Annotated in this window: 58 protein-coding genes (1 of these 58 cut by a window edge); 29 read left to right on the forward strand and 29 right to left on the reverse strand. The window is 58.6% G+C overall.

The features are described 5' to 3' along the window. Positions 1–364 precede the first annotated feature (364 nt). From AC4PS7_RS08690 to AC4PS7_RS08700, 3 genes are all read left to right on the forward strand, one after another. Positions 365–2,041: a hypothetical protein gene (locus tag AC4PS7_RS08690; RefSeq protein ID WP_122301105.1), complete on the forward strand. Its 1,677-nt coding sequence runs from the start codon at positions 365–367 to the stop codon at positions 2,039–2,041. Continuing rightward, positions 2,038–3,528: a hypothetical protein gene (locus AC4PS7_RS08695; RefSeq protein WP_460948717.1), complete on the forward strand. Its 1,491-nt coding sequence runs from the start codon at positions 2,038–2,040 to the stop codon at positions 3,526–3,528. The genes AC4PS7_RS08690 and AC4PS7_RS08695 overlap by 4 nt, the downstream gene beginning before the upstream one ends. Before the next feature lie 232 nt (positions 3,529–3,760). Beyond that, entirely contained in the window at positions 3,761–5,308 is a 1,548-nt protein-coding gene (locus tag AC4PS7_RS08700) for a hypothetical protein (RefSeq protein ID WP_122301107.1), read from the forward strand. A 645-nt stretch (positions 5,309–5,953) separates the two neighbouring features. Here AC4PS7_RS08700 and AC4PS7_RS08705 read toward each other — a convergent pair. Next, positions 5,954–6,856: a LysR family transcriptional regulator gene (locus tag AC4PS7_RS08705; protein ID WP_084376615.1), complete on the reverse strand. Its 903-nt coding sequence runs from the start codon at positions 6,854–6,856 to the stop codon at positions 5,954–5,956. A gap of 149 nt (positions 6,857–7,005) precedes the next feature. On the opposite strand from AC4PS7_RS08705, the gene AC4PS7_RS08710 reads away from it, so the two are divergent. The 3 genes from AC4PS7_RS08710 to AC4PS7_RS08720 all read left to right on the forward strand — a co-directional run bounded on the left by AC4PS7_RS08710 (position 7,006) and on the right by AC4PS7_RS08720 (position 8,297). After that, entirely contained in the window at positions 7,006–7,203 is a 198-nt protein-coding gene (locus tag AC4PS7_RS08710; RefSeq protein WP_317757865.1) for a tautomerase family protein, read from the forward strand. A 46-nt stretch (positions 7,204–7,249) separates the two neighbouring features. Beyond that, on the forward strand, positions 7,250–7,612 hold the full coding sequence (locus tag AC4PS7_RS08715; protein ID WP_350487611.1) for a putative quinol monooxygenase: 363 nt from the start codon (positions 7,250–7,252) through the stop codon (positions 7,610–7,612). A 70-nt stretch (positions 7,613–7,682) separates the two neighbouring features. After that, on the forward strand, positions 7,683–8,297 hold the full coding sequence (locus tag AC4PS7_RS08720; protein WP_350487612.1) for a nitroreductase family protein: 615 nt from the start codon (positions 7,683–7,685) through the stop codon (positions 8,295–8,297). 208 nt (positions 8,298–8,505) lie between these two features. On the opposite strand, the gene AC4PS7_RS08725 is transcribed toward AC4PS7_RS08720, so the two are convergent. Then, entirely contained in the window at positions 8,506–8,916 is a 411-nt protein-coding gene (locus AC4PS7_RS08725; protein ID WP_317757862.1) for a VOC family protein, read from the reverse strand. A 79-nt stretch (positions 8,917–8,995) separates the two neighbouring features. Then, positions 8,996–9,736 carry an SDR family NAD(P)-dependent oxidoreductase gene (locus AC4PS7_RS08730; protein ID WP_350487613.1) on the reverse strand — a complete coding sequence of 247 codons (741 nt, stop codon included), beginning with the start codon at positions 9,734–9,736 and terminating at the stop codon, positions 8,996–8,998. Between the two features lie 156 nt (positions 9,737–9,892). On the opposite strand from AC4PS7_RS08730, the gene AC4PS7_RS08735 reads away from it, so the two are divergent. From AC4PS7_RS08735 to AC4PS7_RS08745, 3 genes are all read left to right on the forward strand, one after another. Next, entirely contained in the window at positions 9,893–10,552 is a 660-nt protein-coding gene (locus AC4PS7_RS08735; RefSeq protein ID WP_492179326.1) for a TetR/AcrR family transcriptional regulator, read from the forward strand. Between the two features lie 105 nt (positions 10,553–10,657). Continuing rightward, on the forward strand, positions 10,658–11,566 hold the full coding sequence (locus tag AC4PS7_RS08740) for a LysR family transcriptional regulator (protein WP_084376609.1): 909 nt from the start codon (positions 10,658–10,660) through the stop codon (positions 11,564–11,566). Between the two features lie 163 nt (positions 11,567–11,729). Continuing rightward, positions 11,730–12,485 carry an SDR family oxidoreductase gene (locus AC4PS7_RS08745; protein ID WP_350487646.1) on the forward strand — a complete coding sequence of 252 codons (756 nt, stop codon included), beginning with the start codon at positions 11,730–11,732 and terminating at the stop codon, positions 12,483–12,485. 71 nt (positions 12,486–12,556) lie between these two features. Here AC4PS7_RS08745 and AC4PS7_RS08750 read toward each other — a convergent pair whose 3' ends face one another. Next, positions 12,557–13,306, reverse strand: coding sequence for a glucose 1-dehydrogenase (locus AC4PS7_RS08750; protein WP_084376608.1), 750 nt, complete (start codon positions 13,304–13,306; stop codon positions 12,557–12,559). Positions 13,307–13,498: 192 nt separating this feature from the next. Here AC4PS7_RS08750 and AC4PS7_RS08755 point away from each other — a divergent pair, with 192 nt between their 5' ends. Next, positions 13,499–14,392, forward strand: a complete 894-nt coding sequence (locus tag AC4PS7_RS08755; protein WP_350487615.1) for an AraC family transcriptional regulator — start codon at positions 13,499–13,501, stop codon at positions 14,390–14,392. Positions 14,393–14,408: 16 nt separating this feature from the next. Here AC4PS7_RS08755 and AC4PS7_RS08760 read toward each other — a convergent pair whose 3' ends face one another. From AC4PS7_RS08760 to AC4PS7_RS08770, 3 genes are read right to left on the reverse strand one after another with little or no spacing between them, the layout of a single operon-like run. Then, positions 14,409–15,383: a saccharopine dehydrogenase family protein gene (locus tag AC4PS7_RS08760; protein WP_492179327.1), complete on the reverse strand. Its 975-nt coding sequence runs from the start codon at positions 15,381–15,383 to the stop codon at positions 14,409–14,411. Then, a complete protein-coding gene (locus AC4PS7_RS08765) occupies positions 15,380–15,781 on the reverse strand; it encodes a VOC family protein (protein ID WP_084376605.1) in 402 nt (133 codons plus the stop codon). Before AC4PS7_RS08765 ends, AC4PS7_RS08760 begins: the two co-directional genes overlap by 4 nt. An 18-nt stretch (positions 15,782–15,799) precedes the next feature. Then, positions 15,800–16,543 carry an SDR family NAD(P)-dependent oxidoreductase gene (locus AC4PS7_RS08770; RefSeq protein ID WP_084376604.1) on the reverse strand — a complete coding sequence of 248 codons (744 nt, stop codon included), beginning with the start codon at positions 16,541–16,543 and terminating at the stop codon, positions 15,800–15,802. A 138-nt stretch (positions 16,544–16,681) separates the two neighbouring features. Here AC4PS7_RS08770 and AC4PS7_RS08775 point away from each other — a divergent pair, with 138 nt between their 5' ends. The 6 genes from AC4PS7_RS08775 (at position 16,682) to AC4PS7_RS08800 (ending at position 25,001) form a co-directional block, all read left to right on the forward strand. Continuing rightward, entirely contained in the window at positions 16,682–17,575 is an 894-nt protein-coding gene (locus AC4PS7_RS08775; protein ID WP_350487616.1) for an AraC family transcriptional regulator, read from the forward strand. A gap of 894 nt (positions 17,576–18,469) precedes the next feature. After that, a complete protein-coding gene (locus AC4PS7_RS08780) occupies positions 18,470–20,647 on the forward strand; it encodes a TonB-dependent siderophore receptor (RefSeq protein ID WP_123477409.1) in 2,178 nt (725 codons plus the stop codon). 5 nt (positions 20,648–20,652) lie between these two features. Then, a complete protein-coding gene (locus AC4PS7_RS08785; protein WP_123477835.1) occupies positions 20,653–21,810 on the forward strand; it encodes an ABC transporter substrate-binding protein in 1,158 nt (385 codons plus the stop codon). After that, entirely contained in the window at positions 21,807–22,877 is a 1,071-nt protein-coding gene (locus AC4PS7_RS08790) for a FecCD family ABC transporter permease (protein ID WP_123477408.1), read from the forward strand. The genes AC4PS7_RS08785 and AC4PS7_RS08790 overlap by 4 nt, the downstream gene beginning before the upstream one ends. Beyond that, complete coding sequence (locus tag AC4PS7_RS08795; RefSeq protein ID WP_123477406.1) at positions 22,874–23,680, forward strand: ABC transporter ATP-binding protein; 807 nt, start codon at positions 22,874–22,876, stop codon at positions 23,678–23,680. The genes AC4PS7_RS08790 and AC4PS7_RS08795 overlap by 4 nt, the downstream gene beginning before the upstream one ends. Beyond that, positions 23,673–25,001, forward strand: coding sequence for an LLM class flavin-dependent oxidoreductase (locus AC4PS7_RS08800; RefSeq protein WP_154906298.1), 1,329 nt, complete (start codon positions 23,673–23,675; stop codon positions 24,999–25,001). The genes AC4PS7_RS08795 and AC4PS7_RS08800 overlap by 8 nt, the downstream gene beginning before the upstream one ends. Positions 25,002–25,003: 2 nt before the next feature. Here AC4PS7_RS08800 and AC4PS7_RS08805 read toward each other — a convergent pair whose 3' ends face one another. Further along, a complete protein-coding gene (locus AC4PS7_RS08805; RefSeq protein WP_123477833.1) occupies positions 25,004–25,642 on the reverse strand; it encodes a TetR/AcrR family transcriptional regulator in 639 nt (212 codons plus the stop codon). Positions 25,643–25,757: 115 nt separating this feature from the next. Here AC4PS7_RS08805 and AC4PS7_RS08810 point away from each other — a divergent pair, with 115 nt between their 5' ends. Then, positions 25,758–27,278 carry an MFS transporter gene (locus AC4PS7_RS08810; protein WP_123477402.1) on the forward strand — a complete coding sequence of 507 codons (1,521 nt, stop codon included), beginning with the start codon at positions 25,758–25,760 and terminating at the stop codon, positions 27,276–27,278. Between the two features lie 202 nt (positions 27,279–27,480). Here the strand turns inward: AC4PS7_RS08810 and AC4PS7_RS08815 are convergent, their stop codons facing one another. Continuing rightward, entirely contained in the window at positions 27,481–28,101 is a 621-nt protein-coding gene (locus AC4PS7_RS08815; protein ID WP_123477400.1) for a hypothetical protein, read from the reverse strand. A 556-nt stretch (positions 28,102–28,657) separates the two neighbouring features. On the opposite strand from AC4PS7_RS08815, the gene AC4PS7_RS08820 reads away from it, so the two are divergent. Together AC4PS7_RS08820 and AC4PS7_RS08825 are read left to right on the forward strand one after the other, a co-directional pair. Beyond that, positions 28,658–28,828, forward strand: a complete 171-nt coding sequence (locus AC4PS7_RS08820; RefSeq protein ID WP_185035914.1) for a hypothetical protein — start codon at positions 28,658–28,660, stop codon at positions 28,826–28,828. Positions 28,829–28,933: 105 nt separating this feature from the next. Further along, complete coding sequence (locus tag AC4PS7_RS08825) at positions 28,934–29,167, forward strand: hypothetical protein (RefSeq protein ID WP_027616433.1); 234 nt, start codon at positions 28,934–28,936, stop codon at positions 29,165–29,167. Between the two features lie 437 nt (positions 29,168–29,604). On the opposite strand, the gene AC4PS7_RS08830 is transcribed toward AC4PS7_RS08825, so the two are convergent. Then, positions 29,605–29,982 (reverse strand): termination factor Rho, encoded by a 378-nt coding sequence (locus AC4PS7_RS08830; protein WP_078828235.1) that lies wholly within the window; start codon positions 29,980–29,982, stop codon positions 29,605–29,607. Positions 29,983–30,286: 304 nt separating this feature from the next. Further along, positions 30,287–31,426, reverse strand: a complete 1,140-nt coding sequence (locus tag AC4PS7_RS08835; RefSeq protein WP_123477398.1) for a glutathione-independent formaldehyde dehydrogenase — start codon at positions 31,424–31,426, stop codon at positions 30,287–30,289. 226 nt (positions 31,427–31,652) lie between these two features. Between AC4PS7_RS08835 and AC4PS7_RS08840 the strand changes: the two genes are divergently transcribed. Then, complete coding sequence (locus tag AC4PS7_RS08840) at positions 31,653–31,856, forward strand: hypothetical protein (RefSeq protein ID WP_069787904.1); 204 nt, start codon at positions 31,653–31,655, stop codon at positions 31,854–31,856. A gap of 7 nt (positions 31,857–31,863) precedes the next feature. Here AC4PS7_RS08840 and AC4PS7_RS08845 read toward each other — a convergent pair whose 3' ends face one another. Both AC4PS7_RS08845 and AC4PS7_RS08850 read right to left on the reverse strand, forming a co-directional pair. Beyond that, positions 31,864–32,112 (reverse strand): hypothetical protein, encoded by a 249-nt coding sequence (locus AC4PS7_RS08845; protein ID WP_123477396.1) that lies wholly within the window; start codon positions 32,110–32,112, stop codon positions 31,864–31,866. A 4-nt stretch (positions 32,113–32,116) separates the two neighbouring features. Beyond that, positions 32,117–32,827, reverse strand: coding sequence for a glycosyltransferase family 2 protein (locus AC4PS7_RS08850; protein ID WP_123477394.1), 711 nt, complete (start codon positions 32,825–32,827; stop codon positions 32,117–32,119). 191 nt (positions 32,828–33,018) lie between these two features. Here AC4PS7_RS08850 and AC4PS7_RS08855 point away from each other — a divergent pair, with 191 nt between their 5' ends. After that, positions 33,019–33,273: a DUF1652 domain-containing protein gene (locus AC4PS7_RS08855; protein WP_123477392.1), complete on the forward strand. Its 255-nt coding sequence runs from the start codon at positions 33,019–33,021 to the stop codon at positions 33,271–33,273. 336 nt (positions 33,274–33,609) lie between these two features. Here the strand turns inward: AC4PS7_RS08855 and AC4PS7_RS08860 are convergent, their stop codons facing one another. After that, the gene (locus AC4PS7_RS08860) at positions 33,610–33,852 is read right to left on the reverse strand and encodes a hypothetical protein (protein ID WP_259696862.1); all 243 of its coding nucleotides are present in this window, start codon (positions 33,850–33,852) and stop codon (positions 33,610–33,612) included. A 272-nt stretch (positions 33,853–34,124) separates the two neighbouring features. On the opposite strand from AC4PS7_RS08860, the gene AC4PS7_RS08865 reads away from it, so the two are divergent. Next, positions 34,125–34,562, forward strand: a complete 438-nt coding sequence (locus tag AC4PS7_RS08865) for a hypothetical protein (RefSeq protein ID WP_123477831.1) — start codon at positions 34,125–34,127, stop codon at positions 34,560–34,562. A gap of 25 nt (positions 34,563–34,587) precedes the next feature. Then, entirely contained in the window at positions 34,588–35,118 is a 531-nt protein-coding gene (locus AC4PS7_RS08870; RefSeq protein WP_123477386.1) for a cupin, read from the forward strand. On the opposite strand, the gene AC4PS7_RS08875 is transcribed toward AC4PS7_RS08870, so the two are convergent. Further along, positions 35,115–35,615 carry a CinA family protein gene (locus tag AC4PS7_RS08875; protein ID WP_123477385.1) on the reverse strand — a complete coding sequence of 167 codons (501 nt, stop codon included), beginning with the start codon at positions 35,613–35,615 and terminating at the stop codon, positions 35,115–35,117. The two genes, AC4PS7_RS08870 and AC4PS7_RS08875, sit on opposite strands and share 4 nt — an antisense overlap. Positions 35,616–35,803: 188 nt before the next feature. Between AC4PS7_RS08875 and AC4PS7_RS08880 the strand changes: the two genes are divergently transcribed. From AC4PS7_RS08880 to AC4PS7_RS08900, 5 genes are all read left to right on the forward strand, one after another. Then, positions 35,804–36,565 carry an OBAP family protein gene (locus AC4PS7_RS08880; RefSeq protein WP_123477383.1) on the forward strand — a complete coding sequence of 254 codons (762 nt, stop codon included), beginning with the start codon at positions 35,804–35,806 and terminating at the stop codon, positions 36,563–36,565. Positions 36,566–36,646: 81 nt separating this feature from the next. Further along, positions 36,647–37,957 (forward strand): SDR family oxidoreductase, encoded by a 1,311-nt coding sequence (locus tag AC4PS7_RS08885; RefSeq protein ID WP_350487647.1) that lies wholly within the window; start codon positions 36,647–36,649, stop codon positions 37,955–37,957. Positions 37,958–37,998: 41 nt separating this feature from the next. Continuing rightward, positions 37,999–38,280, forward strand: coding sequence for a hypothetical protein (locus AC4PS7_RS08890; protein WP_078828226.1), 282 nt, complete (start codon positions 37,999–38,001; stop codon positions 38,278–38,280). Between the two features lie 100 nt (positions 38,281–38,380). After that, the gene (locus AC4PS7_RS08895; protein ID WP_123477381.1) at positions 38,381–38,635 is read left to right on the forward strand and encodes a DUF6555 family protein; all 255 of its coding nucleotides are present in this window, start codon (positions 38,381–38,383) and stop codon (positions 38,633–38,635) included. Beyond that, positions 38,635–38,874: a hypothetical protein gene (locus AC4PS7_RS08900; protein ID WP_123477379.1), complete on the forward strand. Its 240-nt coding sequence runs from the start codon at positions 38,635–38,637 to the stop codon at positions 38,872–38,874. The genes AC4PS7_RS08895 and AC4PS7_RS08900 overlap by 1 nt, the downstream gene beginning before the upstream one ends. Before the next feature lie 231 nt (positions 38,875–39,105). Here the strand turns inward: AC4PS7_RS08900 and AC4PS7_RS08905 are convergent, their stop codons facing one another. Then, positions 39,106–40,032, reverse strand: a complete 927-nt coding sequence (locus tag AC4PS7_RS08905; RefSeq protein WP_123477377.1) for an NADP-dependent oxidoreductase — start codon at positions 40,030–40,032, stop codon at positions 39,106–39,108. A gap of 178 nt (positions 40,033–40,210) precedes the next feature. On the opposite strand from AC4PS7_RS08905, the gene AC4PS7_RS08910 reads away from it, so the two are divergent. Then, on the forward strand, positions 40,211–42,523 hold the full coding sequence (locus tag AC4PS7_RS08910; protein ID WP_123477375.1) for an FdhF/YdeP family oxidoreductase: 2,313 nt from the start codon (positions 40,211–40,213) through the stop codon (positions 42,521–42,523). Here AC4PS7_RS08910 and AC4PS7_RS08915 read toward each other — a convergent pair. The 13 genes in view from AC4PS7_RS08915 to AC4PS7_RS08975 are tightly spaced (at most 59 nt apart) and all read right to left on the reverse strand, a layout consistent with a single transcriptional unit that may run on beyond the window. Then, positions 42,495–42,749: a hypothetical protein gene (locus AC4PS7_RS08915; RefSeq protein ID WP_123477373.1), complete on the reverse strand. Its 255-nt coding sequence runs from the start codon at positions 42,747–42,749 to the stop codon at positions 42,495–42,497. The genes AC4PS7_RS08910 and AC4PS7_RS08915 overlap by 29 nt on opposite strands. A 1-nt stretch (position 42,750) precedes the next feature. Further along, on the reverse strand, positions 42,751–43,377 hold the full coding sequence (locus AC4PS7_RS08920) for a cytochrome c oxidase subunit 3 (protein WP_123477371.1): 627 nt from the start codon (positions 43,375–43,377) through the stop codon (positions 42,751–42,753). After that, on the reverse strand, positions 43,364–44,962 hold the full coding sequence (locus tag AC4PS7_RS08925; RefSeq protein WP_069787806.1) for a cytochrome c oxidase subunit I: 1,599 nt from the start codon (positions 44,960–44,962) through the stop codon (positions 43,364–43,366). Before AC4PS7_RS08925 ends, AC4PS7_RS08920 begins: the two co-directional genes overlap by 14 nt. After that, positions 44,959–45,891 (reverse strand): cytochrome c oxidase subunit II, encoded by a 933-nt coding sequence (coxB, locus tag AC4PS7_RS08930; RefSeq protein ID WP_027616416.1) that lies wholly within the window; start codon positions 45,889–45,891, stop codon positions 44,959–44,961. Before coxB ends, AC4PS7_RS08925 begins: the two co-directional genes overlap by 4 nt. Continuing rightward, positions 45,888–46,688 (reverse strand): SCO family protein, encoded by an 801-nt coding sequence (locus AC4PS7_RS08935; RefSeq protein WP_123477367.1) that lies wholly within the window; start codon positions 46,686–46,688, stop codon positions 45,888–45,890. The genes coxB and AC4PS7_RS08935 overlap by 4 nt, the downstream gene beginning before the upstream one ends. Next, positions 46,678–47,028: a hypothetical protein gene (locus AC4PS7_RS08940; RefSeq protein WP_122307211.1), complete on the reverse strand. Its 351-nt coding sequence runs from the start codon at positions 47,026–47,028 to the stop codon at positions 46,678–46,680. Before AC4PS7_RS08940 ends, AC4PS7_RS08935 begins: the two co-directional genes overlap by 11 nt. Continuing rightward, positions 47,018–48,010, reverse strand: a complete 993-nt coding sequence (locus AC4PS7_RS08945; protein ID WP_350487622.1) for a hypothetical protein — start codon at positions 48,008–48,010, stop codon at positions 47,018–47,020. The genes AC4PS7_RS08940 and AC4PS7_RS08945 overlap by 11 nt, the downstream gene beginning before the upstream one ends. Further along, positions 48,007–48,531 carry a c-type cytochrome gene (locus tag AC4PS7_RS08950; RefSeq protein ID WP_123477363.1) on the reverse strand — a complete coding sequence of 175 codons (525 nt, stop codon included), beginning with the start codon at positions 48,529–48,531 and terminating at the stop codon, positions 48,007–48,009. Before AC4PS7_RS08950 ends, AC4PS7_RS08945 begins: the two co-directional genes overlap by 4 nt. Continuing rightward, on the reverse strand, positions 48,528–49,052 hold the full coding sequence (locus tag AC4PS7_RS08955) for a DUF3341 domain-containing protein (RefSeq protein WP_185035912.1): 525 nt from the start codon (positions 49,050–49,052) through the stop codon (positions 48,528–48,530). Before AC4PS7_RS08955 ends, AC4PS7_RS08950 begins: the two co-directional genes overlap by 4 nt. After that, positions 49,045–50,409, reverse strand: coding sequence for an NrfD/PsrC family molybdoenzyme membrane anchor subunit (nrfD, locus tag AC4PS7_RS08960; protein WP_492179328.1), 1,365 nt, complete (start codon positions 50,407–50,409; stop codon positions 49,045–49,047). The genes AC4PS7_RS08955 and nrfD overlap by 8 nt, the downstream gene beginning before the upstream one ends. Beyond that, positions 50,399–53,272: a TAT-variant-translocated molybdopterin oxidoreductase gene (locus AC4PS7_RS08965; RefSeq protein WP_350487623.1), complete on the reverse strand. Its 2,874-nt coding sequence runs from the start codon at positions 53,270–53,272 to the stop codon at positions 50,399–50,401. The genes nrfD and AC4PS7_RS08965 overlap by 11 nt, the downstream gene beginning before the upstream one ends. Beyond that, the gene (locus AC4PS7_RS08970) at positions 53,269–53,925 is read right to left on the reverse strand and encodes a cytochrome c3 family protein (RefSeq protein ID WP_123477355.1); all 657 of its coding nucleotides are present in this window, start codon (positions 53,923–53,925) and stop codon (positions 53,269–53,271) included. The genes AC4PS7_RS08965 and AC4PS7_RS08970 overlap by 4 nt, the downstream gene beginning before the upstream one ends. Positions 53,926–53,984: 59 nt before the next feature. Next, positions 53,985–54,822 carry the 3' portion of a thiamine pyrophosphate-requiring protein gene (locus AC4PS7_RS08975; protein WP_123477353.1) on the reverse strand. Its footprint extends 956 nt past the window's final position, so 838 of the gene's 1,794 nt are visible here — the last part of the coding sequence; its start codon lies off the right edge, out of view; it ends in the stop codon at positions 53,985–53,987.

Raw genomic sequence — 54,822 nt, forward strand, 5'->3', positions numbered from 1 at the left:
CATGGATTGTTTACCTGTGCATGTAAACACTCTAGATACGCCCTGAAATCCTACATATCTTGCCCCTATCTGACACGGTTGACCTCATCGACTCAGGTCGCTGCGCCAGACCCAAAAAGTCAAATTACCCGAAAGGAACGCACCATGAAAAATCTCCTGGCAACCATTGGGCTCGTGGTGGTGATCAAGAAGGGCTACGAGTTGCACCGCGAATATTCGGAGTTAAAACGCGCCCTTTCGGCACGCGAAAAGGCTCAGTCATGAACTGCTTGTGTGTAGCCGCTATCGCCTAAAGTCAAAATGGCATTGCGCCACCATCCGAGTTAGCATGTCGCGACTCGCTTAACCTAGAAAAGGACCTTCCATGAGTGTTAGCGCCTATCTTCGCGAAAACCTCCGCTCTATCTCTTCCAAGAATGTTTCCGTTGCTCCGGGGATCGATGAAAAAAAGCTGAACAACGCACTTAAGGCCTTCGCATACAACGGGCTGCCAGGAAACGTCGTGGCATTGTTCGACAACACCCTGTTCGGTACTGGCAAGGACGGTCTGCTGTTCACTGGCGAGCAAGTGATCTACCGCTCCGGATTCGCCGACCCGATCCACTTCCCCTACGAAGATATCCGCAGCGCCAAGTACACCCAGGTGCACACCGGAAGCATGGACAAGCTCGAGCACACCCTGATCTTCGAGCGTAAGGATAATAGCCAACTGGTCATCAAGGACCTGAGTGATTGCGACTACGCAGCACTCGCATCCGTGCTGCAGGGCGTTATCGAAAACTTCACCGAGTTCCAGGACGAAAAACAGCTCATCCCTCTCGAGGAGATGGAAGAAGCAGTCAAAGTGGCTTACCTCAAAGTCATCGTGAACATGGCCTACGACAACGACTCGGTCATCGATGAAAAAGAGTTCGCGGAGATCTTGCTGTTGATGACGCGGCTGGACCTGGAACCCGAGTCGCGCTTCACTGTGCGCGCCTACATGACCGGTTTCAACCAGGCGGCAGCGCTCGATGCACTGCTTGCGGAGCTGGACAGCCATTGCCCACGGGGGCAGATTAGGCCGCTGCACATTTCTCTGACCAAAGACTTGATCAACCTGCACTTCTCCACCGGCGGCGGCTCGCTGGAGACCTTTGGCTTCCTACAAAGAAACCGTGCGCTCTTGCAGGTCGACGATGACGAGATCGACCTCGCCGTCGCGGCCATCCGTAACGACCACAGCATGCTGAAGGACGATGTCACCGATGACCAAATTGTCAGCGCGCTGAAGCTGCTTTCGGCGAAGGCCGCGGCTGTCGGCACCCCACTGGCCGCAGTGTATCTCTCGGGTTCGGTGGTAGGCATGTCTGCGGCCGGGCTGACGTCCGGCCTCGCCACGCTGGGCATGGGCGGCATACTCGGCCTGTCGGGCATGACCACGGGGATCGGTGTCGCCGTGCTGCTCGGTGTGGGCGCCTACGCAGGCGTGCGCAAACTGACGGGCGCGGACGAGCTCACGCGCTCGAAGCGACGCGAGCTGATGCTGGTCGAGGTCATCAAGCAGACCCAGGCGACCATTTCGCTGCTGATGCAGGACCTCAACCACATTACCGATCGGCTGAGCCAGGCCCTGGCCGAGCATGGCGAGCAAGGCCAGATGATCCAGCGCCTTACCTCCATGATGGGGCAGATGACCGGCGCCGGTACCGTGCTGACCAACAAGTGCGAAGCGACCCAGAGCAGCGCGACCAAACTGCGCTGCGCTCGTTTCCTCGACGACGCCAAGCTCAAGACGCTCACCAAGGAGCCTACTAAGGCAGAGCTGTTCGACTTCATCAGGTCGTTCTACGAAGAACGTTCATTCTCCCAGGAGAAGGACGGCCAGCAGTTCGAGACGCTCAAGCTCGCAATCAAACCAGGCGTTTCGCCGAAGGCGCTGGAGAACCTTGCCCGAGCCTTTGAAGCGGTCGGTTATTTCAACGTCAGCGATGTACTTGTCGGCGGCGCCGCCGACATGGCAGACAAGGCTAAGGGCAAGCTGCTCGGTCTCTTCTCATGAGCATTAAGAATGCGTCGACTGAACAGGCCCAGGCGATGCTGGTGCAAAAGCACCAGTTGAACACCGCGCTAAACCACGTAGGACTGGTCAATGGTGCACTGCAAAGCCTGCAGGTCACGCAGGCACAGAGCCGCCAGCATCTCGAACTGTTGATGCTCGAAGCTGAAACACTGGTCGAAGGGAACCAAGTGATTTTCGAGGTGGATGACGACGATGCGCTGCTTGTCGAGAGTAGTTATGCCGTACAAGAAAACATCGTGAGCGTCGGCACGCCGCTGCCAAACCTCGACTTCATCGACATGACAGGCAAGAGCGACTGGAGTGGCTATCTCGACCAGGTCGCTGCCTATGCCCAGCGACGGCGGATCGAGTTTGGCCACGATCCGTTCCGCGACCTGATGAGCGCAAGCCAACGTATTGCGCTGGAAAGACGCATCCGCGATGAGTTCTCGTACAAGGGCGCCCAGTGCGACAAATACGACTACATGATCGCCGGCACCTGCGGCCTGATCGGCGGCCTGGTGGACGTTCTGTTCGTCGGCCTCCCAGGTCAGGGAGCACTCACCCACTTTACTGACGAGATGACCGATAACGCGGTGCGGAGGTTCGCTGCCTGGAACGGCTGGCAAGGCCCTAACAAAGGCAGTGACCCGGTAACCAGCGCCATTGGTTTCCTGGAAAGGAAGTACAAGGTCAACTACGACCATCGTCACGGCGGCGATGTCGGCGGCCTATTCAAGATGAGCACGCGCAACCACCACATCAAGAGCCTGGCGCATTCGCCGGACCTAGTCGGGTTGTTCTTTTCGATACTGGATCAGTTCACCAGTAGCGCACATTTCGTCGATGGCGGCCGAATCATCAGTGTCGATACCGAAACGTTCGAGCTCAAGGGCTCGAACCTGGTGGCTAAGCTGTTCTGCGGCTGCATGAATTGGCTGGGGCACCTGTTCTCGGATGTGGCCGGCTCCTCTGGCGCAAAAACGCGAGGGTCGGGTATTCCGATTCCTTTTTACTCGCTACTGCAGTTCATCAACCTCGGCGAGTTTGGACAGCATCGGCAAACCTTCGCCACGATCGCCGTCCAGGTGTTCGAAAAGGGCTACGACCTGCGTCACGGCCTGGCAATGGCTATTCCGGTGATGCTTAGCGAAATGTTGACCCGAGTGATGTGGGTCGTGAAGCAGCGCTTCTATCACGAGAAGGAATGGGCTGAGTGCATTCCATCGGCCACTAATCCCGAACTTCAGCGGATGCTGCTAATGGCACACGGCACCCTTTGCGTGGTAGATGGCGCCGATGCGGCGATTCGCTCGGGCGGCGACATGATCCAGTTCATGTTGCGCTCAAACCTCATTGCCTGGGCGCGCTTCGGCACACTGGCACTCAAGGAACTCAACTCCTGGTACCAGGACGGAAGGCTCGACATCAAGGCCGTCGATACCTACCTGGACGCTGAGTACGAGCGGCTAGTGGCGAGTGCGTGACAGATTCAAAGATTTAAAGCTTGGCAGATATGAAGGAGAGACCGCCGGACTACCGCCCGTACGGCCGCCTTATCGCAGGCCACCCAATGCGCCGCTAGCAGACGGAAGCACCATACAGCCACAACTCAGAACTCTGATAGTTATCAAATTCGCGCCCGCGGCCCTGCCCTCTGGCGCGTAGTGAAATCCGTGCGCAACGAATGCGAACGCAGTTGATCCAGTGAGAGCAGTCATGGAAAAAAAAGTACTTGGTGTTTTGCAGAATTTCCATTCCGAAGGTCTTTACGTTGCCCCAGACATTCCACGCAAGAAGGCCGATAACGCCGCCGCGTCGTATGGCATGCCCTCTTCCGCGAAAGTGTTCGCCATCGTTGATTCGACGGTTTTCGGTTCGGCCAAGAACGGCCTGGCGTTTACCTCACATGGCCTGTTCTGGAAAAACGACTGGACTACCACCTCGGCTAAAACTCATATGCCGTGGGAAGAGTTCAAAGCCACGACTCAGGGTCGGGCCACAAAAGGCTCTGAACTGATCTTGGGTAATGGCTGCGCGTTCGGCATGGCCGGTTCGAGCATGAAGCCCGAGGCTCTGCTGCAACTGCTGGAGAAGTTAGCGGAGCAGTTGCAGGAACCTGCCGAGCCGGTGGGGCATGCAGTCGAGGCGCCCATTGGGCAGCCTGCTGCCGGCCAGGCGCCAGTTGTACGCGAAGAGCCTGTCAGCGCCCCGCCTGCAGCTGTTATTCCTCCTCGGCCACCGCAACCTGAGCCTGAGCCTGAGCCTATCCGCAAGCCCGCGTTCGAAGGCAGCTATCAGCAAGATCAGCTGCAGATCCTCAATGCAGTGGCCAAGCGACACAGGTTGTCCCACCAGATCCAGGTGGCACCCTCGATCAAGGTGTACAAGGTCGAGAAGGTCATCGAGATATCGGCTGGGCAGATCAAGCCATACGACATCCTGATGATCGTCGATAACACCTTCCTGCAGACTGCCAAGGACTTCTTGGTGGTGACCGCTCAGGCAGTGTGGGCCAAGGGGACACTTCGCAAACTCGAGCAATTCCCGATCAGCGAGATTCGCAGCATTCGCTGCGAGGCGAAGAATCTCTACATCAACGACTACGATTTCCAGTACTTCGATCAGCTTTCAGAGAACGAAGTACTGGTGATGACCAACATGCTCAAAGAGCTGGTTGTGGCGTTGGGCAACCTGCAGCAGCGCTCGGTTGGCGGGGGCGAACCACAGCTACCTCACCTGCTAGACAACGTTCTGTCTGCGATATACGACGATGTCATCAACGATGCCGTCAGCCGTATGCGCCTGGACAATCCACAAGGTCGAGAGCTCATTACGGCACTGACTGACTGCTGCTTCGCCACATTCTTGCTGGTGAGCGCTCGCCTACAAGAGCATCAGAGCTCAGACCGTGCAGAGATGCTGGGGCAATACCTGCTGGCACAAACCCTGGCGACTGTGTTCGCGCTCCGAAGCAGTGACGAGTTGTGGAGCAGCCTGGAACTACAAGTAGCGTACATGATGATTCAGGGACGGTTGATTTACCGCGTGTTCGGGCAGACCGAGCGGGCCGGCATCGATATGTATCCTGGGCAAGAGTGCTATGTGCAAGCGCTTAGAAGTGTGATGGAGGCAGGTAGTCTTGATGACGGCCTGGATGCGCTACGCGACGTGCTGGGGGAGATTACGCGGGCGAATCAAAAAGCAATTGAGGCTGCGTTTGAATGTGCCGATCAAGTTCAAGAGATGTTTATTGAAGGGTTGTAAGTAGCGGTCTTCCAGGGTTGAAGCGGGCAGACGGGGGGGGCAAGCCCGCCGTCTGCTAGGTGCGAATACAGAGATGCTGCCAACTGAGCCATGTTTATCGCAGTGCCAAGCTACACAGGCAGGTAGAAAATCGCACCGGCCGCTTTGCGTTAGGCGGGCCGGACAAGAACTGGGCTGCACATAACCTGCTTTGATTCCAGGTCACCGAGGGAGAACGTCTGGGCGTTCCAGTCCCCTACCCTACCCAGTTTGGACGTACACCGAAAGCTTTCCAGAGCCATCCAGAGCCATTCTGGATTTCGTCAGGAATCGCCATTCGTGATCGCTCATGTAAGGCTTCTGAGTGGGGGCAAAATTGGGGGCATATTAGGTTTTTTTTAAACTGAAACTACCGAGCTAGAGCCAAGTCAAAATGTTTTTTGGCTTGCCTGAGAGTCTTTAGACGTCGTTGGACAGGCTGTTTAACTGATCATTTCTGGCTTTTTATGGGCATGGAGATCCATTCACTTCCCAGCCCTCCAGTTCCGTTGCTTCCCAAAATCGCCATCAACTTATTCTGGCCGAGCAAATACAACCGGACCCGGAAATAAATGGTTCGGACAACTGATGTTCGATCTGTTCAACGAATGACTGCGTGTACAGCGTTTACTGCCAATGCGAACACAACTTGACCAACTCATCGACCACATAGCGGACCTTGGGACGCAGGTGCGACACCTTCGGCCAGACCGCATGCACATCAACCGCTTCGGGCTCATAGGCTTGCAACACCTCGACCAGCCTGCCGGCCTCGATGTCATTCTGGAACAGGCTGCGCGGCATCTGGCACAGGCCGGCGCCAGCCACGGCGGCAAGAATCATGACTTCGCCATCGCCGATCTGATGCGTTGAAGGAGGGGCGTAACGGACGGTCTGACCCGCCTGCATCACTCGCCATGCCAGCGGCTGGCCGCGTCGATGGCCGACGATGCAACGATGCTGGGTCAGCTCTTCCAGGGTTTGCGGGGTGCCGAAGCGCGCAAGGTAGTCAGGGGAAGCGCAGACGGCCCAGCGTTGGCGGGTCAATCGTCGCGCTACCAGGCCGCTGGTGTCCTGCAGTTCGCCGAACCGTACCAACAAATCGATACCCTCTTCGAACGGGTCCACCAGATGATCGGAAAACGTCAGGCTCAATTGCAGCGCCGGGTATTTATTGGCGATCTCAAACAACAGTGGGGCGACGACCCGCCGTCCGAAGGCCACCGGGATATCAACCCGCAAACGGCCAGAAGGTTCACCACCACCTGGCCCCAGCCCGCTTTCAGCGGTGCCGATTTCCTCCAAGGCCGTGGAGCACGCGACGAAGTAGGCCTCACCATCGGCGGTGAGAGATATCCGTCGCGTCGTGCGATGAAACAACTGCGTGCCCAAACGCTCTTCCAAACGCGCAATGGCCTTGCCTACGGCAGATTTTGACAGTCCCAAGCGATCTGCTGCCTGGGTAAAACTGGACGAGCGCGCCGCCACAACGAAGGTGATGACGCCCTGAAAGGAGTCGATAGGTACCATGCTGCGCCCACCATTGTAGAATTTAAGTCTATCCAGATTATAGCTGCAGGCCGTTTATCGCCACCGTATTCAACAGTACGATGGATTCCAGCAAGGCAACGGTGCACTTCGCGCACCTCCCCATATCAATGTCCTAGAAGGAATACATCATGCCCGTCGTACGTGTGAGCTGGTTCGAAGGTAAGGAGCATGCGCAGAAATCCGCTGTTGCAGCCGACATCACCGAAAGCATCGTTAAACACACCGGTACCGATGCCAGTTACATTTACGTGATTTTCGAAGACGTAGCCGCATCGGATTGGGCCGGCGCTGGCAAGCTATTCGCCCAAGCCCCCGAAAAATCCTGACGCCCCGACCTGCACCGCATGCATCAGCTAATCCAGTGATGCTGCCGTGCAGGTTTTTGTCATCCATATTTCCTGCCTGTTCTCACTTGCGGTAAAACCCACAGAGTTCGCTGAATTCAAAGCACTGATCGCCACAATCGTTGCTGCCACCAAGGCTGAGCCGGGCACACTGGTTTACGAATACAGCGTCAACGAAGACAACAGTACCGTGCACATCCTTGAGCGTTATAACGTCGATGCCGTGGTAAGCCACGTCGACACCACGTTTGCGCCTTTCGGCCAGCGTTTCCTGGAGTTGTGCACCGTCACTAGCCTGGTGGTCTACGGCACCCCCGACGCTGAAATCCGCAAGCGCCTGGACCCGTTCGGCGCCGTTTACATGACCCCATTCGACGGTTTCAGCCGCTGAATTGAAACAAGGCGCAGGTTCAACAGTGACTAACGTGCCCTGCCTATCCTTATCCCGCACAGAGATCACCATGTCCGCTATCGCTGAAGTTATTAAGTCTCGCGTCTCCGCCAACAGCTACGACACTGAACGTTCACTGACGATCGCTCAGATCACCGCGTTGGTCGACTTGGCTACGCACGCTCCGTCCGCCTTCAACCTGCAAAACTGGAAGTTCCTAGCTGTACACAGCACCCAAGCCAAGGCGCGCTTGTTTCCATTGGCATTCGGTCAGCAAAAGGTCGTGGACGCCGCTGTGACGTTTATTGTCTGCGGCACCCTGAACCCGCATCTAACTTTGCCCGATGCATTGAAGCCGACCCTGGATGCCGGAATCATTGACCAGTCCGTCTATGACATGTGGGTGGGTGCGGCTCAAGGCATGTACAAGGGAAACGCTCAATTGCAGCGCGACGAAGCCATCCGCTCTGGCTCACTAGCCGCGATGACCCTGATGTTGGCCGCCAAGGGCCAAGGCCTGGTTTCGACGCCGATGATCGGGCTCGATCAAGTTGCAGTGGCCAAGGAGTTTGGGCTGTCGGATGAAGAAGTGCCGGTGATGTTGATCACGGTTGGCTACCCGGGTGTGGCCAACTGGCCCCAGAAACCGCGTAAAGAAGTAAGCAACGTATTGCAGTTCGTTTAGCGCTTGTCGCTCTTTCTAGTGATGAGCTCGGCTTACTTTATTTGCGGCGTGTTTCGGCGCTATTTATCCGAGACAAACAGTTCGATCCTCAAACGCAGTAATTGGCGCTTTCGCGCAGCGACGGAGGTGCTGCCGCTGGTAGCCGATGCCGCTTCTAAAAATTGAGGCTGCCCCCTGGCATCTGGAATGGACCTGATGTGAGCCTCGATCAAGAGGCCACTTGGCAAACGGCTTCCAAATTCACGCCATCAGGTGTCAGCACATAAGCGGCGTAGTAATCGGCGTGGTAGTGCGGCCTGATGCCCGGCGGCCCATTGTCCCGCCCGCCGGCAGCAATGCCGGCCGCGTGGAAAGCATCAACCGACTCACGACTTGGGGCGATCAGTGCTATATGCACCCCGTGACTGGCGACGGACGCGTCATGCAACCAAAAGAAAGGCTTTCCTCCAGAACCAAACCCCAGCCGTCGAGGCTTCAGCCCTGGCGGATTCGCCTCGATACTCATCACCAGGGTAATCCCTAACGGCCTGAGCACTGGTTCGTAGAAGGCTTGAGAATACGAGGTGTCCGAAACAGCGATGCCCATATGATCTATTGCCGAACCAGTAAAGTCGCTCATTAGGTAACTCCTTGATGGCCGATTCATCGGCAGCAAATACAGCTTTTTAACGACAGGGGGAGGTCTGCTCTGTACCCGCCTAGACCTGAGATGCACCACCATCGGCGAACAGTTCGGCGCCATTGACGTAGCTCGACGCATCACTTGCAAGGAACAGCGCGGCCTGGCCGATCTCGTGGGCCTGACCGATACGACCAAGCGTGCTCTTCTCGCTGAGAACATCGATGATCTGCTGTGCGTTCTCGCCCAGTACATCGCGCAGAGATTGGGTGTTCACCGGGCCTGGGCTGAGCAGGTTGATGCGAACGCCAGAGCCCTTGATATCCAGGATCCAGCTGCGCACCAGCGCCCGTAGCGCTGCCTTGGTAGCCCCGTAGACACCGAGGCCGGGGCCAGGATTGATGGATGCGGTCGAGCCAATGATGACGATACTGCTCCCCTTGGCCATTAAAGGTAGCGCACCCTGCACCGTGAAAATCGTGCCCTTGACGTTGGTTGTGAACAGCTTATCGAAGCCTGCGACGGTGATTGCTCCCAAGGGCTCGACTGCACCTGTCCCAGCGTTGGCAATCAGCACGTCAATACGGCCATGGACCGCCTGTATGTGACCGAATAGCGCGTCAAGGTCGGCGGGGTCCGAAATGTCTGCGCATACGGTAGACGCGATTGCACCGAGGCGGCTCACGGCATCGTCGAGTTGGGCCTGGCGACGCCCGGTTATGATCAAAGTGGCACCTTGGTTGGCGAACGCTTCTGCAATCGCGAAGCCAAGGCCCGAAGAGCCACCGGTTACCAAAACGACTTTATTGTTGAACAGCATGAGAAACACCTCCAGGAATTTATGTAGCGAACACTATATAGATTTGCGCCCACCCACAAGTTTTTTAGCGACCACTATATAAAAAGACCTGCACGCGGCGATTGATATACGTTGTAGCGGTCGCTACAGTCGCCGTATCGACTCAGCGAGATGACCATGAACGAAAACAACCGGCAGCGCCGTCCCGCCTTCGACCGCGAGCAAGGGATAGCCATCGCTCAGGCACTGTTTCATCAACACGGTTTTGACGCCGTGAGCCTGTCCGATCTGACCAATGCCATGAACATCAAACCCCCGAGCTTTTATGCCGCCTACGGTAGCAAGGCAGAGCTCTTCGAGCGGGCGATGCGTCGTTACGCCGGTGAAAGCGCGCTTCCTTTAGACAGACTTCTGGCGCCGGATCGACCTCCTGCTCAAGCGCTGACTGCCCTGTTGGTTAGCGCTGCGACGCAATACGGACGAGATAAAACCTTGCGTGGATGCTTGATCACCGAGGGCATGCGGGCGGACGACCCGATTGCCCGAAAGATGGCAGAGACATTGGGTGATGCCGCGATTCAGACGATCCGTCGTTATCTCGACCAGGTTTGCCCGCAAGCCGCGCAGACGCTGGCCGACTACGTGCTGATTACCCTGCGGGGCCTATCCGCCGCAGCATGCAGTGGCCTGTCTCGAAAACGCTTGATGGAAGTAGCCCAAGTTGCCAGCAAAGCAATTTCTCTGGTATTGGCAGAACACAAGCCACCGCAGACTTCTGAGCCACTCAGTACTGCGCATCTTCCAAAAAGCTTCGACTCCGGGCGTTCGTCGGCTTGAACAACGCTCATAGACGCCAAACGGCCTTTGATACGAAAGATTGAGGCAACGCAGCGTTAACCGTCAGGTTAATTTCGACCCTCCCCCCCTTCATGGAGCGCAGCCTTGGATCAACTTCTCGCCATACGGGTCTTCATCCGAATTGCGGACGCTCGCTCATTTGCGAAAGCCGCCGATTCGCTGAACATACCCCGCTCCTCCGTCAGTAAACTGCTCCAGGATCTGGAACAGCACCTGGGTACCAAGCTGGTCGAGCGCAGCACCCGTTCATTCACCATCACACAGGCAGGTGAGGTCTACAGGGAGCAAGCCTTGAATCTGCTGGCGGGCCTGGACGAGATGGATCTCACCGCTCGGCAAACGCGAGCGAGCCCCCATGGCCGACTTCGTGTGGACATAGGTTCATCACTGGCCAACCTGGTGATCATCCCGGCGCTTGCGCAATTTCGCGCGCGCTATCCTGACCTGGAACTGATGCTCGGAGTCAGTGATCGTCCTGCCGATCTCATCGGCGATGGCGTCGACTGCGTGATTCGCGGCGGCGCGTTACCAGACAGCTCGCTGATCGCACGCCATCTCTGCAACGCGGACTTCGTCACTTGTGCCACACCTGATTATCTATCTTCTTTTGGTTCTCCTGCCCATCCACAGGAGCTTGAGCAGAACCACCGTACGATTCGCTATTTTTTTTCAAACACGGGTAAGACGCTGCCTCTTCACTTCGCCAAAGACAGTGAGAGATACGAAGTGAATGGCCAGCCTGGCATCAGCGTGAGCGAGAGCACGGCCCTGACCGAAGCGGTACTGACCGGGATGGGTATCGGGCAAATTTTCAGTTTTAGTGCGCGTGCGCATATCGCTGCCGGACGCCTGGTGCCGATCCTGAAGGAATGGACCCCGCCTTCCCATCCGCTCCAACTGGTCTACCCGGCAGCGCGTCATCCCAGTGCAAAATTGCGCGTTTTTATTGACTGGGCAGTAGAGCTGTTCAGCAAGGAGAATTTTAAAAATTGAAGCGCTGGACAGCGCATTCAGCACAGTGTAGATCGATTATCCATGCGCGTGGATTGAGACTCCACCCCGGCGGGCTTCTGAGGTCGATCACCCCGCTCTAGACTCGCCTTCAGTTGCTGACCTGAACCCTTCAGGTCAGGCTCTTTAGGCACTGGGAACAATGATCTCCGACAGACTCGACGACAAAATCGCACTCATCACTGGCGCTACCAGCGGCATCGGCCTGGCCACCGCCAAACTGTTTGCAGCGCAAGGCGCGCGTGTCTACATCACCGGGCGCACCCTCCACGCATTAAAGACAGCACAGGATGAAATCGGCGGCAACGTGACGTGTATCCAGGCTGACTCGACGCTGATTGCAGACCTTGATCACGTATTCGAACGGATCAAGACCGAGGCAGGCCGTATTGATGTGCTGTATGCGAACGCAGGGGGCGGCACGCTGCTGCCCCTGGGTCAGATCACCGAGCAGCAGGTCGACGACACGTTCGGATTGAACGTCAAAGCGCTGATTTTTACCGTCCAGAAAGCGCTGCCACTCCTGGTCTCAGGCTCATCCGTGATCCTGGCGGGGTCAAGCGCCAGCATCGCAGGCACCCCTGCGTTCAGCGTTTATGCTGCATCCAAGGCGGCGGTTCGCAACCTGGCGCGTAGCTGGATTCTTGACCTCAAAGGCACAGGCATTCGGGTCAATGTACTGAGCCCGGGGCCCGTCCACACGCCTGCACTGTTGGCCTATGCAGGTGATGATCCTGCACATCAGCAAGGTATGCTTGACCACCTCGGCACCCTCGTCCCGATGGGGCGAGTCGGTGAAGCCGATGAAATCGCCAAAGCCGCGCTGTTCCTCGGCAGTGACGACTCAAGCTTCGTCAATGGCGCCGAAATTTTTGCAGACGGCGGCATGGCCCAAGTCTGATTCGCCCAGTTACAAGCACGCCCCCGTTGCTCAATGGTAACGGGGGCGTGTGTTTGGTTGGTTCAGTGGGGTCAGTAGCCCACACCACGAACACCGCCTGAAGCCCGGATGGATTCACCTGTCACCCAATGCGAATCCTGCGATGCCAGAAACACGGCCAAGGGTGCGATATCTTCCGGCTCACCGAAGCGACCTAGCGGAGTGCCCGCGATGAGCTTTTCACCAAATTCACCGGCAAAATTTCCGTCAGTCGCCGGCGTGTTCGTGTGCCCTGGCAGGATCGAGTTGACCCGGATGCCACGCGCGCCCAGCTCCCTGGCCAGTGCAAAGGTGAAGGTATCGACCGCGCCCTTGGTCGCCGAGTAAACACTCGAAGCCAGGTAGGGATCGGTGCTGAGAATCGAACTGATATTGATGATGCTGCCTGTCGGCCCCAACAGCTTGACGGCCTCGCGTACAGCCAGAAGGTAGCCCAACACGTTCAGGTTGAACTGCTTGTGGAAGGCTTCTTCAGTCAGGTCATCGATCATCTGGAACACCGCGACACCGGCATTGTTAACCAGCACATCCAGGGTGCCATACTCAATCCGGATCGTTTCGAACAGTCGCACCACATCTGTTGCCAGGCTCATGTCTGCCTGGACAGCAAAAGCGCGACCGCCACGCTCTGCGATCTGCGCAACGACTGCCTCCGCGTCGGACTTGCTGGAGGCGTAGTTGACGATGACTGTTGCGCCCTCTGCGGCCAAAGCCTTGGCGATCCCGGCGCCTATGCCTTTGGACGCACCCGTGACCACCGCTATTTTTCCTTCGAGTTTCATAAACTGACCTTTGATATGACGTGATATGAGGCTTGCTTGCAGTCGGGGCTTGCATGACCGCTGGTGCAACGAGCCGCGTGTCATCAATATTCAGCGATTGAACGATCAGACGTTTGCCGGTTATTCGCTCATCCTTGCCTATTCTTCTCAGCTGGCTTGCCACGCACCTGGATTTAGCTCACGGTGGCAGGCATGAAAAAATCACTGGCAGAACTGCGCAGCATCGTGATGCGCGCACAAGACAAGTGGACCGAAACCGGATTACCCCGCGTGGCCATGGTCCGGGCAGAGGCCTGTGCGGATCAGGTCTATCAGCCGATGTTGCATCTGGTGCTCCAAGGCACCAAGACCCTGTCGATCGGCGCGGACGTTTCCAGATACACCGAGGGCACCTATTTTCTGGTGCCCGTCGATGTGCCCGCGACGGGCCAGGTACACGCCGACACCCTGGATCAGCCTTATCTTGCCGTCAGCCTGACCCTGGATCCCGATGTAATCGCTACGTTGCTGATGGACGAGGGCAAGGCGCCGAGGGCGGCGCAAAACGCTTGTTTTGAGGGCGTGTACGCGCCCGCTGAAATGATGGATGCATGGTTACGCATGATGCGACTCATGGATCGCCCACATGAGGTCGCGATACTGGCGCCGATGATCGAACGCGAAATTTTGTTGCGCGCGCTACAAGGACCACTGGGTAATATTCTGCGCGACGTTGCACGACCTGATGGCCGAATGACGCAGATCCGCCGGGTTACCCAGTGGATCCGGGAGCATTACGCAGAGCCTTTTCGCGTCGAGCCACTGGCGCAAATGTCAGACATGAGCGTTGCCGCCTTCTATCGGCACTTTAAATCCGTGACCGCCATGACACCGATTCAGTACCAGAAGCGCCTGCGCTTGCTAAGGGCGCGCTGGCTGCTGCTGTTCGATACGCTGGACGCGACGTCCATCGCTTATGCCGTAGGCTACGAAAGCGCCTCCCAATTCAACCGGGAGTATTCACGCCTGTTCGGTCTGCCTCCGGCACGGGACGCGGCCAGATTCAGGACGCCCGCCCCAACCCAAGCATGTATAACAGCCTCTTGAACAGCCAACACTCACCTCAGAAGTCGGTGATCACCGTGCCGGCAATACTCTGGGCAAATCCACCACCAAACACGTTGGCCGGCGTTGCAAAACCCGGCTGCTGCTCACCGTTCATTACTCGCCGCGCAGCTTCTATCGCCGCCAGCGGCGTAAAGGAATAGCCGTTGACGGTGTCAATCACCGAGCGCGCGATTGCGCCATCAGTCCCGGTGACCTCAACCACTGCCCGCGCGCGATGAGCAGCCCTTTGCTCGGGTGTGGGACCATCAGGCAACTGCGACAGATCACCTTCGGGAAACGCTTCGCCCGTGATATGCACGAACATCGCAATGTTGCGGATGCCGGTCGAATGCCAGCCCGTCACCAGATCGCCGAATGACAACGGCGCACAGAGGACCGGTCCCTGGCCAAAATCAAAGAGCCGCGGCGCGGCGTCCGGTGTTGCAACCAGTTCGCCATCAACCCTGGCGAGCACGCCTGCGCCGAGGATTTCGCTGACGCTCATCGCAGACCCGCGAGACATCGAACCGGGGACCTGAAGCGCGATACTCAGCGCAACCGGTTTTACTGCACGCTTGGCAACATGCACCGCCAGCGAATCGGTAGGAACGACATCCCAGCCGACACCCGGCAACAGCATGACGTGGTTAGCTGCCGCTTCAGCGCCCAGCCCCTCGGCCATGCGGTAAATATTGATCTCGGCAGTGATGTCCAGATAGTGCGTGCCGACTTTGATACAGGCGTGCATCAACGGCTCGGCCGTTCGTGCAAACGGCCCGGCGAAGTTCAGCAATACTGAGATGCCAGATAAAAAGCCTTCGGCATCATGGGTATCAAACACCCGATAAGGCACGTCCAATTGCGCTGCGAGCGATTCGAGACGCTTGGCATTACGCCCGGCAATTTCGAAATCCAGACCGAGCGCTTTTGCTCGCTCAGCAGCCATCCGACCGGTATAGCCTGTAGCTCCGTAGATCAGTAGCGTACTCATTGGACGTGCTGCCATTTCTTGTAGACGAATTCGAGGCTGTACCCATCCGGGTCCAGCACATTGGCCGCGTAGTAATCGGGGTCGTAATGCAAGCGTGCCCCAGGTGGGCCGTTGTCCACCGCACCCTGATGCAGGGCAGCGGTATAAGCGGCATCAACTTCAGCCTGGCTGCTTGCGACAAAACCAACATGTACCGCGCGCCCACCCACAACGCCCTCACGCAACCAGAAAAACATCCGGCCATTGGCACCGAAGCCTTTCAGGTCAGGATGACCCGGTGGACCGTCCTTGCCATCGTAGTCCAGGCGCGCGGTGATACCCAGTGGGGCCAGGGCAGCTTCATAGAAACGGATAGACCGTGCTATATCGCTCACGGACAAAAAGATATGATCCAGCATGGCGAAACCCTCATGTATTCAGATGTTGTAGCCACCGGCCACTTCGACCGTCTGGGCATTGATCCAGGCGCCCTCTTCTGACAGCAACATGGCAATGACGCGCGCGACGTCTTCCGGCTCGCCGACCCGGCCGAGCGCTGTTTGCGCCGCCAGCTTCGCCTCGAACTCAGCGTTTAGCCCCCCGCCCAAGTCGGTGCGGATGGCGCCGGGTGATACCGCGTTGGCCCGTATGCGCCGATCGCCGAATTCTTTGGCCATGTAACGGGTGAGCACCTCGAGCCCGCCTTTGAAGGCAGCATAGGGCGCCACGCCAGCGGTGGCGACGCGGGTAGTGGCACTGGTCAGGTTGACGATACTGGCATTTTGCGCGAGCAGCGGCAGTAGGGTTTGAGTGAGAAAAAACGGCCCCTTGAGGTGCACGTTGAACAGGCCGTCGAACTGCGCCTCGGTGACAGTTGCCAAGGGATTGAACAGGCCGTACCCGGCATTGTTGACCAGGCCACTTAGCAGGGTGGCGTTCCAGGTGTCCCGTAAGGTCAGTACCACTGACTCGCGAAACGCTTCGAAGCTGCCAACATTAGACACGTCGAGCTTGAGGGCGACAGCCTTGCCACCGACGCGCTCGATGCGTTTTACGACTGAGGCGGCGGCCTGGGAATCAGCGTTGTAGGTCAGGATGACACCCATACCGCGCCGAGCAATGTGCTCGGCTGCACTGGCACCGATTCCACGACTACCGCCGGTAATGACGATGACGCTCATTTTATGTTCCTCTGTGGCTTATAGGTGGCCCCACAGTAATCATCACGGTCGCCAGGGTCGTACTCGTTTCTACTTGAAACCTGCCTGTTTCTGCTTTTCGCTTGCATGGCGCAGCGTTCTGCCGTCAGCATGCCCAGCATGGACAATCAACTGAATGAACTCAGGGCGCTCGCGGTCAAGGCTGAAAATCGCCGCACCGAAACGGGCATTCCCCGCGTGGCCATGGTCAAGGGCAAGATCCCCGAACACATGCTGGCGGCGGTCTATGACCCGATGATCAATGTGATCCTGCAAGGCAGTAAAAGCATGAGCGTGGGGGATCGGACGCTTCGGTATGACCCTGCGACCTATTTCGTCATGTCCATTGATTTGCCAGCAGTGGGGTCTGTTCATCCAAGCGAATCGGGAGAACCTTACTTGGCAGTGAGCCTGACGCTGGACCCGACAGTGCTGACAACGCTGTTTGCAGACCTGCCCAAACCTGCCAGCAACGTTGAAAACACTCTCGGATTCTCCGTTGCTCCAGTCACGACCGATCTGATGGATGCTTGGGTGCGAATGTTGCGATTGATGGGCGATCCGGACGCCATCGCAGCCCTGGCCCCGGTTTATGAACGGGAAATCATCTTCCGTGTGCTCCAGGGTCCCCATGGCTGGATGCTGCGCGAGATTGCAGCGCCCGATACGGCGATGGCCCGAATCAACATGGCGATCCAGTGGATCCGCCGTGACTTCGCGCAACCCATTGGGGTGGAACGCTTGGCGCAACGAGCTTCAATGAGCGTCTCGGCGTTTCATCGCCACTTCAAGGCAGTCACCAGCCTGAGTCCTTTGCAGTATCAAAAACGGGTTCGCCTGCTCCAGGCTAGAACACTGATGGTGGCCCACGCCAAGAGTGTCATGGCAGCTGCCTTCGAGGTCGGCTATGAAAGTGCGACACAATTCAGCAGGGATTATTCACGGGTATTTGGACTTCCTCCTGCACAAGATGCCGGGAGGATCCTAGGGGAAACGAGCGCCACCAGACGCTAATCAATTTGAGGATCGGATAACCGGCTAGAAAAGATCCATGACCGTCAGCCAATTCGGATTTACCGGTTAGCCTCGCTGATAGCCGGCCTCTTGACGATTGAGTTCTGGCCCTCCTTCAAGATCAAATGTGGAATTACACTGAAAGCCAGCCAAAGCCACGCTGGTGTTTATCAGGAATCGCCATTCGCGATCGCTCACCCATCCGGTGCAAATGGGGGCAAACCTGGGGGCATAATTCGATTTTTTCAGGCTGTAACTACCACCCTAGAGCCAAGTCAAAATGTTTTTTGGCTTGCCTGAGAGTCTTTCTGCCTCGTAGGACAGGCAATTCTACTGATCATTTTTGCCTTTCCACAAACCATGTGGCTTCGTTCACTTCCAGTGGATTGCTACATTGGGGGCACATCTGAGGGCATGCTTTGGATGGTCTGAAAAGGATGCCCCCAGCCTGAGGCTCAACAATCTTCTTCTCGAAAAGTCACCTGCTACAGTTCCCTATCGCCGTTGAATGCTATCAGATCACCTCAGTTCAAAGACGCAGAGTGCTCATTGTCGTTGGAGCAGCCCGCGCGATTGCTGGGTTGATGTCGCAGCGGCTGACTACAGACATTACTTGCACAACAACCGTCGGCCCATGATCAAGCCGGTTTTCAAAAGCCCGTAAGGGCCCTTCTACCCCACAGATTGAGAAATCCAAACGACCAACACCTGATAACTGAATAGCAATCATTCATATTGACCGACGGTCAGTCGATAATTATAGTTGCGCCCTCATTTCCTCCCGACCCGAAGGCTGCAATGAACTGCTCCGTCCATCTGGCTTCAAACTCATCCGCATCACAGTGCAAGCTGCGCGCTACTGTTCAGCGTTACACCGTCATCGCGACGACTGCTATGGCAATCAGCACGAGCGGTGCCCATGCGGAGCAAGCGCAGCCGGGTGCCCAGAAAGCAGATGCGGTCTCGAGCGAATTCGAGGGTGTCTACACCCTGCCGGCGCTCAACGTCACAGGGGATAGCCTGGTAACGGAGCACAATGGAGCGGTTCTCGGTTATGTCGCCGAGGTGTCGCGGGTCGGCACCAAAACCGACACGTCTATCCTGGAGACGCCGCAATCGATCTCGGTGGTGACCCGCCAGCAGATGGACCTGCAACGGCCGACCAGCACCAGTGCGGCATTGCGTTACACCGCAGGCGCTACGAGTGAGAAATTTGGCGGTTTTGGGGACTACATAGATCTGACGCGAATTCGCGGGGTCGATGCGGACTATTACCTGGATGGGCTGAGAATCATCAGCAATGCTGGCAGCTGGTTGCCGCAAATCGATCCCTACACCCTGGAGCGTGTCGAAGTGCTACGCGGCCCCTCCGCGTCGATCTATGGCCAAGGCACAGGCGGTGGGATCGTCAACCAGGTCAGCCGAAAACCTCAGGCCGAGGTGTCCCATGAGCTGAACATTCAATACGGCAGCTTCGAGCGCAAACATATTGGCTTCGACACCACAGGGCCGATGAACGAAGACCAGACCCTGCTATACCGTTTTACCGCAAGCGGGCTGGACAGCAACGGCCAAGTTGAAGACGTGCAACACGAGCGCCTGTACCTGGCGCCCTCGTTGACCTGGTTGCCAGACGAGCACACGTCATGGACCTTGATGGCGACCCATTCTCGCGAGCCGGACCTGCCCAACTACAACAGCCTTCCGGCAGCGGTACTGGGGTTGAACAACAGCCCTTATCCGCAAATCAAGCGGCACAGAAACTTCACCGACATGAATTTCGAAGGGTCTTCACGCCGGCAGAATTCGCTGAGCTCGCTGTTTGAACATGAGCTTGCCAATGGTTGGACCTTCACCAGCAATGCCCGCTACATGTACATCGACTCGGACCTGCAGCGAGGCATTGTCTACGGGTATCAGGCAGTTGATGGCAGGCCGCAGCTTAAGGGCACCTACGAGCAGACATCAGCAAAAGTGAACACCTTGTCCCTGGACAACAACCTGCGCGGCGACATTGAACTTGGCCCCACGACGCATACCGTCCTGGCCGGGATCGACTATTCGAAAGGGACTGTAAAGAATGACCTGTACAGCGTTGGTCCTGTCCTGTTCGACCCTTATGGTTCCAACTATCGCCCCACTATCACCCCCGACTTCACAGCAAGCCGGGCAGCGCCATGGCGCGTCAAGCAAGCCCTCACCCGAGAAGGCGTCTACCTTCAGGATCAGATTGCCTACGACCACTGGCGCCTGACGCTCAGCGCGCGACATGACTGGTCGAAAACCGATGACCAGACCAATAGCTATTCGGCGACATCGCGTACCACACGCCAGTACGACAAGAAGTGGAGCGGCCGCGCAGGGCTGAGTTATCAGTTCGATGCGGGAATCGCGCCCTATGTCAGCTACTCCACCTCCTTCGACCCACTGCTGGGTACCGACTACAAGGGTGATACGTTCATTCCCATGGAGTCCAGGCAGTCCGAAGTGGGCATCAAGTACCACCCGCAAAACTCGAAGACGTTGATGAGTGCCGCGGTCTTCCAGCTCAACCAGACCAACGTCAAGACTAGCGATGCCGACCACCTTGGCTTCAGTAACCAGGCTGGAGAGGTTCGTATTCGTGGCCTGGACCTTCAGGCCACAACCGAAATTGCTGAAAACACCAACCTGATCGCCAGCTACACCTACCTCGACAATGCGCTAATCAAGGACAGCCGCTACCAGGGCAAGCAGCTGGTGCAGACACCTGAGCATAGCGCCGCGGTGTGGCTGGACTACCTGATTGGCAGTGGCCCCCTCGCTGGTCTTCAACTGGGCAGCGGGGTTCGCTACTTGGGTGAAACGTATGGCGACCCCTCCAACACGTTCAAGGTGCCTGACGCCACGCTGGTGGATGTGGCACTGAACTACGACCTGGGGCATCTGATTTCCGAATGGAAAGGCTCGGCGGTCGCGCTCAATGTGAGCAACCTTGCCAACAAGCAGTACGTTGCCAGTTGCAGCTCGCAGATGTACTGCTTCATCGGGCAGGATCGTACGGTCACTGCAACCCTGAACTACCGGTGGTGAGCGCCATGAACAACAGTCTCAGCTCACGGCGCAATGTGCTGCGTGGCCTCCTGAGCGCCGGCGTTGTATTTGCCACCTGCGGTCCGGCGGCGGCCAGTCGATCCTCGCTCGTCATCGAGGACATCGCCGGGCGTGGCGTGCGCGTCGACACCCCGGTTCGACGTATCTTGCTGGGTGATGGGCCCCTGGCCTACGTGGTGGCATTGCTGCGCCCGAACGATCCTTTCAGCAATGTCGTGGGCTGGGGGGACAACTTTCGCGCAGCCGACCTGGATGGCTACCAGGCGTACCTGCGCAGGTTTCCGGAAATTTCCCGTATCCCGTCCTTTCCCAGTACCACGCTGGATTCGATCGGCAGCGAGTTGGCAATCTCGCTGGAGCCTGACGTTGTCGTGATGAACCTGAGCTCCAAGCCCGCAGCCGAGTCCTCTGGCTTGATGGCGCGACTGGCGCAAGTGGGGATTCCCGTTGTGTTTGTCGACTTCCGAACCCGGATGTTCGGCAACACCACTCGCAGTATCGAAATACTCGGGGCACTGCTGGGGCGGCCTGACCGCGCAGCGGCGTTCCTGGCCTTCCGACAGCAGCAGATCGAACGGGTAACGCAGCCATTGGAGTCGGTGCGCTCCAGGCCGAGCGTGATGATCGAACGCGCGGCAGGCCTGTACGAAGATTGCTGCCTCACCTACGGAGACGGCAACTTTGGAGAACTGGTGGCAGCCGCTGGTGGCGACAACCTGGGCAGCTCTTTTCTTCATGGCACGTTTGGCACCTTGCACCCCGAACAAGTGATTGCGTCGGACCCCGACGTGGTGATTGTCACGGGTGCCAACTGGTCCCTTTACTCGCCCGCCGGCGACTGGGTCAACCTGGGGCCCGGTGCAGACCCTGCAGAGGGGCAGGCCCGCCTGGGCCGCCTGATGCGTCGGCCCGCCTATCGAACACTGCGGGCGATCAAGGCCCGGCAGGTCCATGCCATCTGGCACCCGTTCTACGACAACCCCTATTACTTCATCGCATTGCAGCAGGTCGCCAAGTGGCTGCACCCCGAGCTGTTCGCCTCACTCGACCCGGATGCAACCTTTCGCGAGTTGCATGCGCGTTTCCTTCCCGTTCCCTATCAGCCTGGCTATTGGCTCAGCCTGGATGGAGCCTATGCATGACTGAATCGATAACCCGCTCACCGACCGCGTCACTCGCAGAGGGCCGCCTTATCTATCACCGCCTGGCCAGGCGGCGCCTGACCCTGCTGGTCGGTATCGCTGTACTGACGGTGATGTGTTTCCTGCTCGATCTTTCGATAGGCCAGGCACGCTACAGTGTGCTGCAGATACTGCACGCGTTGTGGGACAACGATGCGGCCTTGTCGATTCGCGTGATTGTGTGGGAAATCCGGCTACCGGTAGCACTGACAGCCCTTGTGGTCGGCGCCAGCCTATCGCTGGCAGGCGTGCAGATGCAGACCGTGCTCGGCAATCCCCTGGCAAGCCCCTTTACCCTGGGCCTGTCGGCGGCAGCCAGTTTCGGCGCGGCGCTTGGGTTGATCCTGGGCGTCAGCGTGCTTCCGACATCGGCAGTTGCCTTCGCGATCCCGGTCAATGCGTTTCTGGTCTCGATGGCCACCGCGCTGTTCATCCACCATTTGAGCCGCAAGCGCGGTATCACCACCGAGATGATTGTGCTGCTGGGTACGACCCTGGTGTTCACGTTCACCGCGCTGCTGGAAGCCCTGCAGTACGTGGCACCCGATCAGGCGCTGTCGGCCGTGGTGTTCTGGACCATGGGCAGCCTTTCGCGAAGCAATTGGCTCAAGCTGGGCATCATGAGCGTCGTTCTAGTGGCCGTGTCTGTGGCGTTCGCTCGCCAGGCCTGGGCATTGACCGCCCTGCGCCTGGGTGAAGCCCGCGCCACCAGCCTGGGTGTTCCCGTGGCCCGCCTGCGGCTGCGCGGCATCCTGCTCGCCAGCCTGCTGGCCTCGGTCTGTGTTTCGTTCGTCGGCACCATCGGCTTCGTTGGCCTGGTGGCCCCCCATATCGCGCGCATGCTGGTCGGCGAAGACCAACGCTTCCTGCTGCCGGCCAGCGCGCTGTGCGGTGCATTGATGCTGTCTGCCGCCTCGGTCCTGAGCAAGTCTCTGGTGGCGGGACAAACCCTTCCCATTGGTATCGTCACCTCATTGGTCGGCGTACCGCTGTTTTTCACGCTGATTCTACGGGCCCGACAACGGTGACTGATTTACTCAATGTTCGCGATGTATCGGCCGCGTTCGGTGCGCGCAAGGTGCTGCAGGGTGTCAACTTCGGCCCGTTGCGTACGGGCAGCGTCACGGCGTTGCTGGGGTCCAACGCCGCAGGCAAGTCTACGTTGCTGCGCCGAATTGCCGGCGAACTGCAGGGTGGAGGGACGGTGGAAATAGCCGCAAAAGCCGTCGAATCCTGGCCTGTACATCACCGCAACCGGCCTGCCCACGTGCCACAGGACATTTCGGCAGGCTCCTCGCTGAGGGTGTTCGAAGCGGTACTGCTGGCCAGTAAGCAAGGCAGTGGCTGGTCGGTCGAGAGCCAGGAGATGGACGCTGTCACCCGCATGCTGCAAACCCTGGAGATCAATGCGCTGGCAGACAGAGAACTAGCGGCGCTCAGTGGAGGGCAACGCCAGCTGGTATCCATTGCCCAGGCACTGATACGCCAGCCTCGCGTGCTGTTGCTGGATGAGCCCACCAGCGCCCTGGACCTGCAGAACCAGTTCGAGGTGCTTGACCTGCTGCGCCGGCTGGCACTGGAGCGATCTATGTGTGTGGTGATGGCCATCCATGACATCAACCATGCGCTGCGCTTTACCGACCATGTGGTGGTGATCCACGAAGCAAAGGTGTATGCGAGCGGCCCACCGCTCGAGATATTGACCCCCGCCCTACTCAAGACGGTGTATGGCGTGCAGGCGCGACTGGAGCGCTGCTCGCAGGGGCAACCCTTTCTAGTGGTGGACCGCTCGACACGACAATCCCTGAACAGAGGGCTACCTGATGACTGAGTCGCAACGCCAACTCATCCTGCTTGCGATGCCAAGCGTGCATGCCGGCGCCTGGCGCTACCCCGGTGCACAACCTGGCTTCCAGTCGAGCTTTGAGCACATGAAAGGGTTCGCGCAAACCCTGGAGCAAGGTTGCTTCGACGGCCTGTTCCTGCCCGACTCGCTGGCCCTGCGGGACGCACCTGTCGAATCACTGATGCGCAGTCACAGCGTTACCACACTCGACCCGCTGACCCTGCTTCCCGCGCTGGCGGCGGTAACCCGGCATATCGGCTTGATAGCAACGGCCAGCACCACCTACAACGAGCCGTACATGCTGGCGCGCCGGCTGGCTTCGCTTGACCTGATCAGCGCAGGGCGATGCGGCTGGAACCTGGTGACCTCAAGCAATCCGAACGAGGCCGCCAATTTCGGCAAGGACCCACACATGGCTCATGCCGACCGGTACCTGCGGGCACGGGAATTCTGCGACGTGATGGATGGGCTATGGGAAAGCTGGGATGAAGATGCCTTTTGCCGGGATGCACAAAGCGGTCTCTACTTCGACCCGCAGAAGTTGCACGTACTCGACCATCAGGGCGCCAGCTTCTCGGTCCGTGGCCCACTCAACGTTGCCCGGCCCATCCAGGCTCGCCCGGTCATCGTGCAGGCCGGGGCATCCGAGGCAGGGCGAGCGATCGCCGCTCAAACGGCAGAAGTGGTCTTCACCTACCAGACCGACCTGCCCTCGGCGCAACACTTCTACGCAGACATGCAATCCAGAGCTGCTGCAGCCAAGCGTACGGCGGACTTGAAGATCATCCCTGCGGTTTTTGTGGTGCTCGGGGACAGCATCGCGCAGGCGCAGGAGAAAAGACAGCTGCTGGACGACCTGGTCGACGACCAAAGCAGCCTGGCGACGCTGTCGATTGCGTTGGGGCACAACATCGCCGACTACGACAGGAACGGCCCGCTACCGCAAATGCCTGCGAGCAACGCCAGCAAGAGTGGCCGGGACAGGCTGGTCGAACTGGCACGGCAAGAGCAGTTGAGCATCCTTGCCCTGGCTCGGCGCGTGTGCGGCTACCAAGGCCTGGAGATGGTCGGCACCGCAGCGATGGTCGCGGACCAGATGCAGCTGTGGCTGGACAATGGCGCAGCGGATGGCTTTAACGTCATGTTCTCCCACCTGCCAGGGGGTGCTACCGCGTTCGTTGAGCAGGTGGTTCCCGAGTTGCAACGGCGCAAGCTGCTCAGGCAACACTACAGCGGCACCACGCTCCGGGAGCACCTGGGGCTGAAAACGCCCCAGCCGGGCTACTCACGCCACCGGGCGCGGTGAAATCAATGGGCGGTGACGGCGGGCGACAACATGCGCAGGCAAGCCTGCGCTACCGATTGTGCAAAGGGGGCGCAATCCTTCGCCTGGGTGGCGATGATGTCATCGGTCGCGCCATGCACACCTGAGTAGATCAGCAATGCCACGACCCGGGGTTGTTCCGGCGCCCATACACCGGCCGCCTTGCCTCCGTCGATGATCTCCAGCAGTTGATCGAGGATGGCGTTTTTCGCCTGGTTGGCTCGATCGTGATGGTGGTGATTGGTGTAGACGATATCGTGCGTGCGAAAAGTTGCCACGTAGGTTTCGACATTGGCGTGAATCCACACGCGAAGCCGTTCAGCCCAGTCATCCGGCGCGCAATGCGCCATGGCCTTCTCCAGGCTGAGCATGAAGTGTTCTGTGTAGCGCCTGCCAAGCGCATCGAGCATTTCGTTCTTGGATGCGAAGTAGTGGTAGAACGTGCCCTTGGCAACCTGTGCGGCCTCGACGATTTCGTTGATCGTGGTGGCCTCGACCCCTTGTGCAAGGAACAGCGTCTCGGCCGCGGCCATCAACTCGTCAAGACGTACCTCGGCAGGCTTGGTCCTGGGGCGGCCAGCCATCTTGGCCGGCAACGCTTTGGCGGGGGCTTTAACTTTCATCGGCTCGTTCGCAAATTTCGGCAAATAGAATCAGTTTAAAGGACAGATCCTCCAGAGGCACCCAAAATACCGGCCAATCCATTGACCGACGGTCAGTCGATTAATATCATGAGGCATGAACATTGAGCGCTGTACCTCACCCCACCAAGCCTCCAGCCGCAGCTTCCCCCGCCTCGCGGCCCTGGGCGCAGCCTACCTGGGCACATTCCTCGCCACGCTCGACATCAGCATCGTGAATGTCGCGCTGCCGACCCTGCAACAGGCGCTGCAGACCGATATTGCGGGCCTGCAATGGGTCATCAATGCCTATACCATCTGCTTGTCGGCTTTCATGCTGTCATCTGGCCCGATCGCTCATCGCTACGGGCATAAGCGGGCCTGGCTGACGGGTGTGGTGCTGTTTACCGTCGGCTCTGGGCTCTGTGCCGTGGCTGCATCACTGGATCTGCTGCTCATGGGTCGAGCGGTGCAAGGGGTTGCTGGCGCGCTATTGATCCCGGGCGCGATGCCAATCCTCAGCCATGCGTTTCCCGACCCCAAGGAACGCGCCCACGTGATCGGTGGCTGGTCGGCATTCAGCGCATTGGCGCTTATCCTGGGGCCGTTACTGGGCGGCCTGATGCTCCACAGCCTGGGATGGCAGAGTATTTTCCTGATCAACCTGCCCCTCGGAATGGTGGCCATCGGGTTGGGCGTCTGGGGCATCAGGGAGCGCAAGTATCCCGATCACACGGACCTGGACCTGGCCGGCCAGGTACTCAGCGTTTTTTGCCTTGCCACGTTGACCTACGGGCTGATAGCGGTTGGCGAGCAGGGATTGAACGGGGTCGCAGCACTGATTGCGCTACCGCTTTCGCTGCTGGGGTTTGTTCTGTTCCTAGTGGTGGAAATGCGCGCAAAACGACCGTTGCTGCCACTGGCACTGTTTCGCCACCGCTCATTCGCCATCGTGAACTACGCGTCTTTTACGCTTGGCTTCTCGTATTACAGCAGCCTGTTCTTTTTCTCGATCTATCTACAGACGATTCAAGGCTGGTCTGCGGTTGAAACCGGTTGGCGCATGATGCCGCAGTTCGTGATCACCGGCTGCGTATCCATCCTGTATGGGCGCCTGAGTGCGATGATCGCCGTGCGCTGGCTTCTGGTGGCAGGCTATGGCCTCACCGCACTGGCGATGTCCGCAATGGTTGTATTCACCGCGCATACCCCCTATTGGATCGTTGGCACACTCACCGGTGTGCTGGGCCTGGGCGCAGGGCTTGCCGTCCCGTCTACGAGCATGGCCGTCATGGCTGGCGCGCCGATTGACCACTCCGGTGCGGCTTCGGCCACGATGAACGCCTTGCGCCAGATGGGCATGACGATTGGCGTGGCTTTTCTTGGCGCACTCTTGAGCAGAGAGGCTGCTTCCAGGCTCGCCAGCATGGCGCATGACCAAGGGACAAATATCACATCAGACATCGCACGCCATGTGATCTCTCACGGCGTTGAATCGAGCAGCTCACCTGCAATCTCGGCGCTTTACGTGCCGGCGATGGAGCATGGTTTCCATGTCGCGATGCTCGCCTGCGGGCTTGCCAGTGCAACTGCAATGCTTCTTCTTTTTCGGTACGGGCCGACGAAAAGTGCGACTTAGGATGGTATTGGATACTTAACGCCCAAGGACCGTGCCTGTTAGTCAAAAGCCCGGCGCGGGTCTGAGTGCCGATGGCATCCGTCTGGGTGGCGGTCGCCTGCATTGCAGGCAGTCAGTGCGGTCCTGCTCTTCTTGAGGTCGCTCTTCGAAGGCTCGCTCCCAGAACCAGTGCCCCGCCGCACCAATGAACCCGGCAGTCTACCTATGGAACCCCCTTCACTCTCGAATAAGCATTCCCGCTGATGATGCTTTGGATTTGGTCGACTCTCGCCCCTGTTCTCTTAGCAATCTCTTGTGGGCAATGGCTGGTGGCTAAGTCACGAATGGCCGTGATTTGGAGTATTGAAAGGCGGTCTGAACGGCTGCATATCTGGGCGGCGGCCCAAGTCTCGTCCTGCCACCTGTCGGCGATAGTTATGGGAGGAAGGCTTTTCCCTTGATGGCCAGTTAGCCACGTATCCACGACACCGTCTCGCTTATCCGGTGTAGCAATTACTCCGTCATTGAGTATTGAATGTTCCCTAAGGTATCGGAGACCAGCCTTGCCACCTGGGATCATGTTGAGCCTTCGCTCATCATCCAAGTGTCCCTCGATCAAAAATTTCTCAGTGTTGTAGAGTTTATCCAGGTCGTCCGTGATCGCCATCACCTTATGATGGATGTAAGTAATCCTTCCCGCTTCCCTCTCCTCTCTAAATTTTTGATGAAAATGTAGATTGCTTCCCTTCTCCACTGCTCGAAGATGTTCAGCCCACCGGGTTTGCCATCGTCGCTTGGTTATCCCCATATAGAAGAAACCATCGTCGGGATAGGAATTACCCATTCCAAAAATGTGCTGATAAAGCGCGTACGCTTTGTCAGGCCATCGTTCGGGTGAGAACAGGTAGTGTGCTGGAATGGTAAAAATAATGCTTGGAGCCTTGACTCCCGGAACGTGTGCTTAGAGTCGAAGTTCTTTGGCTGCTCGGGCACGGCGACACCGCCGCGTTTCAACTCGTCCTGCCACTGATAGCCCTCCCTCCAGATCCAATGAGGAGTTACACCGAAAGCTAGCCAAAGCCACACTGGTGTTTATCAGGAATCGCCATTCACGATCGCTAGCACAGCCGGTGCAAGCGGGGGCACAAATGGGGGCACAATTAGTTTTTTTCAGGCTACAACTACCGATATAGAGCCCAGTCAAAATGTTTTTTGGAAGCTCTGAAAACACCACGAAAAAATCCACAGGTACTCAGTTCTTTAAAAAGCCTCTTCAATCTCGAATCGACAAGGCTAATTGACCGTTCATCGATTCACTTGAATGCGCACAAGACTCATCGGTCACTACAGCGATGGGTACATTCCGGAATCTCCGGCGAGGCTTATCGCAAGGCGAGCGTATGAGCGGAATAGATGATTTCAGATTCAAGTCCCACTACCTTTTAATTGAGCTAGATGCGGCAACTAGCACGATGATGATGCTTGTTTCTTCTAAGGAGTTTGCGGGAGCCAAGTGGGATGCCGCAGCTTTGCGTCATCATGAGGCCTTTCATGCCTGGAGTCATTTTTAAATGCCCCCTATGATCACTTACGTGGTTCGACGCAGTCGTCTCACTAACTGAAAGGCGGACAGTTCTTTAGCCCGCTGCAACCGTTAAGAATTAGGGTGGAAATCCATGTTAGGCGCCAGTAAAGATACTCACCCCGCTAAACATGTATCGGCTCATTTACTCGCCCTGATTGCGCAAGCACCTACCGCAGTTGAAGCGTGGATCCATAATATTCGCGCGCAGGAGTTGATATTGAATCTTCAAGTTACAGAGGCCATCTCCAAGCTTGATGGTGATAATCTGAGGATCCTGTACAGGGTGGCGCTTGAGAAGCGTCTCCATAAAATTGCGAGCGCGTAAGGACGAAATCATCTTAGGCCATAGCGCGGGCAAGACGTCCTTGTTGGCGGTAGCGGTTGAGCATTTACGAGCTTTTGGCGTCTAGGAGAGGCCCTTTGGCCTAATGGGCGATGCTTTACCGCTAAGGCAGAACTTCGCGGGCCGTATCTGCGACCGAGTAGCACTGGTGGTGCTCTAGAGACGATCTTCGAGAACCCTGAGCAAATCAAGCAGGGGCTGGCTAGGCTGAAGGCTCAAGGATCTATCTCAAAGCTGTGCTCACGCGACTGCCGACGCACCGAAATGCTACTTAATCACGCAAGGTGTGTTGGGCAGGCGCATACGGACCGGTGGCCCCTGAGGGGTAAACTTGGCCAGCCAGCGCCGTTACACCGAAGCGGCCAGCGTGAATTCATTGGTCGCACCGCTCATGCCACGTGGTCACTTCGGTTAAGTCCTTAACTCACCTCATTCAGCGCCTTGATCAGTTCGATCTTACGCATAGTCGAACGCCCGGCTATTCGGTGTTTACGAGCTCGCTCTATAAGCTCATTTTTGCTCATATCCTCTAATCGCTGATCAGTTCGCGGGGCACCCTGTCGTGTTGCTGCAGCTCGCCGGGCTGATGATTCTCGGGCTTTAGCCTTTTTTGCTTCGGTGGTTTTCTGCCCAGACCCACCCTTCCGTTCGCCGCCACCTGACTGTTTATTAACTGTTCCCCAAGCACGACGTGCTGCTTCATCTTCGGGAACCCCTTTAGCCTCGTAGCTATCTTCGATATGTTTCGCTTTGCGTTTTTGGTTATCGGTGTACTTGTCTTTATCCCCGCGCGGCATGATCGCATCCTCTTAGTGGCTGAGCACATTGCCTACATTTGTGGAGCATCCAACCCAACATTTTATTGTCGTCAAAGGGTTTTGGCCCAGCGGTTCATAACGGCCTGGGCCATCAATTATCGCTTACTGTCGTCCGCCTTTCCTTCCTGCATCTGTACAGAGGACTTGGTGCCGCTGGAGTTGTCTTTGGTTGCATTATCGGCGCTGTCAAAGCATCCATGAAGCATGAATACACTGCAGAAGCCCAAGCACATACTCAACTTTTTCATGATCGTTTACCTGCTAGTGAATTTGGCTGTTCATTTCAGGCTGCTGGCTTGAGTACGACCTTCGTCCAGCCATCGTCACGTGCGTCGAAGTGCTTATAGGCATCTGGGCCTTCGGCGAGCTTGAGTCGATGAGAAATGATCTGAGATGGTTTGGCACGACCGTGATGGATAAGCTCGGCCAAGCGACGGTTATAGACTTTGACGTTAGCCTGCCCAGTTCGAATCTGCTGCCCCTTGAACCAGAAAGCGCCGAAGTCGAAGGCCATCTTGCCTTCTTTGGCCAGTTCATTTTTAGCGCCTGGATCCTGCGGTACAAACACTCCAACGACACCGATGCCCCCCGTCGCTTTTGTCGAGGCGACAAGGTTATTCATAGTGAGATGATTGGCCTCATGACCGTGGCGGTCGCAGCATTGGTAACCAACACACTCACATCCTCGATCGGTGCCTTTGCCGTGAGTGAGATTTAAGATTTGGTCCACTGCCTCTTTCTCAAGCGAGTTGATGGGCGTAGCACCCATCTGAGCGGCGAGCTTTAAACGGTCGGGATGATTGTCGACCACGAACACCTGAGAGGCGCCCTTGATGATTGCTGAGTGGGCGGCCATTAAACCCACCGGGCCGGCGCCGTAGATGGCAATGCTCTCCCCAGGAAGGAGGCCCGCCAGCTCGGTTGCATGCCAGCCCGTCGGTAAGATGTCGGACAGCATGACGTAGTCTTCTTCACGCTCTTGCGCATCTTCTGGCAGCACCAGGCAGTTGAAGTCTGCATAAGGCACCCGAAGCAGTTCGGCCTGCCCTCCCTGATAAGGGCCCATGTCAGCGAACCCGTATGCAGCACCCGCGCTGCCTGGGTTAGCGGTCAGGCAGAATCCGGTCAGACCTTTTTCACAGTTTTCGCAAAAGCCGCAGCCGATGTTAAATGGCAGGCATACGCGGTCGCCTACCTTTACCCGATCCACACCGGCGCCAACTTCGATGACCTCGCCCAGATTCTCATGGCCAAACACTCTGCCGGTTTCGAAAGAGGTTCGGCCTTCATACATATGCAGATCAGATCCGCAGATATTAGTGGCCGTCACCCGCACCAGAACGTCCGTAGGTTTTTCGATTTTGGCGTCCGGCACATTTTGCACACTGACGTCACGGGGGCCGTTGTAAACGATGGCTTTCATTGCGTTCTCCCAGAGGCAAGACGAAAGGAATTTTCGTCAGCACATGTTTAATCTGTCCGAGAGAGCAAATCGTATGTTCAAGAAATTCGAGGCATGTCTGACGAGCGGTACATTCTAAAAATCGCTCAAAAAATCTGAATTATTCGCCCTCGTATCCCTCTCTTTTTTTATCGATAGAGATTGAGAGGTTGGCTTGAGTTATCTGGATTGGGTTCAGTGGCCCGCCATGGCAGTGACAGTGATCGCCGCGTGGCTTATCGGGTCTCAACGCCCCGCGAGAAGAATGGCCGGGTTCTTCTGTTTTATTTTGAGTAATGTCCTTTGGGTCGTTTGGGGGGCTTATGCTGAGGCCTACGCGCTGATCGTGCTGCAGATCTGTCTTTGCTCGATGAACCTACGTGGGTTTAAAAAGAATTTTAAGAATCAGTAGGCGCGATTTATTCTGAGGCCTGGCTACTGTGCTGATTTTTCCTGAACCCACGAGCATTCATGCCAAGCAAAATGCACTCGAGTGCAATCAATCCGAAAGCATTTGTGTGCCATCCCCAGATAACCCATAGCGAATTGCTGAGGATAAACCCCCAAAAGGCAATCATGCGCCGGCGCGGTTGTCGAGAACCGATAAACCAAGCTGATATGACAGTCACTACCATGGCGGGCCATTGCACCCAATCAATCAGATCCACAACGTCACGCCCCCCGGAGACCGGAGTCTGAACTCATGGACGGCTCGACACCTATGTCGGTATTGGGAGGCATAAGGGAAGCCAGATAATCTCCAAATCCACCCCGGCACTTGTAGTCCCGGCGTGCACTGGTGAGCACAGGGTTAGTGGCTGTCCAGACAATACGTGCTCCTATCCTCTCAAGGTCTGCAACCAGTTGAACATCCTCGTGTGCCATCAAATGCTTGAACCCACCAGCGTTCTGATAAGCCTCGGCACTCAAGCCGAGATTGGCCCCATGGATATGGCGATGGTTCTCGATAAACTGGTACAACGCCAGATACTGAGTGCGAACCGCCTCGCCGTATTCTCTCCAGCTGTCGACCTCAACTGTTCCACACACCGCGTCAGCGTCAAACTCAATCTGACGCGCTAGCCAATCGGGCGGTACAACGGTATCGGCATCCGTGAAAGCAAGCCACCGTGCACCAGCTTTCAGTAACTGCTCAGCACCTACAGCTCTCGTCTTACCCACGTTTTGAAAAGAGACACCAATCGACTGTATGCCCATCGCCGCGACGATTGCCTCCGTGCTATCTGAGCAGTCATCCAAGACGACAAGTATCTCGACCAACTGATCTTTTAGCGACGGGTGTTCAACCGCGAGGAGTACGGACTCAAGGCATTGGCTGATATAGCGTTCTTCGTTATGAGCAGGTATCACGATCCCTATCATTTTCTCTCCCTTACAGCGCGACGTGTGCCCAGCAATCGACACCGCCCTGATGAGGAAGGTTTAAAGAATCTATCGTAGCGAGAGCAGCTGCATCTAAAGGAACGTTTCGGAGCGCCATTATCCTGCCAGTATTTACGCCGCCGCGTTCTGAACTAGCCTTGTCGTGTTTAGGCTTTTAATCCGGAGAACTGATGGACACGCTAACCAAGGTGGAGGTTGAAGCAGCCCTTTCCGCTCGCCTTCCTAACTGCGCAGTTCACTGTGCGTTCAATCCCGACGGCAGCCTTTCGGTGACCGTGACGGCGCACGATGCTGATCAGTTCACCATCGCCAATATCAATCGCGCCCACTATCACGGGGAATCAGGAATCAATAGGCTCATACGGGAAATACTGGAAGAAATGGTCATGTCGAGACAGTCTTCCAGGCGTTCATCTGTGGGGTAATAAACAGGGATTTATATGCCGGACTCTACTGAAGCGACGATGCATTCAATCAAAATTGAATACCTAATGGACACGCTATTCGGAGTGAATCCACTCGCAAGCGAATGCAGAGCACGCATAATGCGCAAAGCGTCTGGATTTCAGCTGCAACTCGCACTGCCGTGGCCTTGCGAGCTACAACATGCCCACACACTTACCTTCGAATGGGAGGGCGGCTCCTACCGTGGGGTGGTGCACCACGCTGAAAAACTTCCCAGTGGGGAGCTGCTGTTGGACGTCGCCCCATAGCCTTAGTCGTGATGGGGGAGAAGGTGGAAATTGCGCCTGCCGCTGCTGTTACGCCGAGGGGTCACGCTTCAGATGGGCTTTGGCTTCCAGCACGGCCCGGGCATGCGCCGAATCAGCCAGTTGTTTGAGTTCCTCACATTGGTACCAATCAATGACAACGTCGCTTAACAGCGCTTTGGCACCGTCCAACAGAGCACGGTGGTAAGCATCCGGAGAATTGGCGCGGTACTCGTAGTCGTTCAACGCCTTGTACCAAGCTTTGAGCTCGGGTCGTTGGGGTAAGTGGCTCATAATGCTCATCCTGTTTGGAGCAGGGTTTGTCTTTTCGCCTATTTCTATGTGAGAGCATCGCCGACCTGAATGTTCAAACACGATCACCCCAACCCCCCCCCGCTATTCAGCATTGGTGGATAGCGCTGCACGCCACTCGTCGAGGGATATGCACAGCGTTAAAACTTTATTTACCGTTGCACCCTCCCACTTGTGTAGAGAAAAGAATTTGCTCCTAGATGAATCGATTCAATTGAATCCGACAGTGTGAACGCTGCGTGGAGATGACAATCATGAACCTGCGCCTACCCCTGTTTTTGATGTTGTGTTTTACCTTTTCAAACGCCTTGGCCGCGGCGTGTGATGTCTACACGCACTCTCAGAGCGAACAAGTACCTGTGGTTGAACAGCACACCTGCTACACGTACGAAGGCGTGCCTGCCGACGCTATCGATTGGTCGTGCAGCAACGAAAACAAGGACATGATGAACACAAAAAAAACCAAGATCGCTCAATGCGCCGGCGACTATATGGCCAGTTGCAAGGCAACACTCACACAGGAGGCACTTGCGAATCCTCATGCAACCGCCAAAGTTCCTGGCCACGCAGGCGCGATGCTTCCCAACAACGCTGGAGTGGTGACTTATCACTACGCCGCACAGGACCTTAAGCAAGCCAAAATCGATTGTGAGAAAGACGGCGGGCAGTGGACGTGGCAATCAGCTCAATAACCGGATTTCAAATGGCCCATCCCCTATGAACGGCTCTGAGAATGGTACAGCTGCGCCAATACCGCTTATGTTTAAGCGCGGTGATACGGTGCCCAATAACCCGGACCTGCCCGTACTTTTTTATTCAGAGGCACTGTCCAAGCCCTTCGACGACCCTGCGGCACTCTTTGAAGCAATGTTCGCCAGCCAAGGTTGGCCACCTCAGTGGCGTGGTGGGATCTACAGCTATCATCATTACCATACACAGGGGCACGAAGTGCTGGGTGTCGCAAGCGGGCACGCTCAGCTGATGCTGGGTGGCGAGCACGGGCAGCTTATGAACGTGAGTACAGGCGATGTGTTGCTGTTGCCGGCAGGCACCGGGCATTGCAGTTTGAGCGCCAGTAAAGACTTCCTCGTAGTCGGCGCCTATCCGCCAGGCCAGCATGCGGATATCTGCCGCGAGGCGCCCACCCCGGCACAGTTGAGGAATATCGAACAGCTACCATTTCCTGATGAGGGGCCAGTAACGGGCGATCAAGGTGCCTTTCGCGGGCTGTGGGTCAGAGATCGCTAAGCGCCCTCACCCGCCATCGCTAGCTGGTGAAAATGCGGCAATGATTTCAGGGCATGGAGGGATGCCGCCAATTGGACCTCCTGGCGCGAGCCCATGAACCGTTCCTTTCGACTGAATACGCTCAAACCCCGCCCTATTCGATAGGCCCAGGCAAAACAAACAGTTCCAGGAGGTATCCCATCGATCACATCCGGACCCAGTATGCCTGTGGTCGCGATGGCTACATTTGCCGGACTTTCGTCCAGCGCCCCGAGAACCATCTCCCGAGCAACCTCACAACTCGTGAGATTAAAAGTATTTATGGTGTGCGCGCGTACTTTTAATAGCCGCTGTTTCGCTTCTGGCGAATAGACGACATAACCACTCTCAATACATGACCCACCTCCGTCGACCTCCGAAAGCAATGTAATAATTTTTCCCGCGGTACAAGACTCGGCGGTCGTAATGACCAGTCGATTGCGTTTGAGGTACTCCACGGTAGAAGCGGCGATAAACATGATAATTGCTCCTGCGCACGAGCGAATGCGCCATCACCCTGTTCCAAAAAACGACCTTTCAAATCAATCAATGTTCAAGCGAAAGTGTTTTGAACGTGCACGGCGTCAGGTTTTCCAAGGTCTACAGGGTTGAACCTAACTTTCACCAATTCAGCTTGAGAGAAGACTAGAGGATGGAACCTACGACAATGATTACCAAAACAGCCAGAATTGCCAAGTCATGCTCCTTGGCGGCAACCTTTACCCTGTTAAGCGCCTGCGCTGGCAATGATTCTCCCTCGAACGTGGGGGCGCCCGGTAAACCCACTGCTCCATCTACCCGAACCCTGGAAGCCGGTGCAGCCCTGCTCCAATCTCGTCCGCCTGTTGATGCATTGAACGCCTATCTGGACGGTTTTCACTTTTATAACGGCCATCCTGAGGTGCAGATGGAAGCGCATCACTACTGCGCGATTCTCAACGAAGAGGTGATTCAATGCGTGATCTACGACGGCAATCGCAAGGATGCAAAGTTGATGGGCGTGGAATACATCATCAGCGAGCAGTTATTCACCACACTGCCTACCCCTGAAAAGGCGCTTTGGCACAGCCACGTGCATGAAGTGAAATCAGGACAACTGGTCGCGCCGGGAATCCCCGAAGTGGCTGAGCACGCGTTGATGGAAAAACTGGTGCATACCTACGGTAAGACTTGGCATACCTGGCATACCGATCTCAACAAACGCCTGCCGCAAGGTGCGCCGCAACTGATGATGGGGTTTACCACCGATGGCCAGGCCGACCCTGGGATGGTCGCCGAGCGAGATCAGCGGATGGGTATCGACAGCACCGAAAAGAAGAAGACACGCATCGATATAGTTGCGCCACCCATCGCACCGGGTGCGGACGCATGGCAACAGGGCACCGTTATTCAGATCACCGATCCGACTGTAACGGCACATCAGCACTGAACGCACCATTCAGTCATTTGGATTGAACGATCATTTGCTAGCCCTTCTCTATCGCAAGACCAGAGATAGGAGGATGTCATGATGATTGATTCAGCAACCGGAATGAGTCCTGGCGAACGATACGCAGTGGAGAGCCTAGAGCGAACAAGGAGCTTTTGCGGTTTTTTCCTGGATGGAAAATATTACCTGGGTCCTGAACTCTTGACGGCTGTCGGGTGGCTGGAGGGCCAGACATTTATTTACGACGAGCTCGACGCCTTAGGCGACCCGGTATTCCCCGACCGTGTCGCTGGCACGATTGAAAACCTTACCCTCGTACTGGCCGACGGTGCCCGTTTGAAACTCCATCCGATACCTGTTCATGTGCCCGAGGATATGCATGCACGCGCGCCTGTAATGGGAAAAAACAATGGCCAGTTACACGGCAAAACGGTGGTAATCACCGGCGCCTCAAGCGGCATAGGTCGTGCTGCTGCTCACGCATTCGCAGAACAAAGTACCCGGTTAGTCTTGGCGGCTCGTGATGAAAAGGCGCTGGCAGAAGTGGTCGAGGAATGTGCTGTACGCGGCGCGCAGGCGATCGCCGTTAAAACCGATGTGACACATGGCAACCAAATGCGCGCGCTGGCGGAAAAGGCTGCGGCTTTCGGAAATGGCCGCATCGATATCTGGATCAATAACGCCGGTGTAGGGGCCGTCGGCAGCTTCGAAAACACGCCTTTGGAAGCACACGAACAAGTACTGCAAACAGACCTGCTCGGTTACCTGCGTGGAGCCCACGTGGCGTGGCCCTATTTCAAAGGCCAGAAAAGCGGGATTCTGATCAATACACTCTCGCTGGGAAGCTGGGTCGCCCAGCCTTTTGCTGCCGCGTATTCAGCCAGTAAATATGGCCTGCGTGGCTTGACCGAAGCACTGCGCGGCGAATTGGTTGGCTACCCGAATATTCATGTGTGCGACATCTATCCCGCCGTGATGGATACACCAGGCTTTCGCGATGGCGCAAATTTTACCAGCCATGCATTGACGCCGCCGCCTCCGGTCTATGATCCGCGTCAGGTGGCGCGGGCGATGGTCGCTTGTGCGCTGCAACCGAGGAACAGCACCACTGTGGGTGCCGCCGCAACCATCGCTCGAGTCGCGCATTTTTTGCTGCCAGCCTTTCCCCTGGTATCAGGCTGGCTCACCCGCACCGCCCTACAACGGGCACCCCACTCAGCGACTTCGTCGGGCAACCTGTTTGGACCCGCCAGCGGTGAGCGCCGCATTGAAGGCGGGTGGCGGCAAACACGCCGCTTACCTTATTGGTTGGTTGCAGCAAGCGCAGCGCTGTTACTCGGCGGTGTGGTCATTGCTCGCAAGCATTCAACAAACAACAAGCCGCATAACTGAAATTGGGGGGCAGCCGCCCCGTTTAAATGAGGTAAATCAGCATGTCTTACAACTTCCAAGGTAACGCGAGCGTAATGACTGCCTCTCGTCATTTGGGCACACCATCGGATGAATGTTTGAATGAGTCAGCAGAGATCCATTTGAGCAGCAGTGGAAAACCAACGATTGCGCGTTTGGACTTCGACAAGCCACTGGATTGGCCGGGTAATCCTAACTTTGTCGCAGTCCATTTACCCGATGGCTCCACCGTGAGTGGCGTCATCGTCGATATAGATCGGCCCACGAATGCGCCCGGATGGGTCACGTTTACAGTAGATGATTGAGGTGTGACAAGCGCCGGAGCTCATCCATCGAATTGTCGGACAATTTTTTGAATTTTTTTTGACGTCAAATATCTGTAATTCATGAGCATAGGGAGGTCTCATGAAAGATAGCAATCTATTTACCATCGAGTATCAGCTTCACGGTGAACCGAAGTCCTTCATCGTGCGCGCATCGCAAATGAACAATGCCGAGGCTTGGCATTGGGCCAGCTGCGATGCAGGTGTCGCCGTCATACCCAAATTTGGCCAACACACACTCAAGCGTGTTTCCAAGCCGATGGCGGAAAAATACGGCATCACGCAGGTACGCTGGAGCGCCGCGACGCAGGTTCAGTGGGCGGAGGGCCTTACGTGATGAACAGCCAGGCACTTGGTTATACGAAAAGACAAGCATACGATGATGAGGTCGCGCGAAATAACGAGATGTTTTTCGAAGCCGATCGACTGGATGCGCAAGCGTACAAAATTATCGAGTCCTACAGCGGCGACGCGCAGACATGGGCGCGCTTCATCGAAGCGAAGAAAGCTGCAGATGCGCAACGCACCGCCGCTTACCAAGAGTGGATGCGCATCCATCGTACAAAGCGAAGATAGCCGTCAGCCCTGTCGAAAACAGGGCTGACGCCCGGTCAAGTATCACGCCCCTGACTCAGGGTCTTTTGAAGGCCCGCCAGGGGCGACGCCGCCTTGATCGACGTCCGCCTTCCAGGGGCGGTCGACCGTCGGGTCCTCCGATTTGTCGTTGCGCTTTGCCGTATCGGGCCGCACCTTTTGCCCGGTTTGCCCCGACGTATGGGGTTTGGATGGTGGGTTCATGACGCCTCCTCAATCACTGATATGCAGCACGACCTTGCCGTGCACATGCTCATTGGCCAGGTAATCCAGCGCCTGCACCGCAGCCTCCAACTCGAATACCTTGGCGAGGTAGACCCGCACATTGCCGGCCTCGATCAAGCCGGCGATCTCTGTCAGTTCCTCGCCACGTGGCGCCGCGGTAAACCGTGCGCCGGTCTTGCCGGCTGCCTGCGGATGGCTGGCGTCGGGCATCGTCAGGGTCGACACCAGCCGGCCCCCCTCCCCCAGCACTTGCCAAGAACGGGCCTGCGTGTCGCCGCCGATCAAATCAATCACCAGGTCAAACTCCTTGCAAATGTCCTCAAAACGCTCGGTCTTGTAGTCGATCGCGCGGTCTGCCCCCAACTCGCGCAAGAACGGCAGGCTGTCCGTGGAGGCGGTGGCGTATACCTCGGCACCCTTGACCTTGGCAAACTGCACGGCAAAGTGGCCCACCCCGCCGGTCCCGCCATGGATCAGCACCTTCTGCCCCTGCTCGATCTGTCCGTGCTCCACCAGGGCCTGCCAAGCGGTATGGCCCGCCAACGGTACGCCAGCCGCGACCGGCCAATCCAACGCATGAGGAATACGCGCCAGATGCACCGCCGGTACCCGCGAATACTCGGCATAGCCACCGTCGGCGCCAATCATCGCAAACACCCGATCGCCCTTCTTGAAATCGCTGACGCCCTGCCCGACTTTTTCTACCAGGCCGGCGACTTCACGGCCGAGGGTCAGCGGGAGTTTGTCCTGCTTGACCTCCGGGTATTGGCCTTCACGAATCTTGTAGTCCACAGGGTTGATACCCACGAAAAAATTCTTGACCAGCACCTCGCCTGCCAGAGGCTCCGGTACCTCGACGTCACAAAATTGCATGACCTCGGGGCCGCCAAACTGCTCAATCCTGTTTGCTTTCATGGTACGCACCTCATTGTCTGTTCAAAGCACACAGGGGTGTGGAGGACCGCCGATGTCCATGGGTTCACTTGATATCGAGCAACACTGACAAACGGCATCTTCCACCCACGAATCCACTCGAACCTTTGCGTCTACCGGCCCGTCCCAACTGTATTCAGCCAAGACCCGGGAGTGCCTGATGCTTATCTACCCCAAAAGCCATTTCCAGCCCTATACCAATGCCTGTGGCGGTTGGGGTTCGGCCAAGTCGGTGATGCAGATCCTGTGGCGCGAACAAGCGCTGGCCAAGGCGCCCGCCGCGCTGTTCAAACAGAACAAGCCCGACGGGTTTGCGTGCGTCAGTTGCGCCTGGGCCAAGCCCGGCCATCCCCATGCGCTGGAGTTCTGCGAGAACGGCGCCAAGGCCACCGCCTGGGAACTGACGTCCCTCAAGACAGACCCGGCGTTCTTTGCCGAGCACAGCCTCAGCGACCTGCGTACCTGGCCCGACTATGCACTGGAGCAGCATGGCCGCCTGACCCACCCGCTACGCTACGACCCCGACACTGATCATTACCGGGAAACCTCCTGGGAAGAGGCCTACCGTGAAATCGGCGCCCAACTCAAGGCCATGGACCCCGACAGCGTGGTGTTCTATGCCTCCGGGCGAGCGTCGCTGGAAACCTCATTCATGTACCAGTTGTTCGCGCGCGCCTACGGCACCAACAACCTGCCCGACAGCTCCAACATGTGCCACGAAAGCACCTCGGTAGGGTTGCAGGAAAGCATCGGCGTGCCGGTGGGCACCGTGACCCTGGCAGACTTCGAGCACACCGATTGCCTGTTTTTCTTTGGCCAGAACGTCGGCAGCAATAGCCCGCGGATGCTGCATCAACTGCAGGACGTGCGTCGACGCGATGTGCCCATCATCACCTTCAACCCCCTGCGCGAACGCGGTTTGGAGCGTTTCGTCAACCCGCAGTCCCCCACGGAAATGCTCACGCCCGACTCGACCTTGATCAGCACCCAGTACCATCAGGTGGCAATCGGCGGTGATACGGCAGCGCTCACCGGTATTGCCAAGGCGTTGCTGGAAATGGATGACCTCGCCACCGAACAAGGCAGCCCGGCCGTACTCGATCATGACTTCATCGCCCGCCACACCGAAGGCTTCGAAGTCTTCACCACCTACGTGCGTGGTTGTACTTGGGCACACCTGGAGCACCAGAGCGGGCTGACGCGCGGCGCACTGGAAGCCGCCGCGACCGTGTATGCCCACAGCCAACGCGTGATGTTCGTCTACGGCATGGGGCTGACCCAACATCGACACGGCGTGGCCAACGTGCAGATGCTGGTCAACCTGCTGCTGCTGCGCGGCAATATCGGCAAGGCCGGTGCCGGGATCTGCCCGGTGCGCGGCCACTCCAATGTGCAAGGCCAGCGCACGGTGGGCATTACCGAAGACCCGAAAAAAGTACCGGCGGAGTTGATCGAGCAGCACTTCGGCTTCAAGGTGCCAGAGAAAATGGGCGTGTGCACGGTGGATGCGTGCGAAGGAATTCTCAGCGGCCAGGTGCGCGGTTTTGTCGGCCTGGGCGGCAACTTTCTGCGGGCAATTCCGGACACCTCACGCATGGAGCCCGCCTGGCAAGGGTTGCACCTGAACGTACAAGTCGCCACCAAGCTCAACCGCACGCACTTGCTGCCAGCGCGTCACCAGTGGCTGCTGCCATGCCTGGGTCGCATCGAAATAGACCGGCAAAATGGCGTGGCGCAAAGCTACACCACAGAAGACAGCACCGGCTGCATCCACAGCTGGCGTGGCAGCAGCGAGCCGGTCGGCCCTCATGTGCGCGCCGAAGCCAGCATCGTCGCCGGGCTGGCCGTGGCCACCCTCTCCCATCCCTGCAACATCGATTGGCAGGCCTGGAGCACCGACTACGCCAAGGTCCGCACGGCCATCGGGCAGATCTACCCGCAGATATTCCACGACATGGAAAGCCGTATGACCGAGCCTGGCGGCTTCCATCGCCCGATTGCCGCCGCGCAGCGCAAGTGGCTGACCCCGAGCGGAAAGGCGCAGTTCGTCAAGCCCGTGACCCTGGCCGAAGATGACGACGTGAACCTTGCGCAACCGGCACGGGATGTCCTGCAACTGATGACGCTGCGCAGCAACGATCAGTTCAACACCACCATTTACGGTTATGACGATCGCTTTCGCGGGGTCAGCGGCACGCGCGAGGTGATTTTCATGCACTGCAACGACATCGTGCGCCTGGGCTTCACGCCCGGCGCGCAGGTAATGTTGACCACTGCCATCGAACCGGAGGTCACGCGCCAGGTCGGGCCATTCGAAATCATCGCCTACGACATTCCCGAAGGCTGCGCCGCCGCGTATTACCCCGAATGCAACCCGCTGGTGCCGCTTTGGCACCACGCTGAACGCAGCAAGGTGCCTGCCGCCAAATCGGTGCCGGTGCGGCTCAGCGCGTCGCCGACTCACCCAGGATGAACACCACCATTACCAGCAACCACAGCAGGTACACCCATCCAAACAGGCGTACCCAGCCGCGGTGCCGGTAAAGCCCTAAATAGAACAGCAACAACAGCAGGAACTGGCCGGCGGCGGCGAGCATGATCACGCCGCCGCCCCCGGGCTGATAGCGAACGCACAGTATCTGCACGGCCAGCAACAGCAGCAGCGCTCCATAGACTTTCAACGCGCCCGCCTTGCTCATATCAACGCCCCACCAGGTAAAGGGTGGGAAACAACAGGATCCAGATCCCGTCCACCAGGTGCCAATACAGGCTGATCATTTCCAGGCGCATCGCGCGCTGGTGAGGCGCCAACCGGTCGCGTTTCAACGCGCTGTACAGCCACAGGGCCAGGCCGACCGCGATCAACACATGCAGCCCGTGCAGCGCCGTGGCGATGAAGTACAGGTTCATGAACAACTGCGCCGACGGCGCCTGCCAGGTTGAGTGATCGGTAAAGCCGGGCAGCACGCCTTCGTGGATCTCCAGGCCGTATTCAATACCTTTGCAGCCCAGGAACAACACGCCCAATACGGCCGCACCCAGCAGACACCAGCCCACCCGGCGTGGCTCGCTGGCGGCCAGGGTCATCAACAAACTGCTGGTCAACAACAGGACTGTATTGCCCGTCGCCAACAGGTAATGCAGGCCCGCCACGGCCTCCGCCACCCCGTCCGGATGACGCAGCCGAAAGAACCACGCCACCATGATCAGGCTGCCGAACATCATCGCTTCGCTGGCCAGGAACAGCCACATGCCCAGGCGGGCGGCCTCGCGTTGCTGGGCCCAGGCCACGAACGGGTCGGCGGGCCTCTCGTCAGAGCGGATCACGGCGGGCCCCTGGGGAATAATCGTAGGCCTCGAAATCCACCGTCACCGGCGCTTCGAAGTTGTGCAGCGGCGGCGGCGAAGCCACGCGCCACTCCAGCCCGGCCGCCTCCCACGGATTGATCGGCGCCCGCTCGCCCCAGCGCAGGGAGCCGAGCAGGTAGAAAAATGGCAACACGTAGGCCAGCGCCAGGATCGAAGCCCCGGCGGACGACATCACGTTGAGGAACTGAAAGTCCGGATCGTAACTGTGATAGCGACGCGGCATGCCCAGGTAACCCAGGAGAAACTGCGGGAAAAACGTCAGGTTGAAGCCGCAGAAAATCAGGATCGCGGTGATCTTGCCCCACAGTTGCGAGTAAAGTCGGCCGGTGATCTTCGGCCACCAAAAATGCAAGGCCCCGAAGTACCCGGCCACGGCGGCGCCGACCATGATGTAGTGGAAGTGCGCGACCACAAAATAGGTGTCATGGGCATGCAGGTCGGCGGCCAGCAGCGCGAGGAACAGCCCGGTGACGCCGCCGACGATAAATAACCCGATAAACGTCAACGCAAACAGAAACGGCGCATGCAGGGTCAAGTCGCTTTTGTACAGCGTGGCACTCCAGTTATAGGCCTTGATCGCCGACGGAATCGCCACCAGAAAACTCAACAATGAGAACACCAGGCTGGCATACATCGACTGCCCGGCGACAAACATATGATGGCCCCACACTAGAAAGCCGATCACCGCAATCGCCACGCTGGACCAGGCGACAAAGCGGTAGCCGAAAATGCGCTTGTGCCCTGCCGCCGTGATCAACTCGCTGACCACCCCCATGGCCGGCAGAATCATGATGTACACCGCCGGGTGGCTGTAGAACCAGAACAGATGCTGGAACAGCAGCGGGTCGCCGCCCAGTTTCGGGTCGAACACACCGATGTTGAACAGGTGCTCGGCGGCCACCAGCACCAGGGTGATCGCCAGCACGGGCGTGGCCAGCACCAGAATGATCGAGGTGGCGTACATCGACCAGATGAACAGTGGCAAGCGCATCCACGTCATGCCGGGCGCGCGCAAGGTATGCACGGTGGCGATGATATTGACGCCGGTGAATATCGACGAAAACCCGGCAATGAATACGCCGCAGATCACCGCCACCACATGGCCGTTGCTGAACATCGTCGACAACGGCGTGTAGAAGGTCCAGCCGGTGTCTACCCCGCCGAGCAGCAGCGCCAGCAAGGTGAACAGGCCGCCACCCAGCAGCAAGTACCAACTGAACAGGTTCAGGCGCGGAAATGCCATGTCTTTGGCGCCGATCATGATCGGCACCAGGAAGTTGCCGAACACGCTCGGAATCGACGGAATCAGGAAAAACCACACCATGATCACCCCGTGCAGGGTAAACGCGCGGTTGTAGCCATCGGCGGTGAGCAAATCCCCTTCCGGCGTGACCAGTTCAATGCGGATCAGGCTCGCCGCCAGTCCGCCGGCAAAGAAAAAGAAGGTCACGGTGAGCATGTACAGCACCGCAATACGTTTGTGATCGCGGGTCAGCAACCATGACCGCAGGCCCTGTGCATGCAAATAGCTGGGTTGGCTCATTGGTGTTTCTCCGGAAGTTCGCGCAGGTAAGCGACAAGCCGCTGCACGGCCTCTTCATCCAACAGATTGCTGTAGGTCGGCATGATCGGCAGGTAGCCGGCTACCAACTGTTTTTGCGGCAACAGGATGCTGTCGCGCAGGTAGGCTTCATCAGCTTTTACCTGGCTGCCGTCGGCCAGTTGCACCGAACGGTTGAACACCCCGGCCAGCGGCGGCGCGTTGCCTGAGTCGTGGCAACTGGCGCAACCGTATTGGCGATACAGGGTCTCGCCCTGACGGGCAAGGTCGGCGCTGCTGCCGTTGTCTGCCAGCCAGTGCTCGTAATCGGCGGGGTTGAGCACCACCAGGCGCGCCAGCATTGCCGCGTGGTCGGTGCCGCAGTATTCGGCGCAATACACCTCGTAGGTGCCGCTGTGCTCGGCCTGGAACCACAACATGCTGTAGCGCCCCGGCAACACGTCTTGCTTGATACGCAGACTGGGAAAAAACAGGCTGTGGATCACGTCTTCGGAAATCATGGTCAACTTCACCGGGCGCCGGGCCGGCACGTGCAGGGTGTTGATCTCCCGCTGACCGCCCTGGTGCTGGAATTTCCACATCCATTGGCGCGCGGTGACCTGCACTTCCAGCGCATCCTCCGGCGGCGTGCGGGCGATGAAAAACAGCCGCGCCGACAACAGGAAGACCACCAGCGAACCTATGAACGGCAAGATGATCCAGGCCAGCTCGATAGGCAGATTACTTTGCGGGCGATGGTCGCGGTCGGCCGGACGGCCGCGCCGATAGCGCCAGATAAACACCCACAGCGCGACGAAAACCGGCACCACGAACAGCGCCATCATGGCGGTGAAGCCGATCACCAGCCAGTCGACCGATACCGCGTAGTCCGAGGCTTGTGCCGGCCACAGGCGCAGAAAGTGTTCGTTCATCGCGCCTCCCGACGTTCGCGCCGCACCGCCCGCAAAATCAGCAGGCCGAGCACCAGCACCGTGGCCACGCCTGCCACTTGCAGCAGCAGAATGATCCGGCTGCTGTAGGTGCCGCTCTGCGGGTCGTAGTGGTAGCACAGCAATAACAGTTGTTCCTTGATGGCCCCCAACTTGCCCTGCCCGGCCTCGGTCAATGCCAGGCGCAGGTCGCTGGTCTGATAGCCCAGGCCGTAGAGCCAGCGCGACAGGCGCCCATCACCCGTTACCACCGCGACTGCCGAGCTGTGGGCGTATTGCCGCTGTTGCGGGTCGAAGCGATAGCCGAAGCCGATCGAGTCCGCCAAGGCCTGGCTGGCCGACGCATCGCCAGTCAGCAGATGCACGCCAGGTTCGTCAGCCAGTGCTGGCCAGTGCTGGCTGAGCTTGGCCAACTCTTCCCGGGCGGCGCCCACGTCTTCGCGGGGGTCGAAACTGAAGGCGATCACCTGGAAGTCACGGCCCAGGCGATAAGGCTGGTTGACCAGTTGGCTGAACAGGGTCGAGAGCGCCGCCCCGCAGACATTCGGGCAACGGTAGTACAACGGCACCAGCAATGTAGGCTGGCCGTTGAGCAGGTCGCCCAGACGCACCGAGCGGCCCTGTTGGTCGGTGAAGCGACTGTCGAGCGCCAAGGAACGGCCGACGTGTGCCGTGTCGATTCCGGCGGCGGTAAAGGGGTCGAATGGCTGCGCGGCGCCCGCTAGCGGCAGCCAACAGCACACCAGTACGACGACCATCAGCAGGCGCTCAATGCTCATCAGGCCAGCCTCGCTGCAGCAGCAATTGCCGGGCCTGTGCCAAGGGCAGGTGCACGATGTGATGCTCACGGTCGACCCAGCCATAACTGTCCAAGTGCAGACGCTGGCGGGCCAGTTGCCGCTCACCCGCCTGCCGGGGATCAGCTTGTAGACGCGGCTCAGGGGGCAATAGGCGCTGGCGTTCCAGTGTGCTCATCGGCGGTTGTTGCACCTGTTGACGATAGCCGCTCAACAACCAGGCCACGCCGCCCAGGCTCAGGGCTATGGCCACACCCAGCAGCACCATTACCCGGGCGGCTTTTTTACCGTCAAAATCGTTGGGCTGGTATTCAGCGGTCATGGCGCCTCCTTTGCCACTGCCGCCGCCACACGGCAAACAAGCCCGCGGCATATACCCCCTGGCACAGCACCGCGGTGAGGAGCATGCCAAGGGTCGCCTCGGGAAAAATCGAAGGCAGGCTGATCCACATCGACTCGACAACCCCCAACAACAAGATCGCCGCACAGCCCCACGTCAACACATTCATTCGCCCGCCCCATGGCGACGCGAGTACCACCAGGCACACCAGTTGCCCGGCGACCAACAGCGCCGTCAGTGCGCCCCACCCACCCGTCTCGCGCACGCGGTACCAGGCTGTTTCATGCGCCAGGTCCACCGACCAGATAATCAGGTACTGCATGAACTGCACGTAGATCCAGAACGCCAAGGCGCTTACCAGCAGACCGCGCAACAGCACACACTGGCGTGCGGGCAGCAGCACCACGTTCCAGCACAACACACACAGCCCGGCGAAGGCCAGGCCGTCGAGCAGTTGCCGGGCAATCAACAACAGGCCGAACACGCTGGAGACAAACCCCGCCTGCAACGACATCAGCCAGTCCACGGCGGCCAGGCTCGCCATCAGCGCGTACAGGATCAACCCCGCAGCACTGCGCTTACCCACCCAGCCGTGTAACACCCAGGCAAGCCCGCCGTACACCAGAGTGCGTAACACAAAAAACCACGGCGATAACCACAGGCCACGAAAACCCGGAGCCTTCTGATCGAACCACGGGTACACCCAGGTCATCGTGACCAGCACCGGCAACAGCATCGGGATGATCAACAACACAGCGCTTGCCCCCAAGCGGCTGCCGGGATCCAGCAAAGGCTGCCAGCGACCGCTGACCAGAGGCGTCAGCAACGCAAGCAGCAGGCAACCCAGCGCGATATTGCTGCCATTGACCGCTGCCGCCAGGGCGCCCGCACCGACCCAGGCAGGCTGCCATACGCCGAGCACGGCAAGGCCGATGGCGGCAGCCAGCAACCACCACCGGCTCATTGGCCGGACTCCTCGAAGGCCTGCCGCACAGTCGGCGGCAGCGTTTGCAGGTCGGCGTGCTGGCTCAACTGCAGCACACGCAAGTGGGCGACAATCGCCCAGCGCTCATCGGGCTGAATGCGCGACGCGTAGCCGTACATCAAGCCTCGCCCGTCGGCAATCACCTGCATCAGTTGGTCATCGGGGGCGTTCAGCAACCGCGGTTCGATAAACGACGGCGGTGCCGGAAAACCACGGCCCACCACCAGCCCATCGCCGAGCCCGCCCAGGCCATGGCACGGCGTGCAGAATGTTTGATAACCCGCCTCGCCGCGTGCCAGCAAGTCCGCACTCAGGGCCGGCCGTTGTCGGGCCAGCGCTTCACGTTGCAGTTGCCCGCGCGCCACACTGCCGGCGGGAGGCTGGCGACCATTGCCAAACAACGCGCCGGCGCGCTGTTCGAGTACCTTGGCCTGGCGTGACATGTCATCGCAGCCGCTGCACAGCAGCATCAGGCTCAATGCCCATGGCCAGGCATTCATGGCGCCACTTCCTGCACGCTCTGCGCGCGTTCGGCCAGCCAGGCGTGGGTCTGGTGTGCGTCAAACAGCGGGTCGCGCGCATCGATAAACAAGAAAAACCCATCATCGCTGGCACCTTCAAACCCCTCGACGCCGAACAACGGATGATGCAAGCGCGGCAGGCGACTGCACAGCAACAACGTCAACACAGCCGCCGTTGCTGCAAATACCACGGCAAACAGAAACGTCACCACAGCGAATGAAGGCAACGCCACCAAGGGGCGCCCGCCGATGTTCAAGGGATAGGCCCATACCGAGCCGATCTGCATCACCAGCGCCAGGACGATGCCCAGCCCGGCCCCCAGGCAGGCCATGCGCCCTACTCGCCTGGCGTCGACCGCCAATACCGGCTCCAAGGCTTGCAGCGCAAACGGCGCGAAGGCATCCAGCCGCCGATAACCCAGGCCCCACGCGCACACGGCGGCATCCACCAGGGGCTGGGGCGCCGGGAACCGCGCGAGTAAACCCAGGCACTCAGCCATCGCCGCGCTCCTGATGCAGCGCCTGCTTGACCTCGAACGCGGAGACCATCGGCACATAGCGCAGGAACAGGCTATAGGGCACCAGAAACACCCCGAAACTGCCGATAAACAACGTCCAGTCCCACAGGGACGGCGTGTAATCGCCCCAACTGGAAACCAGCAGATCACGCGTCTGCGGCGGGATCAGCAGCATGAAACGCTCGGCCCACATCCCCACCAGCACGGCCAGCGCCACGAGTGCCAATCGCGGCGGGCTTTGGCGCACGTTTCGCCACCAGAGCGCCTGGAGCACCCCGACATTGCAGACGATCGCCAACCAGAAACTCCAGGCATGCGCGCCGCTGATGCGCGCAAGCAGTACCTCGATTTCATGGGCGTCGCCGCTGTAGAACGGCATGAACAGATCGGCCAGATACCCGTAGGTGGTCATACAGCCGGTGGCTAGCAACAGACGCCCGAGCATGTCCAGATGGCGTTGGGTGATCAGGCTTTGGATGCACAGTAGCCAGCGCACGGCAATCGCCAGCAGCGCCACCAGGGCGAACCCGGAAAACACCGCACCGGCCACGAAATAAGCGGGAAACAAGGTGGAGTGCCAACCGCTCTGGGTGCCCATGGTCAGCAAAAACGAATAGCCACTCGACACCGCAAACACCAGCGGTATCGCGAGGATCGCCAACACCCGCGTTGTGCGCCGCCACAGCGCCCAATGCTGCTGCGACCCACGCCAGCCGAGCGCCAGCAAGCCATAAACCACCTGGCGCAGCGGCGTCCGGGCCCGATCACGGGCGCTAGCAAAATCCGGAACGGCACCCACCATCAGGAACAGCACCGACACCGTGAGGTACGACAGGATCGCAAACATGTCCCAGGCCGTCGGGCTTTTGAATTGCGGCCATAAGCCCATTTCATTCGGGTAGGGCATGGTCCAGTAGAACAGCCAGGGACGGCCCAGGTGCAGGATCGGGTATAGCGCGGCGCAGATCACCGCCATCAGCGTCATCAGCTCCGCCAGCCGATTGAGGGTATGGCGCCAGGGCCGCTCGATCAGCAACAGCAAGGCCGAGATAAACGTGCCCGCGTGGCCGATCCCCAGCCACCAGATGTAATTGAGGATGCCAAAGCCCCAATGCACCGGCTGATTATTGCCCCACATGCCCACGCCATTGCGCAGCAGCACAGCGACCGAGCCCAGGTACACCAGCAACAACACCAGGCCGACACCGAACATCCAGCGCCAGGCAACGCGCCGGGGGAACTGCTGCAATGGCCCGAACACCTGCCGCGACACCTGCTGGTCGCTCAAATCCTTTGGCAGGAAATGCCCGGTGGCGTGCAGCAGCGGCTCAGCCTTCATCGCCGGCGCCCTCCTCCTCAATGCGCGCCAGATAACTGGTGCGCGGCCGGGTGCCGAGGGCTCCCAGCAAGCGGTAATGGCGGGGATCGCGGCGCGCGAGGCTGACAGCGCTGGCGGGGGCGTTGATGTCGCCAAACTGGATGGCCTGGCTGGGGCAGGTTTGCTGGCAAGCGGTGACCACCGCAGAGGGGTCGAAATCGTCGCCGTGTTGCTTGTCGTTCGTGCGGGCGTTGCTGATGCGTTGGATGCAGTACGTGCATTTCTCCATCACGCCGCGGGAGCGTACCGTCACCTCGGGGTTACGTTGGGCGTGAATCGACGGCGCGGCGTCGGCGCTCCAGTCCAGCCAATTGAAGCGCCGCACTTTGTACGGGCAGTAAGAAGCGCACGTGCGTGTGCCTATGCAGCGGTTGTAGACCATCTGGTTCAAGCCATCGCGGCTATGCACGGTGGCGTTGACCGGGCAACCGGTTTCGCAGGGCGCCTGCTCGCAGTGCATGCAGGGCAATGGCTGGAAGCGCGAACGCGGGGCCTCCAACGGCCCCTGGTAATAATGGTCGATGCGCAGCCAGTGCATGCTGCGCCCCTGCGCGACCTGCTCGGCGCCGACCACGGCGATGTTGTTCTCGGCCTGGCAGGCCACCACACAGGCATTGCAGCCGGTGCACAGGTCCAGATCAATGACCATGCCCCACTGCGGGCCGCTGTCGGCCACCGGGCTGTAGAGCGACGCGGGAATGGCCTGGGTCGCGAGTTGTGGTTTGGCGCGTGAGACCACACGGATGGGCGGTTCCTGCGCTTCAGGCAACCGGTGATGTGACTGGGTGGCCGCCAAGGGAAAGTGCTCGCCGGTGCTTCGCAGGGAGGCACTGACGGAGAATTGCTCAGTGGGCTTCACCGCGTAACCCAGGCCATCACCGACGCGCCCGGCGTGGCTGCGACCGTAGCCGGTGTATAAGGCAATGACCTGGCCGGCCTGCCCAGGTTCAACCCAGGCCGGTCCGCGCACGGTCTGCTCCGCCAGTGTTACCTCTATACCGTCGCCATTGCTCACGCCCAACTGTTCGGCCAGGTGTGGCGAAAGCCCGATCACATTGGTCCAAGTCAGGGTGCTGATGGGCTTGGGCAATTCCTGCAGCCAGCCGGAGTTGGCGAAACGCCCGTCCCACACGGTCGGGTCGGGACGGATTACGGCCTCTAATCCTTCGCCGACGTCGGCCGCCGCGAGGGTAATTGGCGTTATTTCCTCCACCTTGACTGGCGCTGGGGCCGGTTCAATCCAGCCATTGGCCAATGCCTCGCGCCATTGTTGCTGCGCGATATGCGCCCAGGTTGCGCGCACCAGCGCCAAGGCATCGGCCTCGGTTGAGTGCATCAGCAACTCGAGGACCTGATGCAAGGTGCGCGTCGAATACATCGGTTCGATCAGCGGCTGGACGATGCAGGCACTGCCGTCCGCCGCGCGGCCATCGCTCCAACCGTCCAGCGCATGATTGAGCGGCAGGTGCCAATGGCACTGCGCGGCGCTTTCGTCGTAGTAAAGCCCGGCATGCAAGCGAAATGGCACCTGGGGCAGCACATTTTGCAGGTAGGCATTTAGCACCGGGTTGCAGTCGAGTATCAGCAAATGAGTCACCGCTTCCTGGCTCAGTTGCGCAAGCGAACCCCACGATTGATTGGGCTCGTAACCCAATAACCTCGGCACCTGCCAGTCCAACGTTTGGCCTGCGTGCCCCAAGCGCTGGTTAAGCTGCATGACCTGCGCCTGCAACGCCTCGGATGCCTGCTGGCTGATACCGATCAGGCCGCGCCCAGGGTGGGCCTTGAGCGCAGCGACGGCGTCCTGCACCCACTGCCGTTGCGCCGAGTTCAGGCGCGGCGTTCCGGGCAGGTCCTGGCCCAGCGCCTGGCTCAGCGCAAGCAGCAGGCCGGGCAACTGCGACGGCGCCGTGGGCAAGCGCGCGGTGGCGGCAGCGCCGGTGAGGCTCGGAACACTTTCAGCCACGAACACCAACGCGGCGCCCTCACCGTTCGCTGCCTGGCGGCGGCGTTCAGCCCAGCCGCGCTGGAGCACCGTCTGATACGGACCGCTGCCCAGCGGGTCATATTCCAGGCACACCAGAACCTCGGCCTGTTCCAGGTGAACCTGCGCGGCCAATGGCTGACCGAACGCGCGTTCGCTGGCTCGCAGGGCGGCCGTCTCGGCAAAGGCTTCGCCATGGTACAGGCGCGCCTCAGGCCAGCGTTGTTGCAACTGGTCGAGCTGGCGCTTGAGGGTCGGTGAACTGCTGGCCCCGCAGACGATGTGCAAGCCCTTGCCACGAGCGCGGTCCAACACCTGCTGCTCATGGGCCAACGCCGCGCGCACATCCGGCCAACTGGCTTCGCGGCCTTTGAAACGCGGCGCCTGGGAACGGTCCGGATCATAGAGTTGCAGGATCGCCGCTTGAGTAAAAGCATCGCAGGCGCCGCCCGAGACGGGATGGTCCGGGTTGCCTTCAAGCTTGATCGGTCTGCCTGCAACGGTCTTGCCCAACACGGGCTGGGCAACACCGCCAAACGGGATGGCGGTGGCGTACCAGGCCGGCACGCCTGGCGTCAGGTTGACCGGCTGACTGACCGCCGTCACCGCCTGTTCCGGGGTCTTGCCACAGGCGGCCAACCCCACCATGGCGATGGACGCCGCCATCAACTGCAGGAAACGCCGTCGATCCATCAGAGGCGCCACACCTGCAAATTCCGCCTCTATCAGTGCTTGAGCGTCAGGGGACTCGGCAAGCGCCTCAAGCCCGCGCCAATAAGCCTGTCCCTCAAGTCCGGCCAGTTGTTCACGCAAAACGGAGAAGTCAAGCGGCTTACTCATCGGTGGCACGTCCCGCAGTCGGTAAGGCCCCGGGTATCGATGTGCCGCGCGGTCATCACGCGCTCACCCAATTGGCGACGGTCCTCGGAAGGTTTCCACTGCATATTGGTGACCTGCTCCAGGGGACGCAGATGGGGCGCCGGGTCACGGTGACAGGCCAGGCACTGGCCCATGTTCAACGGTTGCGCCTTGAACATCAGTTGCATGCGGTCGACCTGACCATGGCATTCACTGCAGCCGACGCCGGCGTTCACATGGACGCCGTGATGGAAATACACGTAATCCGCCAGCTTGGCGACGCGTTGCCAATGCAGGGGCTCAAGTTCACGCAGGCTCTTGCGCAACGGCTCCAGCACATCGGCGTGTGTCCATACCTGGGAATGACAACTCATGCAGGTTTCGGTGGGTGGCAGGCTGGCCATCGCGGAGGATTGCACCGCGCTGTGGCAATAACGGCAGTCGATCTTGAGTTCGCCCGCATGGTGGGCATGGCTGAAGGGCAACGGCTGCTCGACCACCCAGCTACGCCCGGTGCGGTAGTCGGTGCTGTCCAGAGTCAACGCCACAAGCAAACCTCCCGAGAGCCCGGCGATCAGCAGCAACAGTCCTACGCGCAGCCAGGTATCGGCCGAGCGCCTGAAAATCTGCGTCATTGCCGGATTCTCATGTCCATGTCCTTAACGCTTTGGCTGCGCGGGTGCGCAGGCGTTCGTTATTTTTTTGCGCCTCCTGGCAGAACGCTGGCCAACACTTGCTTGGCGGTTTGCACAATCACCCCGGCTTCATCCGGGTCGCCCTTGAGCAACGTGGTGGCGAACTTTTTGGCCTGTTCCAGTTTGATATGCGGGGGAAGTGGCGGCACGTCGGGGTCGGTCTTGAACTCGATCAGCACCGGTACATCCGAGGCCAACGCCTGTTCCCAGGCCGCAGCCACATCTTCCTCGCGCTCGACGAAAATCCCCTTCAGCCCCAGCGAAATAGCAAACAGGTGATACGGCACGTCAGGAATAGATTGCGAAGCCCTAAACTTGGGGTCGCCGTCCATCACGCGCTGCTCCCAAGTGACCTGGTTCAGGTCTTCATTGTTGAACACCGCACAGATCCAGTTAGGGCTCTGCCACTGCCGCCAGTATTTGGCCACGGTGATCAGTTCGGCCATGTTGTTCATCTGCATTGCGCCGTCGCCCACCAGCGCGATCACGGTGTTCTGCGGCTGCGCAAACTTGGCGGCGATAGCGTACGGCACGGCAGCCCCCATGGACGCCAAGCCACCGGACAGGGAACATTGCATGCCACGGCGGATCTTCAAGTCGCGGGCATACCAGTTGGCACAGGACCCGGAATCGCTGGTGATGATGGCGTGGTCGGGCAGGCGTGGAGACAGCTCGTAGACCACGCGTTGCGGGTTGATCGGTTTGGCTTTTGCCAGGGCGCGTTTCTCCAGGGTTTTCTCCCAGCTAGCACACCAACCCTCGACCTTTTTGCGCCATTTACGCTGAGTCTTGTGGGTGAGCAACGGCAACAACGCAGCCAGGGTCTCGGCGGCATCG

This window comes from Pseudomonas sp. DW-iso3, from assembly GCF_058725305.1.

What these genes read in the sequence shown, in the direction of transcription:
- AC4PS7_RS08690 (WP_122301105.1), top strand. Translation starts at nt 365, where the DNA reads ATGAGTGTTAGCGCCTATCTTCGCGAAAACCTCCGCTCTATCTCTTCC.
- AC4PS7_RS08695 (WP_460948717.1), top strand. Translation starts at nt 2,038, where the DNA reads ATGAGCATTAAGAATGCGTCGACTGAACAGGCCCAGGCGATGCTGGTG.
- AC4PS7_RS08700 (WP_122301107.1), top strand. Translation starts at nt 3,761, where the DNA reads ATGGAAAAAAAAGTACTTGGTGTTTTGCAGAATTTCCATTCCGAAGGT.
- AC4PS7_RS08705 (WP_084376615.1), bottom strand. Translation starts at nt 6,856, where the DNA reads ATGGTACCTATCGACTCCTTTCAGGGCGTCATCACCTTCGTTGTGGCG.
- AC4PS7_RS08710 (WP_317757865.1), top strand. Translation starts at nt 7,006, where the DNA reads ATGCCCGTCGTACGTGTGAGCTGGTTCGAAGGTAAGGAGCATGCGCAG.
- AC4PS7_RS08720 (WP_350487612.1), top strand. Translation starts at nt 7,683, where the DNA reads ATGTCCGCTATCGCTGAAGTTATTAAGTCTCGCGTCTCCGCCAACAGC.
- AC4PS7_RS08725 (WP_317757862.1), bottom strand. Translation starts at nt 8,916, where the DNA reads ATGAGCGACTTTACTGGTTCGGCAATAGATCATATGGGCATCGCTGTT.
- AC4PS7_RS08730 (WP_350487613.1), bottom strand. Translation starts at nt 9,736, where the DNA reads ATGCTGTTCAACAATAAAGTCGTTTTGGTAACCGGTGGCTCTTCGGGC.
- AC4PS7_RS08735 (WP_492179326.1), top strand. Translation starts at nt 9,893, where the DNA reads ATGAACGAAAACAACCGGCAGCGCCGTCCCGCCTTCGACCGCGAGCAA.
- AC4PS7_RS08750 (WP_084376608.1), bottom strand. Translation starts at nt 13,306, where the DNA reads ATGAAACTCGAAGGAAAAATAGCGGTGGTCACGGGTGCGTCCAAAGGC.
- AC4PS7_RS08755 (WP_350487615.1), top strand. Translation starts at nt 13,499, where the DNA reads ATGAAAAAATCACTGGCAGAACTGCGCAGCATCGTGATGCGCGCACAA.
- AC4PS7_RS08760 (WP_492179327.1), bottom strand. Translation starts at nt 15,383, where the DNA reads ATGAGTACGCTACTGATCTACGGAGCTACAGGCTATACCGGTCGGATG.
- AC4PS7_RS08765 (WP_084376605.1), bottom strand. Translation starts at nt 15,781, where the DNA reads ATGCTGGATCATATCTTTTTGTCCGTGAGCGATATAGCACGGTCTATC.
- AC4PS7_RS08770 (WP_084376604.1), bottom strand. Translation starts at nt 16,543, where the DNA reads ATGAGCGTCATCGTCATTACCGGCGGTAGTCGTGGAATCGGTGCCAGT.
- AC4PS7_RS08775 (WP_350487616.1), top strand. Translation starts at nt 16,682, where the DNA reads ATGGACAATCAACTGAATGAACTCAGGGCGCTCGCGGTCAAGGCTGAA.
- AC4PS7_RS08780 (WP_123477409.1), top strand. Translation starts at nt 18,470, where the DNA reads ATGGCAATCAGCACGAGCGGTGCCCATGCGGAGCAAGCGCAGCCGGGT.
- AC4PS7_RS08785 (WP_123477835.1), top strand. Translation starts at nt 20,653, where the DNA reads ATGAACAACAGTCTCAGCTCACGGCGCAATGTGCTGCGTGGCCTCCTG.
- AC4PS7_RS08790 (WP_123477408.1), top strand. Translation starts at nt 21,807, where the DNA reads ATGACTGAATCGATAACCCGCTCACCGACCGCGTCACTCGCAGAGGGC.
- AC4PS7_RS08800 (WP_154906298.1), top strand. Translation starts at nt 23,673, where the DNA reads ATGACTGAGTCGCAACGCCAACTCATCCTGCTTGCGATGCCAAGCGTG.
- AC4PS7_RS08805 (WP_123477833.1), bottom strand. Translation starts at nt 25,642, where the DNA reads ATGAAAGTTAAAGCCCCCGCCAAAGCGTTGCCGGCCAAGATGGCTGGC.
- AC4PS7_RS08810 (WP_123477402.1), top strand. Translation starts at nt 25,758, where the DNA reads ATGAACATTGAGCGCTGTACCTCACCCCACCAAGCCTCCAGCCGCAGC.
- AC4PS7_RS08815 (WP_123477400.1), bottom strand. Translation starts at nt 28,101, where the DNA reads ATGGGTAATTCCTATCCCGACGATGGTTTCTTCTATATGGGGATAACC.
- AC4PS7_RS08820 (WP_185035914.1), top strand. Translation starts at nt 28,658, where the DNA reads ATGAGCGGAATAGATGATTTCAGATTCAAGTCCCACTACCTTTTAATT.
- AC4PS7_RS08825 (WP_027616433.1), top strand. Translation starts at nt 28,934, where the DNA reads ATGTTAGGCGCCAGTAAAGATACTCACCCCGCTAAACATGTATCGGCT.
- AC4PS7_RS08830 (WP_078828235.1), bottom strand. Translation starts at nt 29,982, where the DNA reads ATGCCGCGCGGGGATAAAGACAAGTACACCGATAACCAAAAACGCAAA.
- AC4PS7_RS08835 (WP_123477398.1), bottom strand. Translation starts at nt 31,426, where the DNA reads ATGAAAGCCATCGTTTACAACGGCCCCCGTGACGTCAGTGTGCAAAAT.
- AC4PS7_RS08840 (WP_069787904.1), top strand. Translation starts at nt 31,653, where the DNA reads ATGGCAGTGACAGTGATCGCCGCGTGGCTTATCGGGTCTCAACGCCCC.
- AC4PS7_RS08850 (WP_123477394.1), bottom strand. Translation starts at nt 32,827, where the DNA reads ATGATAGGGATCGTGATACCTGCTCATAACGAAGAACGCTATATCAGC.
- AC4PS7_RS08855 (WP_123477392.1), top strand. Translation starts at nt 33,019, where the DNA reads ATGGACACGCTAACCAAGGTGGAGGTTGAAGCAGCCCTTTCCGCTCGC.
- AC4PS7_RS08860 (WP_259696862.1), bottom strand. Translation starts at nt 33,852, where the DNA reads ATGAGCCACTTACCCCAACGACCCGAGCTCAAAGCTTGGTACAAGGCG.
- AC4PS7_RS08865 (WP_123477831.1), top strand. Translation starts at nt 34,125, where the DNA reads ATGAACCTGCGCCTACCCCTGTTTTTGATGTTGTGTTTTACCTTTTCA.
- AC4PS7_RS08870 (WP_123477386.1), top strand. Translation starts at nt 34,588, where the DNA reads ATGAACGGCTCTGAGAATGGTACAGCTGCGCCAATACCGCTTATGTTT.
- AC4PS7_RS08875 (WP_123477385.1), bottom strand. Translation starts at nt 35,615, where the DNA reads ATGTTTATCGCCGCTTCTACCGTGGAGTACCTCAAACGCAATCGACTG.
- AC4PS7_RS08880 (WP_123477383.1), top strand. Translation starts at nt 35,804, where the DNA reads ATGATTACCAAAACAGCCAGAATTGCCAAGTCATGCTCCTTGGCGGCA.
- AC4PS7_RS08885 (WP_350487647.1), top strand. Translation starts at nt 36,647, where the DNA reads ATGATTGATTCAGCAACCGGAATGAGTCCTGGCGAACGATACGCAGTG.
- AC4PS7_RS08890 (WP_078828226.1), top strand. Translation starts at nt 37,999, where the DNA reads ATGTCTTACAACTTCCAAGGTAACGCGAGCGTAATGACTGCCTCTCGT.
- AC4PS7_RS08895 (WP_123477381.1), top strand. Translation starts at nt 38,381, where the DNA reads ATGAAAGATAGCAATCTATTTACCATCGAGTATCAGCTTCACGGTGAA.
- AC4PS7_RS08900 (WP_123477379.1), top strand. Translation starts at nt 38,635, where the DNA reads ATGAACAGCCAGGCACTTGGTTATACGAAAAGACAAGCATACGATGAT.
- AC4PS7_RS08905 (WP_123477377.1), bottom strand. Translation starts at nt 40,032, where the DNA reads ATGAAAGCAAACAGGATTGAGCAGTTTGGCGGCCCCGAGGTCATGCAA.
- AC4PS7_RS08910 (WP_123477375.1), top strand. Translation starts at nt 40,211, where the DNA reads ATGCTTATCTACCCCAAAAGCCATTTCCAGCCCTATACCAATGCCTGT.
- AC4PS7_RS08915 (WP_123477373.1), bottom strand. Translation starts at nt 42,749, where the DNA reads ATGAGCAAGGCGGGCGCGTTGAAAGTCTATGGAGCGCTGCTGCTGTTG.
- AC4PS7_RS08925 (WP_069787806.1), bottom strand. Translation starts at nt 44,962, where the DNA reads ATGAGCCAACCCAGCTATTTGCATGCACAGGGCCTGCGGTCATGGTTG.
- coxB (WP_027616416.1), bottom strand. Translation starts at nt 45,891, where the DNA reads ATGAACGAACACTTTCTGCGCCTGTGGCCGGCACAAGCCTCGGACTAC.
- AC4PS7_RS08935 (WP_123477367.1), bottom strand. Translation starts at nt 46,688, where the DNA reads ATGAGCATTGAGCGCCTGCTGATGGTCGTCGTACTGGTGTGCTGTTGG.
- AC4PS7_RS08940 (WP_122307211.1), bottom strand. Translation starts at nt 47,028, where the DNA reads ATGACCGCTGAATACCAGCCCAACGATTTTGACGGTAAAAAAGCCGCC.
- AC4PS7_RS08945 (WP_350487622.1), bottom strand. Translation starts at nt 48,010, where the DNA reads ATGAGCCGGTGGTGGTTGCTGGCTGCCGCCATCGGCCTTGCCGTGCTC.
- AC4PS7_RS08950 (WP_123477363.1), bottom strand. Translation starts at nt 48,531, where the DNA reads ATGAATGCCTGGCCATGGGCATTGAGCCTGATGCTGCTGTGCAGCGGC.
- AC4PS7_RS08955 (WP_185035912.1), bottom strand. Translation starts at nt 49,052, where the DNA reads ATGGCTGAGTGCCTGGGTTTACTCGCGCGGTTCCCGGCGCCCCAGCCC.
- nrfD (WP_492179328.1), bottom strand. Translation starts at nt 50,409, where the DNA reads ATGAAGGCTGAGCCGCTGCTGCACGCCACCGGGCATTTCCTGCCAAAG.
- AC4PS7_RS08965 (WP_350487623.1), bottom strand. Translation starts at nt 53,272, where the DNA reads ATGAGTAAGCCGCTTGACTTCTCCGTTTTGCGTGAACAACTGGCCGGA.
- AC4PS7_RS08970 (WP_123477355.1), bottom strand. Translation starts at nt 53,925, where the DNA reads ATGACGCAGATTTTCAGGCGCTCGGCCGATACCTGGCTGCGCGTAGGA.